Annotated in this window: 57 protein-coding genes, 2 pseudogenes and 2 riboswitches (1 of these 61 running past the window's edge); of the genes and pseudogenes, 42 read left to right on the top strand and 17 right to left on the bottom strand. The window is 47.4% G+C overall.

Annotated elements, in window-relative coordinates; all coding sequences use genetic code 11:
* The 3 genes from pepT to BpJC4_RS03800 form a co-directional block, all read right to left on the bottom strand.
* The coding region (gene pepT, locus BpJC4_RS03790) for a peptidase T (protein WP_151697551.1) at positions 1-1232 on the bottom strand (1232 nt) is incomplete at its 3' end.
* 62 nt (positions 1233-1294) lie between these two features.
* On the bottom strand, positions 1295-2092 hold the full coding sequence (locus tag BpJC4_RS03795) for a glycosyltransferase family 8 protein (RefSeq protein WP_151680946.1): 798 nt from the start codon (positions 2090-2092) through the stop codon (positions 1295-1297).
* Between the two features lie 155 nt (positions 2093-2247).
* Positions 2248-3594 (bottom strand): MATE family efflux transporter, encoded by a 1347-nt coding sequence (locus BpJC4_RS03800; RefSeq protein WP_151697552.1) that lies wholly within the window; start codon positions 3592-3594, stop codon positions 2248-2250.
* Positions 3595-4006: 412 nt separating this feature from the next.
* On the opposite strand from BpJC4_RS03800, the gene BpJC4_RS03805 reads away from it, so the two are divergent.
* From BpJC4_RS03805 to BpJC4_RS03875, 15 genes are all read left to right on the top strand, one after another.
* Positions 4007-5185 (top strand): ParM/StbA family protein, encoded by a 1179-nt coding sequence (locus BpJC4_RS03805; protein ID WP_151680948.1) that lies wholly within the window; start codon positions 4007-4009, stop codon positions 5183-5185.
* An 11-nt stretch (positions 5186-5196) separates the two neighbouring features.
* Positions 5197-5760, top strand: a complete 564-nt coding sequence (locus BpJC4_RS03810) for a hypothetical protein (RefSeq protein ID WP_151680949.1) — start codon at positions 5197-5199, stop codon at positions 5758-5760.
* Between the two features lie 127 nt (positions 5761-5887).
* Positions 5888-6667 (top strand): ABC transporter ATP-binding protein, encoded by a 780-nt coding sequence (locus BpJC4_RS03815; RefSeq protein ID WP_151680950.1) that lies wholly within the window; start codon positions 5888-5890, stop codon positions 6665-6667.
* Positions 6668-6757: 90 nt separating this feature from the next.
* A riboswitch (SAM riboswitch) is annotated at positions 6758-6865 on the top strand.
* Between the two features lie 72 nt (positions 6866-6937).
* Positions 6938-7978, top strand: a complete 1041-nt coding sequence (locus BpJC4_RS03820; RefSeq protein ID WP_151697553.1) for a methionine ABC transporter ATP-binding protein — start codon at positions 6938-6940, stop codon at positions 7976-7978.
* On the top strand, positions 7968-8630 hold the full coding sequence (locus tag BpJC4_RS03825) for a methionine ABC transporter permease (RefSeq protein WP_151680952.1): 663 nt from the start codon (positions 7968-7970) through the stop codon (positions 8628-8630). Before BpJC4_RS03820 ends, BpJC4_RS03825 begins: the two co-directional genes overlap by 11 nt.
* Before the next feature lie 74 nt (positions 8631-8704).
* Entirely contained in the window at positions 8705-9547 is an 843-nt protein-coding gene (locus tag BpJC4_RS03830; protein WP_151697554.1) for a MetQ/NlpA family ABC transporter substrate-binding protein, read from the top strand.
* 185 nt (positions 9548-9732) lie between these two features.
* Positions 9733-11511, top strand: coding sequence for a sensor histidine kinase (locus BpJC4_RS03835; protein WP_151697574.1), 1779 nt, complete (start codon positions 9733-9735; stop codon positions 11509-11511).
* A complete protein-coding gene (locus tag BpJC4_RS03840) occupies positions 11489-12205 on the top strand; it encodes a LytR/AlgR family response regulator transcription factor (RefSeq protein WP_151697555.1) in 717 nt (238 codons plus the stop codon). The genes BpJC4_RS03835 and BpJC4_RS03840 overlap by 23 nt, the downstream gene beginning before the upstream one ends.
* Positions 12206-12335: 130 nt before the next feature.
* Positions 12336-14138 carry a carbon starvation protein CstA gene (gene cstA / locus BpJC4_RS03845; RefSeq protein ID WP_151697556.1) on the top strand — a complete coding sequence of 601 codons (1803 nt, stop codon included), beginning with the start codon at positions 12336-12338 and terminating at the stop codon, positions 14136-14138.
* A gap of 222 nt (positions 14139-14360) precedes the next feature.
* On the top strand, positions 14361-15434 hold the full coding sequence (locus BpJC4_RS03850; protein WP_151680956.1) for a branched-chain amino acid aminotransferase: 1074 nt from the start codon (positions 14361-14363) through the stop codon (positions 15432-15434).
* A gap of 128 nt (positions 15435-15562) precedes the next feature.
* Positions 15563-16318: a threonine/serine exporter family protein gene (locus BpJC4_RS03855; RefSeq protein WP_151680957.1), complete on the top strand. Its 756-nt coding sequence runs from the start codon at positions 15563-15565 to the stop codon at positions 16316-16318.
* A 14-nt stretch (positions 16319-16332) separates the two neighbouring features.
* Positions 16333-16779: a threonine/serine exporter family protein gene (locus BpJC4_RS03860; protein ID WP_151680958.1), complete on the top strand. Its 447-nt coding sequence runs from the start codon at positions 16333-16335 to the stop codon at positions 16777-16779.
* Between the two features lie 260 nt (positions 16780-17039).
* Positions 17040-17483 (top strand): MarR family winged helix-turn-helix transcriptional regulator, encoded by a 444-nt coding sequence (locus BpJC4_RS03865; RefSeq protein WP_151680959.1) that lies wholly within the window; start codon positions 17040-17042, stop codon positions 17481-17483.
* Positions 17484-17502: 19 nt separating this feature from the next.
* Positions 17503-19233, top strand: coding sequence for an ABC transporter ATP-binding protein (locus BpJC4_RS03870; protein ID WP_151680960.1), 1731 nt, complete (start codon positions 17503-17505; stop codon positions 19231-19233).
* Positions 19230-21095: an ABC transporter ATP-binding protein gene (locus tag BpJC4_RS03875; protein ID WP_151680961.1), complete on the top strand. Its 1866-nt coding sequence runs from the start codon at positions 19230-19232 to the stop codon at positions 21093-21095. The genes BpJC4_RS03870 and BpJC4_RS03875 overlap by 4 nt, the downstream gene beginning before the upstream one ends.
* Positions 21096-21427: 332 nt before the next feature.
* On the opposite strand, the pseudogene BpJC4_RS16465 reads toward BpJC4_RS03875, so the two are convergent.
* A pseudogene (locus BpJC4_RS16465) lies at positions 21428-21536 on the bottom strand (universal stress protein); the annotation flags it as partial.
* A gap of 21 nt (positions 21537-21557) precedes the next feature.
* Between BpJC4_RS16465 and BpJC4_RS03885 the strand changes: the two are divergent.
* The 3 genes and pseudogenes from BpJC4_RS03885 to BpJC4_RS03895 form a co-directional block, all read left to right on the top strand.
* Positions 21558-21932, top strand: a pseudogene (locus tag BpJC4_RS03885) (LysR substrate-binding domain-containing protein); the annotation flags it as partial.
* Between the two features lie 83 nt (positions 21933-22015).
* A riboswitch (SAM riboswitch) is annotated at positions 22016-22121 on the top strand.
* Positions 22122-22192: 71 nt separating this feature from the next.
* Positions 22193-23218: an LLM class flavin-dependent oxidoreductase gene (locus tag BpJC4_RS03890; protein ID WP_151680963.1), complete on the top strand. Its 1026-nt coding sequence runs from the start codon at positions 22193-22195 to the stop codon at positions 23216-23218.
* Positions 23219-23247: 29 nt separating this feature from the next.
* Positions 23248-24195 carry an ATP-grasp domain-containing protein gene (locus BpJC4_RS03895; RefSeq protein WP_151697557.1) on the top strand — a complete coding sequence of 316 codons (948 nt, stop codon included), beginning with the start codon at positions 23248-23250 and terminating at the stop codon, positions 24193-24195.
* 154 nt (positions 24196-24349) lie between these two features.
* Here BpJC4_RS03895 and BpJC4_RS03900 read toward each other — a convergent pair whose 3' ends face one another.
* Entirely contained in the window at positions 24350-25363 is a 1014-nt protein-coding gene (locus tag BpJC4_RS03900; protein ID WP_151697558.1) for a DUF1646 family protein, read from the bottom strand.
* A gap of 216 nt (positions 25364-25579) precedes the next feature.
* Here BpJC4_RS03900 and asnB point away from each other — a divergent pair, with 216 nt between their 5' ends.
* Positions 25580-27427: an asparagine synthase (glutamine-hydrolyzing) gene (asnB, locus tag BpJC4_RS03905; protein WP_151680966.1), complete on the top strand. Its 1848-nt coding sequence runs from the start codon at positions 25580-25582 to the stop codon at positions 27425-27427.
* Positions 27428-27457: 30 nt separating this feature from the next.
* Here the strand turns inward: asnB and BpJC4_RS03910 are convergent, their stop codons facing one another.
* Positions 27458-28339 carry a LysR family transcriptional regulator gene (locus BpJC4_RS03910; RefSeq protein ID WP_151680967.1) on the bottom strand — a complete coding sequence of 294 codons (882 nt, stop codon included), beginning with the start codon at positions 28337-28339 and terminating at the stop codon, positions 27458-27460.
* A gap of 103 nt (positions 28340-28442) precedes the next feature.
* On the opposite strand from BpJC4_RS03910, the gene BpJC4_RS03915 reads away from it, so the two are divergent.
* From BpJC4_RS03915 to ybaK, 4 genes are all read left to right on the top strand, one after another.
* The gene (locus BpJC4_RS03915; RefSeq protein WP_151680968.1) at positions 28443-28820 is read left to right on the top strand and encodes a CidA/LrgA family holin-like protein; all 378 of its coding nucleotides are present in this window, start codon (positions 28443-28445) and stop codon (positions 28818-28820) included.
* Positions 28810-29493, top strand: coding sequence for an LrgB family protein (locus tag BpJC4_RS03920; RefSeq protein WP_151697559.1), 684 nt, complete (start codon positions 28810-28812; stop codon positions 29491-29493). The genes BpJC4_RS03915 and BpJC4_RS03920 overlap by 11 nt, the downstream gene beginning before the upstream one ends.
* A gap of 66 nt (positions 29494-29559) precedes the next feature.
* Complete coding sequence (locus tag BpJC4_RS16035; RefSeq protein WP_172967449.1) at positions 29560-29706, top strand: hypothetical protein; 147 nt, start codon at positions 29560-29562, stop codon at positions 29704-29706.
* A 108-nt stretch (positions 29707-29814) separates the two neighbouring features.
* Positions 29815-30294, top strand: a complete 480-nt coding sequence (gene ybaK / locus BpJC4_RS03925; RefSeq protein WP_151697560.1) for a Cys-tRNA(Pro) deacylase — start codon at positions 29815-29817, stop codon at positions 30292-30294.
* Between the two features lie 38 nt (positions 30295-30332).
* Here ybaK and BpJC4_RS03930 read toward each other — a convergent pair whose 3' ends face one another.
* A complete protein-coding gene (locus BpJC4_RS03930; protein WP_151680971.1) occupies positions 30333-30776 on the bottom strand; it encodes a DUF2231 domain-containing protein in 444 nt (147 codons plus the stop codon).
* Between the two features lie 173 nt (positions 30777-30949).
* Between BpJC4_RS03930 and BpJC4_RS03935 the strand changes: the two genes are divergently transcribed.
* Genes BpJC4_RS03935 through BpJC4_RS03945 form a run of 3 tightly spaced genes read left to right on the top strand, consistent with a single transcriptional unit; the run spans position 30950 to position 33061 of the window.
* Complete coding sequence (locus BpJC4_RS03935) at positions 30950-31630, top strand: response regulator transcription factor (RefSeq protein WP_151680972.1); 681 nt, start codon at positions 30950-30952, stop codon at positions 31628-31630.
* A complete protein-coding gene (locus BpJC4_RS03940) occupies positions 31611-32882 on the top strand; it encodes a sensor histidine kinase (protein ID WP_253718593.1) in 1272 nt (423 codons plus the stop codon). The genes BpJC4_RS03935 and BpJC4_RS03940 overlap by 20 nt, the downstream gene beginning before the upstream one ends.
* Positions 32879-33061 carry an SE1832 family protein gene (locus tag BpJC4_RS03945; RefSeq protein WP_151680973.1) on the top strand — a complete coding sequence of 61 codons (183 nt, stop codon included), beginning with the start codon at positions 32879-32881 and terminating at the stop codon, positions 33059-33061. Before BpJC4_RS03940 ends, BpJC4_RS03945 begins: the two co-directional genes overlap by 4 nt.
* 56 nt (positions 33062-33117) lie before the next feature.
* Here the strand turns inward: BpJC4_RS03945 and BpJC4_RS03950 are convergent, their stop codons facing one another.
* Positions 33118-33987 (bottom strand): alpha/beta fold hydrolase, encoded by an 870-nt coding sequence (locus tag BpJC4_RS03950; protein WP_151680974.1) that lies wholly within the window; start codon positions 33985-33987, stop codon positions 33118-33120.
* A 252-nt stretch (positions 33988-34239) separates the two neighbouring features.
* On the opposite strand from BpJC4_RS03950, the gene BpJC4_RS03955 reads away from it, so the two are divergent.
* The 3 genes from BpJC4_RS03955 (at position 34240) to BpJC4_RS03965 (ending at position 37496) form a co-directional block, all read left to right on the top strand.
* Entirely contained in the window at positions 34240-35088 is an 849-nt protein-coding gene (locus BpJC4_RS03955) for a MurR/RpiR family transcriptional regulator (protein ID WP_151680975.1), read from the top strand.
* A gap of 156 nt (positions 35089-35244) precedes the next feature.
* Entirely contained in the window at positions 35245-36483 is a 1239-nt protein-coding gene (locus tag BpJC4_RS03960) for an alkaline phosphatase (RefSeq protein ID WP_151680992.1), read from the top strand.
* Between the two features lie 146 nt (positions 36484-36629).
* Positions 36630-37496 carry a Cof-type HAD-IIB family hydrolase gene (locus tag BpJC4_RS03965; protein WP_151680976.1) on the top strand — a complete coding sequence of 289 codons (867 nt, stop codon included), beginning with the start codon at positions 36630-36632 and terminating at the stop codon, positions 37494-37496.
* Between the two features lie 73 nt (positions 37497-37569).
* Here BpJC4_RS03965 and bshB2 read toward each other — a convergent pair whose 3' ends face one another.
* The 3 genes from bshB2 to pdxK all read right to left on the bottom strand — a co-directional run bounded on the left by bshB2 (position 37570) and on the right by pdxK (position 39561).
* Positions 37570-38253, bottom strand: coding sequence for a bacillithiol biosynthesis deacetylase BshB2 (gene bshB2, locus BpJC4_RS03970; protein WP_151680977.1), 684 nt, complete (start codon positions 38251-38253; stop codon positions 37570-37572).
* Between the two features lie 13 nt (positions 38254-38266).
* Positions 38267-38614 carry a YojF family protein gene (locus BpJC4_RS03975; protein ID WP_151680978.1) on the bottom strand — a complete coding sequence of 116 codons (348 nt, stop codon included), beginning with the start codon at positions 38612-38614 and terminating at the stop codon, positions 38267-38269.
* Positions 38615-38742: 128 nt separating this feature from the next.
* Positions 38743-39561 carry a pyridoxine/pyridoxal/pyridoxamine kinase gene (pdxK, locus tag BpJC4_RS03980; RefSeq protein WP_151680979.1) on the bottom strand — a complete coding sequence of 273 codons (819 nt, stop codon included), beginning with the start codon at positions 39559-39561 and terminating at the stop codon, positions 38743-38745.
* Between the two features lie 628 nt (positions 39562-40189).
* On the opposite strand from pdxK, the gene BpJC4_RS03990 reads away from it, so the two are divergent.
* The 3 genes from BpJC4_RS03990 to BpJC4_RS04000 all read left to right on the top strand — a co-directional run bounded on the left by BpJC4_RS03990 (position 40190) and on the right by BpJC4_RS04000 (position 41710).
* On the top strand, positions 40190-40876 hold the full coding sequence (locus tag BpJC4_RS03990; RefSeq protein ID WP_151680980.1) for a uracil-DNA glycosylase: 687 nt from the start codon (positions 40190-40192) through the stop codon (positions 40874-40876).
* 156 nt (positions 40877-41032) lie between these two features.
* On the top strand, positions 41033-41281 hold the full coding sequence (locus BpJC4_RS03995) for a YwdI family protein (RefSeq protein ID WP_151697561.1): 249 nt from the start codon (positions 41033-41035) through the stop codon (positions 41279-41281).
* 57 nt (positions 41282-41338) lie between these two features.
* Positions 41339-41710, top strand: a complete 372-nt coding sequence (locus tag BpJC4_RS04000; protein ID WP_151680982.1) for a DUF423 domain-containing protein — start codon at positions 41339-41341, stop codon at positions 41708-41710.
* 88 nt (positions 41711-41798) lie between these two features.
* Here the strand turns inward: BpJC4_RS04000 and gerQ are convergent, their stop codons facing one another.
* Complete coding sequence (gene gerQ / locus BpJC4_RS04005) at positions 41799-42254, bottom strand: spore coat protein GerQ (RefSeq protein WP_151680983.1); 456 nt, start codon at positions 42252-42254, stop codon at positions 41799-41801.
* Positions 42255-42413: 159 nt separating this feature from the next.
* Positions 42414-43169 (bottom strand): hydrogen peroxide-dependent heme synthase, encoded by a 756-nt coding sequence (hemQ, locus tag BpJC4_RS04010; protein WP_151680984.1) that lies wholly within the window; start codon positions 43167-43169, stop codon positions 42414-42416.
* A 169-nt stretch (positions 43170-43338) separates the two neighbouring features.
* On the opposite strand from hemQ, the gene pta reads away from it, so the two are divergent.
* Positions 43339-44310, top strand: a complete 972-nt coding sequence (pta, locus tag BpJC4_RS04015; RefSeq protein WP_151697562.1) for a phosphate acetyltransferase — start codon at positions 43339-43341, stop codon at positions 44308-44310.
* Between the two features lie 126 nt (positions 44311-44436).
* Complete coding sequence (gene lipL, locus BpJC4_RS04020) at positions 44437-45270, top strand: octanoyl-[GcvH]:protein N-octanoyltransferase (protein WP_151680993.1); 834 nt, start codon at positions 44437-44439, stop codon at positions 45268-45270.
* A gap of 487 nt (positions 45271-45757) precedes the next feature.
* Here the strand turns inward: lipL and BpJC4_RS04025 are convergent, their stop codons facing one another.
* The gene (locus tag BpJC4_RS04025) at positions 45758-46444 is read right to left on the bottom strand and encodes an RsfA family transcriptional regulator (protein ID WP_151697563.1); all 687 of its coding nucleotides are present in this window, start codon (positions 46442-46444) and stop codon (positions 45758-45760) included.
* A 204-nt stretch (positions 46445-46648) separates the two neighbouring features.
* Here BpJC4_RS04025 and BpJC4_RS04030 point away from each other — a divergent pair, with 204 nt between their 5' ends.
* Positions 46649-47965, top strand: coding sequence for an HD domain-containing protein (locus BpJC4_RS04030; RefSeq protein WP_151680987.1), 1317 nt, complete (start codon positions 46649-46651; stop codon positions 47963-47965).
* 18 nt (positions 47966-47983) lie between these two features.
* Complete coding sequence (locus BpJC4_RS04035) at positions 47984-48502, top strand: YwgA family protein (RefSeq protein ID WP_151680988.1); 519 nt, start codon at positions 47984-47986, stop codon at positions 48500-48502.
* A gap of 12 nt (positions 48503-48514) precedes the next feature.
* On the opposite strand, the gene thmT is transcribed toward BpJC4_RS04035, so the two are convergent.
* A complete protein-coding gene (thmT, locus tag BpJC4_RS04040) occupies positions 48515-48700 on the bottom strand; it encodes a 2-hydroxymuconate tautomerase (protein ID WP_151680989.1) in 186 nt (61 codons plus the stop codon).
* 151 nt (positions 48701-48851) lie between these two features.
* Here thmT and BpJC4_RS04045 point away from each other — a divergent pair, with 151 nt between their 5' ends.
* Entirely contained in the window at positions 48852-49514 is a 663-nt protein-coding gene (locus tag BpJC4_RS04045) for a site-2 protease family protein (protein ID WP_151680121.1), read from the top strand.
* Between the two features lie 198 nt (positions 49515-49712).
* Positions 49713-50225 carry a YwhD family protein gene (locus tag BpJC4_RS04050; protein WP_151697564.1) on the top strand — a complete coding sequence of 171 codons (513 nt, stop codon included), beginning with the start codon at positions 49713-49715 and terminating at the stop codon, positions 50223-50225.
* A 39-nt stretch (positions 50226-50264) separates the two neighbouring features.
* Here BpJC4_RS04050 and BpJC4_RS04055 read toward each other — a convergent pair whose 3' ends face one another.
* A complete protein-coding gene (locus BpJC4_RS04055) occupies positions 50265-52322 on the bottom strand; it encodes a transglycosylase domain-containing protein (RefSeq protein WP_151680119.1) in 2058 nt (685 codons plus the stop codon).
* 212 nt (positions 52323-52534) lie between these two features.
* On the opposite strand from BpJC4_RS04055, the gene speE reads away from it, so the two are divergent.
* The 4 genes from speE (at position 52535) to argS (ending at position 56542) form a co-directional block, all read left to right on the top strand.
* The gene (gene speE, locus BpJC4_RS04060; RefSeq protein WP_151680118.1) at positions 52535-53365 is read left to right on the top strand and encodes a spermidine synthase; all 831 of its coding nucleotides are present in this window, start codon (positions 52535-52537) and stop codon (positions 53363-53365) included.
* Between the two features lie 25 nt (positions 53366-53390).
* Complete coding sequence (gene speB, locus BpJC4_RS04065) at positions 53391-54263, top strand: agmatinase (protein ID WP_151680117.1); 873 nt, start codon at positions 53391-53393, stop codon at positions 54261-54263.
* 183 nt (positions 54264-54446) lie between these two features.
* Complete coding sequence (locus BpJC4_RS04070) at positions 54447-54875, top strand: YwiB family protein (protein WP_151697565.1); 429 nt, start codon at positions 54447-54449, stop codon at positions 54873-54875.
* Positions 54872-56542, top strand: coding sequence for an arginine--tRNA ligase (argS, locus tag BpJC4_RS04075; protein WP_151680115.1), 1671 nt, complete (start codon positions 54872-54874; stop codon positions 56540-56542). The genes BpJC4_RS04070 and argS overlap by 4 nt, the downstream gene beginning before the upstream one ends.
* Before the next feature lie 67 nt (positions 56543-56609).
* Here argS and BpJC4_RS04080 read toward each other — a convergent pair whose 3' ends face one another.
* Positions 56610-57671, bottom strand: partial view of a phospholipase D-like domain-containing protein gene (locus BpJC4_RS04080; protein ID WP_151680114.1) — the 3' portion only. 138 nt of this gene lie beyond the right edge of the window; the window shows 1062 of its 1200 coding nt (coding positions 139-1200); the start codon falls outside the window, past its right edge — the gene reads right to left on this strand; its stop codon occupies positions 56610-56612.

The raw sequence follows: 57671 nt of genomic DNA on the forward strand, positions 1-57671 counted from the left end.
TAGGCCCTTTCTTCAAACCGTTTGGCAATTTCAACAATTACCTGAACGGCTTTTTCCATCGTTTCAACTGAAACATATTCATATTTGCCGTGCATGTTTTCCCCGCCGGCAAAAATATTCGGTGTCGGCAGCCCCATGAAAGACAGCTGTGAGCCGTCCGTTCCGCCGCGTACAGGGGAAATTTTCGGCTCGATGCCGAGGCTCTTCATGGCGTCATATGCAATATCGACAATTTCCTTCACCGGTTCGATTTTTTCTTTCATGTTATAATATTGGTCGGCAAGTTCAATGGTAATTTTATCCTGTCCGTATTTTTCTTTTAAGCTGTTCACGATCGACTGGAGATTGGCTTTCTTTGCTTCAAACTTTTCCCGGTCATGGTCGCGGATAATGTAATACATTTTCGTTTCTTCGACATCGCCATGAATGGAGATGAGATGATAAAACCCTTCGTATCCTTCCGTCCGTTCCGGCACTTCATCTTCTGGGAGCAAGCTGTGCAGTTCCATGGCGATTTTTGCCGAATGGACCATTTTTCCTTTTGCGCTGCCCGGGTGGATATTGTTGCCGCGGATCGTAATTTTGGCGGAAGCGGCATTAAACGTTTCGTATTCCAGTTCACCGAGCGGGCCACCGTCCATTGTGTATGCAAAATCGGCCCCGAAAGCGCCGACATTAAATTTATGCGGACCCCTGCCGATTTCTTCATCCGGCGTAAAAGCAACCCTGATTTTTCCGTGTTTGATTTCCGGATGGTGCAGCAAATAATCCATAGCCGTCATGATCTCGGCCACGCCGGCTTTATCGTCGGCCCCGAGCAGTGTTGTACCGTCCGTCGTAATCAAAGTTTGCCCGATATAATTTTTTAAGTTCGGATATTCTTCAGGGGACAGGACAACACGCAGACTTTTGTTGAGGACAATTTCTTTTCCGTCATAATTTTCAATAATTTGTGGGTTGACATTTTTGCCGGTAAAATCTGTCGTGGTGTCGACATGGGCCAAAAATCCGATCGTTGGGACTTTTTTGTCAGTGTTGCTTGGCAATGTCGCAAAAAGATAACCGTTTTCATCAAGGGTGACTTCATCCATGCCGATGGCTTTACATTCATCAGCAAGCATGTGGAGGAGCGTCCATTGCCCCGGCGTGGAAGGGCAGGTTTCACTGTCTTCGTTGGACTGGGTATCAACTTTTACATATGTAGTAAATCTTTTAATCAGATCTTCTTTCACGGCAATCCCTCCTAAGGATAAATTATGTGTATATTTTACCAGAACAGGAAAGGCCGGGCAGCTTATTCGCAGTATTTTTGGTAAAAGGTTCCGAGCGTATATTTGTAATTCGGGTGCCACGGCTTGTCTTTTCCGCAGTAATGGATAAAAATCGTATAGTTTTTGATCCAGTTTAAGTCGTGCTTCTTGCTGAAATACTTGGAGAGTTCAAAAAAACGCGCATCATAGTTATATCGGCAGCTTTCGACAGGTTTTATTTTGTTCCAGAATAATGCGTTGAATACGTCCTGGTCGGGGAGGATCAGTTTCAGCTTGTTCTCCTCGATAAACTCGTAGATCTCTTCCATTTTCACATGCTGCCGGATTAAGGCCATATTCATCAGCAGCACACCGGTGTTAAAGTATCCTTTTGCATTCGGTGTTCGCAGGCGGAGCTTGTTGATCAGCCGGGCTTTTTTCGCCGAATGTTCATGTTCGGATGCGATAAAGAAATGGCCTTCAAAGTCTGTATAGTAAAAAGGAGCAATCGGATTAATACAGACGATATCCGGATCGAGATAGAGGATTCTTTCGACATGTTCTGGCAAAAATAAATGGGCGGCCAGCCGGTAATACATTTCTGAAGTGTAATGCCTGAGGACCGGGGCATCTTTGAACATATTGGGGTCAACCCGGATCGGAAAAAAATGGTGTCCTTTGTCTTGGATGTAGGTATCCAGCGGCGAAAGTTTCTCTTCCGGAATGGAGGAATGGAGCAAATAGATCGAAAATGCTTCTTTTTCGTTGTTTTGGAAAAGAGAATTTAATAACACTTTCAGGGGAGAAAGATAGTTTTCATTTAACGTGACGAGGATATTCATTGTATTTCCACCTTTAGACTGACAAGTTTCTGCTTACTTTTATGATACAAGTTTCGGTTTACATAAACAAATTTTTTTCCGTATGCGGGTTTATATTCGCCGCTGGAATTTGAAATCAGGCATTTTTTAACAAAATAGCCCGGCCTATTAAAAGGTCAAGCTCTGAGAAGGGATAATCTTTCCCACGGTTTTGAAAGCCAGCGGCGGGTGGCAAATGTGCCGCGGAACCATTCATCGATTCCTTGGGCAATCCAAATGCCGAGTAGCCCAAGGCCGAAATGCACCCCGAGGAAATAACTTAGGCCGACAGCGAACAGCCACATCGAAAAAATCCCGATCAGAACGGGGAACCGTACATCGCCAGCCGATTTTAACGAGCTCATTAATACAATATTCATCGCCCTTCCCGGTTCAGTGAAGACAATCGCCCAAAGGATTGGAAGGCTGACGGCGAGGATGTCTCCGTTTTCCGTAAACAGGCGCATAACAGGCGATCCGGCCAGCGCGATCGCCAGTGATGTGAGGAACGACGCCGCCATGGCGAGCTTTAATGTTTTCATGCCGCGGTGCAGTGCCCGGTCGTAATCTTTCGCACCGATGTATCGGGCAACAAGCAGCTGTGTGCCGGATGCGATCGCCAGCGTAAATAAATAACAGATCATGGAAATGTTTGTTAAATAGACGCGAGCGGCAAGGGATGCATCGCCAAGCACTGCTATGAACCCTGTAATAACGAGCTGGGAAAATTGGTAAGAAAAGTTCTCGCCGGCAGACGGGACGCCGATCTCGAGCAGTGCACGGATATCCCCTTTCTTCAGAGTGACAATATCTTTGATCTCCATTTTGAGCTCCAACCTGTGGTACACAAGAAATAGAAGCGCAGAAACGGCAAATACGCGCGCGACGACGATGGCCCACGATACGCCCGCCACGCCGGTTACCGGAAGGCCGAAAATGCCCGAAATCGCCAAAATGTTGCCGATAATGCTGATGAAATCCATCAAAACCGTCACAAACATGGACTCCTTCGTATAACCGTGGCTTCTCAAGACGGCGCTCAATGCCAAGGAGATGGATTCCAGGAACAGTGATGCCCCGCATATTTTTACAAAAGTAAGGCCGTAATCATAAACCTTCCCGTGGATATCAAAAAACCCGAGAAGGTTCCGGCCAAAGAAAAAGACGATCAGCCCGACGGCAAGCCCGAACCAAAAATTCAACCCGAATGCGGAGTGTGCCACTTGGCGCGCTTCCCGGATTTTTCCGGCCCCTAGGTTTTGGCCAATTAAAATGACGGCGCCGATAGACGTCACATTAAAGATGAGAATGAACATATTTAACAACTGGTTGGCAACGCCCACCCCGGCAGCGGCATTGTCGGAATAGTGGCTGAGCATGAGCGTTGCAATGATCCCGATCCCCATATGCAGGGAAAGTTCAATAAAAAGCGGCCAGGAAATTTGGAACAAGGTTTGGTCCTTGTAGTGCTGTTGTTCTTCCAATGCTTTATCCCCTTTTATCAATGATATTTTTCTATATGTATACGCCGGGTTCCGTTGCCATCCGGCATGTATTTCTCTTCAATACTAGAAACATTGTAATCCTTATTAGAACGCTGTCAATCTACAGGTACTGAAATATCTTGACTTTTTTATAGATAGGATGTTTTTCGGGAAAAAGACTTAAAAAAGCTTTGTTTGCATGTTTACGAAAAGGCAAACAATTGCATGCAAAAATGCAAACATGTTTACAAACATGCAAACACCCCGGTATGATTGGATTTTTGAAAAGTTTACAAAATGCAAACATGTTTACAATTCTATTAAAAAAGTTCAGACTATTGATTATTTTCATAGACTCTTATATTCTATAGAGTAAGTAACAGAAGAAAGCGCTATAAGGGAGGAAAAATGAATGGGAAAGACCCGGATTGCAGCGGTTGATGTGGGCAACGATTCTTTAAAGGCGATTTTTGGAAAACTGGAATATGAACTCAATATTCCGAACGTAATTGCTAGAGATATTGAAGACCGGCCGGTGATCGGCATAGAGGAATTGGACAACAAAAATCCGCTCGAAGGCATCCATGTGAAAGTCCACTCCCCTGCCTTGAAAGAAAATAATGTAATTTACCGTGTCGGGGAGCTTGCGACAAAAAGTGATAATGCAACAGAACTTGACCCGGGCAGCAGCAAATCGGAAGAAGACCAGACGCTCGTCATGCTCTTTACAAGCCTGGCGCTTGATGCTGTAAGGGAAGAAAATGCAAAAGTTTTTACAAAAAACAAAAATGTCATTGATGCCAGTTATACCCTCGGGACAGGCCTGCCGCTCCGCGAAGTGAAAGAAGGGAAAGATGCGGGCTACCGGTCGCAGCTGCTCGGATCTGTCCATCAGGTGGAGTTTCTCGTGACGCCAAAGTACCAGGGATTAAAAGTAAATCTTAAATTTGATGAAGTAAAAGTCTACCCGGAAGGTTTTGCGGCATTCATCAACCTTGTCATGGATAATGATTTAAATATTATCAACCGGGATCTCATTGATAAACGGATCTTAATCCAGGATATCGGCGGATTGTCGACAGATATTGCCGTGATCAAAAACAGGACGGTCGATGATGACCGGGCGCAGGGATTTAACCTCGGCGTTTCGGAAGCGCTTGAGCAAATCCGCGAAGAAATCCGGGTGAAATACGGGGTTGAATTGGACAGCCGGCGTGATGTGGTGGACATTATCACGAAAAAGCATGACCGCAATCATATCATGGTAAAAGGCAGCCGGACAAGCGTCCATGATATTACCGACCGCGTCCTGTTTGACCTTGCCAAAAAACAGTACCGCTTGCTCCGGAATGTCTGGCAGAAAAACTCGCAAACGGAAATTTGCTATTTTGTCGGTGGCGGTTCCGTTGTCCTTAAAGATTATTTAAAAACGTTAAACAACAATTTGGATGGGTACAACATCGATTTCTTTGAAGACGAAAAAGAAAGCATTTGGATGATGGCGAATGCCTACTACAAATTAATTTCGGATTATGTGAGGAAAAACATTAAACCGGAAGACAAAGGAAAGAAACCTGTCGAATCCAAATAAGGTGAAAAGGCATGGAAAAACAAAGTGAGATGAAGAGGGGACAGACGATTGCTTTCCGGATCCCCTCGGACACACCCGACCATATTTTAAGGGAACTCCAAAAGCTGAAAGAAAAAGAAAGAAGGAATTTTTCAAGAAAAATTGCCGAATACGTGGTACAAGGCATCAACCAATCGCTGGTAAAAGAAAAAGAAACGATCACGATCCCGCTTCCCCGGAAGCTGTCGAAAGCCCAGCATGACTGGCTCAAGCATGAACACTCGGAAGCGATGTTGGGCAGCATCGTCTACCAGCTGATCCAGGATCCACTACGGGTGACGTCGCTGTTTGCCGCGTTGGCAAGCAAATCGACAAATATTGACGAAGCCCTGTATTTGCAGGAAGACCTCCCGGAAATAGGGGCGCCGGATAAGACGGAAACAGCGAACGCTGCTGCCCCCGGCACGGTACAGGATGATCTCGATGCTTTCGACTGGAGGACGGCGGTGCAGGAACAGGCTGCCGCGGAAGAACCGGAAAAAGAAGAGGACCTGGAAGATCTGCTTGGAGACTTTCTGGCCAGCATGAATAAATGAAAAGGGTTTTCCACGCTGTCTTGTATGAAAAAGGGCGCCCCAGAGTCAATGATTGACTTTAAGGGTAGCCCCTTTTCATTTTAAGAAATAGTACTATAATGAAAATTAAAAAAAGGGGATGGCAAAGATGGAAAACATCATTGAACTTTCTGGGGTAAGTTTTATGCGGGACGGCAAAAAACTGCTTTCGGATATTAACTGGACCATCCAAAAAGGGGAACACTGGGCTGTCCTTGGTTTAAACGGTTCCGGAAAAACGACTTTGCTCAATATGATCAACGGATATATCTGGCCGACAACCGGCAGCATCCGGGTGCTCGGGCAGACATTCGGAAAAACAAGCCTGCCGGAGCTAAGAAAATCGATCGGCTGGGTGAGTTCGTCGATTCAGGAAAGGATTCCGCGCACCCAGCTTGCCCGCCATGTCGTCATCAGCGGGAAGTATGCCTCAATTGGATTGTATGAGGAATTTACCAAAGAAGACGAAGACAAGGCCATCCACCTGATGGAAAAATTAAATTGCGTTGGTCTTGCGGACAGCCCGTATGAACAATGCTCGCAGGGGGAAAGGCAGAAACTGCTGATTGCACGCGCGTTAATGGCGGAGCCGCGCATCCTGATTTTGGACGAGCCTTGCAACGGGCTGGATCTGTTTGCCCGGGAAATCCTGCTGAAAAGCGTTGAAGAGCTGGCTGGTGATCCAAACGGGCCGGCATTGATTTACGTAACGCACCATCCGGAGGAAATTTCGCCGGTATTCCAAAAGACTTTGCTGCTCAGGCGCGGGGAAGTGTTTCAACAGGGGGACACTTCCGATATGATTGAAAAAACATCGCTCTCCCGCTTCTTTGAACATGAAATCCATGTGGAATGGCGGGGGAACCGGGCTTCATTTCAACTCGTTTGATTTTTGGAAAAATGATGTAAAGAAAAAATATAAAATATGAATTGACAAATCCCTAGTCGTCCACTAATATTTAAAGTATAACAAATGAATAACTTATCAAGAGAGACTGAGGGACAGGCCCAATGACGTCCAGCAACCTTCAAAGCTGCTTTGAAAGGTGCTAATTCCTGCAGAATGTTTCATTCTGAAAGATAAGTCACTTTTACGGCAAACCTCTTTCGAATGAAAGTGGTTTTTTTTTGCCTGAAGCTTACAAAAGGAGATTTTCACATGCTGGTATTAGATGATATTCATAAAGTGTATGGCAAAGGAAAGGAGAAAAAGGTCGAGGCTTTAAAGGGTATCAACCTGCGCGTTGAAAAAGGGGAAATTTTCGGCGTAGTTGGATACAGCGGTGCCGGAAAAAGTACGCTCATCAGATGCGTGAACCTTTTGGAACGGCCGACATCAGGAAAAGTCCTGATTAACGGGGTTGACCTTCTCGCCCTTTCACCGAAAGAACTGCGGAATCAGCGAAAAAAAATCGGGATGATTTTCCAGCAGTTTAACTTGCTCCAATCGAAGACGATTTTCCAAAACGTGGCCATGCCGCTTGTGCTTGAACACCGCCCGAAGGAAGAAATCAAAGCGAAAGTGACCGAGTTATTATCTTTTGTCGGTTTGGAAGACAGAATGAACCATTATCCGGAACAATTATCGGGCGGCCAAAAGCAAAGGGTTGGTATCGCGCGCGCATTGGCAACCGATCCGGACATCCTGCTCTGCGATGAAGCAACGTCGGCCCTTGACCCGAACACAACCGAAGCAGTGCTCGATCTTTTGCGGAAAGTCCGCGACGAGCTCGGCATCACCATTTTAATGATCACGCATGAGATGAATGTCATCCGCGATGTTTGCGATAAAGTAGCGGTGCTGGATGGTGGGAAAATTGTCGAGCAGGGTCCTGTCATCGATATTTTTACAGAACCGAAAACACAGATTGCGAGAAGCTTCGTCAAAACGGTTCTCAATGACTCGAACCCGAAATCGGTGCAAAAACTGATTGATGAGAGCAGCAAGGAAAACCCGCACGGCATCTATCGGATTCTGTTTAAAGGGGCATCCACCAATGTGCCGCTTTTGTCAAATACCGCGAAACATTTTTCCGTTGATTTGAATGTGCTCCACGGCATGATCACCGAACTCCAGGGCATTCCTTTCGGAAATCTGCTTGTTGAGCTGAAAGGCGATCGTGAAGAGATAGAGCGTGCCATCCAGTACATTCGGGAACATGACGCGATCATCAGGGAGGTGGAACAAAATGGCATTTGATTGGTCATGGTTTTGGCCGGAATTTTTCACGGCAATTAACCAAACACTATACATGGTCATTGTATCCTTAATCATTTCTATTATCATCGGGATTCCAGTCGGCGTCATTCTCGTTATTACCCGGGAAAACGGGATTTTGGAAAATAAATGGATTTTCAATATTTTAAACGTCATTATCAATATTTTCAGATCTATTCCTTTTATCATTTTAGTTGTCGCGATCATCCCGTTTACCCGCCTTATTGTCGGAACGGCGATCGGAACAACGGCAGCAATCGTCCCGCTTGTCCTGTATACGGCTTTTTATATCGGGCGGCTTGTTGAAAGCTCCCTCCTTGAGGTCGATAAAGGCACAATTGAACTCGCCCAGTCCATGGGGGCAACGCCTTGGCAGATCATTTGGAGGTTTTTGCTTCCGGAAGCTTTGGCATCCATTGTCCTGAATTTAACGATTGCGACAATCGGACTGATCGGTGCATCCGCGATGGCAGGGGCTGTCGGGGCTGGCGGGGTCGGCGATTTGGCGATTACGTACGGCTACAACCAGTTCCAAACAGGGGTCATGATTATTACGGTTGTTACACTGATCGTCCTGGTACAGCTTGTTCAGACATTAGGGAATTTCTTATCCAGGAAGATTAGGAGAAAATAAGCTTGCATGGCATTGACCACTGTGAATAAGGTTTACACCTTTCAATAAAAATATTTTCAGGGGGATTTATCACTATGAAAAAATTTGCCATTATTTTATTGGGCCTCATTCTTGTTATGGCAGGATGCGGAACCAAGAACAATTCAAGTAGCAGCACCACCACCAAGACGATCAAAGTGGGGACAACCACTTCTGAAGTGCCGACTTGGACATTGATCCAAAAACTTGCGAAAAAGAAAAACATCAATATTAAGATTGTCCGTTTTGATGATTACGTACAGCCGAACCTCGCTTTAAACGACGGGGAAATTGACATTAACGCATTCCAAACGGTTGTTTATTTCGATGATTTTATTAAACAGCGCAACTTGAAGCTTTCTGCAATCGGTACAACAAATATTTGGCCGATGGGCATTTACTCGAAAAAATATAAAAAGATAAGCCAAATCAAAGACGGAGACCAAATCGTCATTCCGAAAGACCCGACAAACCTGGGCAGGGCATTATTGCTGTTGCAAAAAGCCGGTTTGATCACGGTGAAAAAAGGATTTACAGGCAAAGGCGGCCTGGAAAACATTGCTTCAAATCCGAAACATTTGAAAATCACTGCGGTTGACGCTGCCCAAACGCCGCGTGGCATGGATGATGCGGCAGCTGCCGTCATCAACTGCGACATGGCGATCAACGCAGGCTTGAGCCCGGTAAATGACTCTATCTTCCGTGAAGATGCAAGCAATAAAGCATACATTAACATCATTGCTGCCCGTACAAAAGATAAAAACGACAAAACTTTGCAGGAAATCGTAAAAATCTACCATTCCAAAGAAGTGACAGATTTTATTAAAAAACATTATAAAGGTGCAGCCGTACCGGTCGTTAAACCAGTATCATACTTAAAAGACTATAAACAAAACTAATCCGCTGAAAAGCCCGGCATAGAAAAGCCGGGCTTTTCCCATTTTGGTCAATCTACCGACTTTTGGACAGTCCCTTCCCATTTTACTCTGCTATTTGCAACTTTCTAAAAATCAAGGAATCTCTTATAATGGAAGTAAGGGTTTTCGACATGTGCGGAGTAAAAATGAAAAGGGGGAAATCTTTTATGGCGGCGCTTTTGCCGATCATGCTGGAACGTGCCGGCATTCTTGTCATTGCTGCTTTTTTGTTGTCACGCCTAAAAACTTTCCGGCAAATCATCCATCAGGAATACGGGCGGAAAGAAAAGCTCGTGCTTATCCTTATTTTTGGCATCTTCGGCATGATCAGCAATTACACCGGGATTGTGATTGAACACGGGAAAATTTCGGAAGCTTTCGGGCATAGCCATTTGTCGGTCGAAAGCGCCATTGCCAACACGAGGATCATGGGCGTCGGCATCGCCGGGTTATTGGGCGGCCCTGTTGTCGGCATCGGTGCAGGAGTTTTCGCGGGCATCCACCGGTTAACATTGGGCGGCTATACAAATATTGTGTGCAGCCTGTCCACCATCATTGCGGGCATTTTCATGGGTCTGCTCGGCAAACGGTACAATGTGCGGGGAAAATATGCCGCTTTGCAGGCGGTTTGTGCCGGAATGCTGATGGAAATGCTGCAAATGGCAATTATTTTGTCGGTTGCAAAACCGTACGAAGATGCGCTTGAACTCGTCCGGTTGATTGCGGTGCCGATGATTACGATTAACGGGTTCGGGACGTTCGTTTTCATTTTGATTATCCAAACGATTTTGCTTGAAGAAGAGCGGACAAGGGCGTGGCAGACGCACAGGGCGCTGCAGATTGCCCAGGAAACGCTTGCCCATTTCAGGAAGGGGCTGAACACCGAATCGTGCAAAAAGGCGGCGGAGATCATCCTAAAACGTACATCAGCCGATGCGGTGGCGATTACGGACCGCGAGAAGGTGCTGGCACATGTCGGGGCAGCGTCTGACCACCATATTCCGCTGCAGAGCATGTCGACGAAATTGACGGAAAAAGTGCTTGAACAGGGAAAAATCATGGTTGCAACATCGAACCGGGAAATCCAGTGCACGCATGAAGGGTGTCCGCTCCAGGCGGCCATTGTTCTGCCGCTTTTAGTCCGTGAGCAAGTGGTGGGCACATTAAAGCTGTACTTTAAAACAGCTGGACAGTTAAGTTCGGTTGAACAGGAGCTTGCCGAGGGCTTAAGCAAGCTTTTTTCAAACCAGCTTGAACTGGCGGAGGCGGAACTGCAGAGAAAGTTGTTAAAAGATGCGGAAATTAAGGCGCTCCAGGCCCAGGTCCATCCGCATTTCTTTTTCAATGCGATCAACACCATTACCTGCCTTGTCCGGACGGATACCGATAAAGCAAGGGCTTTGCTTATCCAGCTCGCCGCTTTTTTCCGTAGTAATTTGCAGGGGTCAAGAAAAATGCTGATTCCGCTCGAAAAAGAGCTGGAGCATGTGAAAGCGTATCTAGCCATCGAGCAGGCGCGGTTTCCGGGCCGGTATGATGTTGTTTTTGACATCGATCCGTTTTTAAAAACAGCGATGGTGCCGCCCTTTACTCTCCAGCCATTGGTGGAGAATGCAATTCACCATGCATTTTCCCGGCCGGGTGCCCAAAAACCTTCCGTCGCGATCCGCGCTTTTGTCAAAAACGGGAATTTTTACATGGTTACGGAAGACAACGGTAAGGGGATCCCGGAGGAATTGGCGCGGTCTCTCGGAAATGTAGCAGTTGACTCATCCGATGGAACGGGAACAGCGCTATGGAACATAAAGAAAAGGATGGAGGAAATTTACGGCCGGGGGGCAATGTTTCACATTGAAAGCAGGGAGAATGCGGGGACAAAAGTGACCATTTCCATACCGCTTGATGAGATGTGGGGGGAAGAATATGCTAAAAGCATTTGTAGTTGACGACGAGCTGCCGGCCAGGGATGAACTGATTTATTTGCTGGAAAAAACCGGAAAAGTGGAAATAGCGGGGGAAGCGGAGTCGGTAAAAGAAGCGCTCCGGAAGCTTGAAGAAACGGAAGCGGATGTATTATTTGTGGATATGATGCTGACTAATGAACATGGAATGGATCTGGTTGAGGAAATCAACCGGCGGCCGCGGCATCCGTATATTGTATTTGCAACGGCATACGATGAATATGCCGTAAAAGCGTTTGAACTCAATGCAGTGGACTATATATTAAAACCTTTTGAAGAGAAAAGGGTGGCGCAAACGGTTGATAAGATGGAAAAATTGCTGGAGAACGGCCGCTCCGCCCCGCCTAAAAATACGGGCAAATTGGCCGTTACAGTGGATGAACGGATCGTGATTATCCCGATTGAAAAACTGTTGTACGCAGAATCGGTTGAAGGTCGCACGATGATTGCCACCGACAATGAAAAATATACGGTAACAGAACCGCTTGTAAATGTAGAAAAGAAACTGCAATCTACATCCATTGTCCGTGTCCACCGCGCCTATCTCGTCAATCTGGATGCGATCGTGGAAATCCGGCCATGGTTCCATTCCACTTATAATCTCATCATGCGGGACGGGGCAAAGATCCCGGTCAGCCGCACATACAAGCATGTGTTAAAGCAGTTTATCCGGATTTAGCTTGCAGCTCATCCTGCTTTTTTTCCCTCCTACCTTTAAATTCTTGCATTTTATACAAAAAACAACTTATCCACTGTCATAAACTTATAAAATATAAGCGATGAGGAGAATAAAAGGAGGCTTCAAGGAAATGAATGCGATTACAATCGTAATCGGCGCCATCTGTATTTTAATCATTGCTTATCGTTTATATGGCACGTTTATGGCAGTAAAAGTTTTAAAGCTGAATAATGATACGCTGACACCAGCACATGAATTCAACGATGGGAAAGACTACGTGCCGACCAACAAGTGGGTGACGTTCGGGCACCATTTTGCGGCGATTGCGGCAGCTGGCCCGCTTGTCGGCCCGATTTTGGCGGCACAGTTCGGCTATTTGCCGGGCCTTTTATGGCTGTTGATCGGTGCAGTCATCGGAGGTGCCGTGCATGACGCTGTTGTGCTGTTTGCTTCGATGCGACGGAAAGGGAAGTCGCTTTCCGAGGTGGCAAAAGAAGAAATGGGCCCGGTTGCCGGCTTCTGTACGGGCCTTGCAATGCTGTTTATTATCGTAATTACGATGGCGGGTTTGTCCATGGTCGTTTTGAACGCGCTGCAAAATAACCCATGGGGCACGTTTGCCGTGGGCATTACGATTCCGATTGCCATGGGGGTCGGTTTGCTGTACAAAAAAACCGGCAATTTGAAACTGTCTTCCACGATTGGTTTCCTGCTGATTATGGCTGGCGTTTTTTCCGGGCCGTGGATCCAGCATTCCGTCATTGGGGAGTGGCTTACCTTTGATGCGAAAACTTTGGCTATTATTCTTCCTGCTTATGCATTTTTTGCTGCGGCGCTCCCGGTATGGCTGCTTTTGGCCCCACGCGATTATTTGAGCAGTTTTATGAAAATCGGCGTGTTCGTTGCCCTGATTATCGGTGTATTTATCATTAATCCGCCGATCCATATGCCCGCGCTGTCGCAATTTATTCATGGTGGCGGCCCGACGATGACAGGTCCGGTTTGGCCGTTTATTTCAATTACCATCGCTTGCGGCGCAATTTCGGGATTCCACGCTTTTATCGGATCCGGGACAACACCGAAAATGCTGGATAAATGGACGGATATTAAGCCTGTTGCATTCGGCGCCATGCTTGTTGAGTCCCTGGTCGGGGTGATGGCGCTGGTGGCCGCGACTGCCCTTCAGCCTGCCGACTATTTCGCGATCAACTCGACGCCTGAAGTCTTCAAGACGCTCGGCATGCATGTTGTTAATCTCCCGCATTTGAGCAGTGAAATCGGGATGGATTTGGCGGGCAGAACAGGCGGCGCTGTCACGCTGGCTGTCGGCATGACATATATTTTCACGAAGATCCACTGGTTCAGCAACCTGGCGCCGTTCTTCTATCAATTTGTCATCTTGTTTGAAGCGGTGTTTATCCTGACGGCGATTGACTCGGGTACCCGCGTGGCGCGCTATTTGCTGCAGGACTTTTTGGGTGAGCTGTACAAACCGCTGAAAAAGACGGATTGGCAGCCGGGCACCATTTTTACAAGCGCTTTGGCCTGCTTCATGTGGGGTTATTTGCTCTACTCCGGCGACATCGGATCGGTTTGGGCGCTGTTCGGCGTGTCGAATCAGCTGATGGCTTCAATCGGACTGATTGTGGGGGCGACGGTGATTTTAAAAATTGCCGACAAAAAGCGGTATGTGTTGACCTGCCTTATTCCGCTCGCTTATCTATATGTCACGGTCAACTATGCCGGTTATTGGATGATAAAAAATGTTTACCTGAACCATGCGGCATCGGGGTACAACGTGCTGAATGGCATATTGTCCATCATTATGCTGATCCTCGGGCTTGTCATTATGGTTGCCGCTTTGAAAAACTGGTACAATTTGATCAAAGCCCCCGCCATTCCGGATTTGGAAACTTCGGCAAGGAAAGCTTAACCACTGAAAAAATCGTACCGCTCTTTTAATGGAGCGGTTTTTTTGTATGGGGAAAAGGAATTTCGTGTTACCGGCAATAGAAATTTAGTACAGACATTGATCCTGATAGCGGCTAATCAAAAAATTTTTAAAATTTAATTAACCCTCTGGTAATTCGGAGGTAAAATTGTTATAATAAATCGAAAATAATAACTTTATACATTGGAAAGGGATGCTTTCGGTTTGAATCAGGTTATCGAATTAATTAAAGCAGATGTGAAAAAAGAAAAACCGGCTGTAGAATCATTAGGATTTGGCAAACACTTTACGGATTACATGTTTGTCATGGACTATAATGATGAAGATGGCTGGCATCATCCACGAATTACACCTTACGCTCCGCTTGTATTGGAACCTTCGGCGATGGTGCTGCATTACGGCCAGGCTGTTTTCGAAGGATTGAAAGCCTACCGCGCAAAGGATGGAAGGGTTCTGCTGTTCAGGCCTGAAAAAAATGTTGCCAGGCTGAATATGTCTTGCGCGAGATTGAGCATCCCGCAAATAGACGAAGATGTTGTACTAGATGCGATTAAACAGCTTGTCGAACTCGAAAAAGATTGGATCCCGAATGAAGAAGGGACTTCGCTTTATATCCGTCCGTTTATCATTGCGACGGAATCAAGCCTTGGCGTGCATCCGGCACATGAATATAAACTAATGATCATTCTTTCTCCGGTAGGGTCCTACTACGGAGATCAATTGAAACCTGTCAGGATTTACGTTGAAGACGAATATGTCCGCGCCGTTCCGGGAGGCGTCGGTTTTACGAAGACTGCCGGAAACTATGCGGCAAGCCTGAAAGCGCAGGAAAAAGCGGAACAGATGGGCTATGACCAGGTGCTTTGGCTGGACGGCGTTGAAAGAAAATATATTGAAGAAGTCGGAAGCATGAACATCTTCTTTAAAATCAACGGGGAAGTTGTCACGCCGAAGCTGAACGGCAGCATCCTCGGCGGCGTCACAAGGGATTCGGTCATCCAGCTGCTGCAATATTGGAATGTTCCTGTCAGAGAAGTTCGGATTTCGATCGATGAAATTTATGAAGCTTACCAAAAAGGCCAGTTGGAAGAAGTATTCGGAACAGGGACAGCCGCTGTCATTTCCCCTGTCGGCGAGCTCGGCTGGAAAGACATTATAATGGAACTCCCGAATGCGGAAGATCCGGATACGATTGCCAAGCGGCTTTACGATGCATTAACCGGCATCCAGCTTGGGAAAACGGAAGATCCGCTGAACTGGACGCTAGAAATTAAATAATTTTAAGATTGAGAGGGCCGGTCCCCAGCATAAAGGGGCCGGCTTTCCTAATGATGGCGGGCTGTACTGGAATTTACCGGTCCAACTGTGGTTTAATTAATGCAGAAATGTAACATGGGGAGAAACAAATGAAACTTAGCCAGGAAGAAGCTCACCAAGTGATGCAAGTATGTTTATTGGCTGGAAAAATTATGCTGATGGGTGGAGCGGAAACTTACCGCGTGGAGGATACAATGTCTAGAATCGCAGCCGCTTGCGGAATCAGCGGGTCGCACAGCTTTGTCACGCCGACCGCCATTATTTTTTCGCTTGATGGCGCTGAACTGACAAAACTGATCCGCATTTCCAACAGGTCAACAGACTTAAGGAAAGTCGACCAGGTGAACAGCATCTCAAGGAAGATCAGCAATCGCACGCTCACGCTCCGGGAAGCATATGACCAGTTAAAAAAAATTGAAAAAGAGGAAGAAGCCTACCCTCTATGGCTGCAGTTGCTTGCCGCTTCCATTGCGAGCGGCTGCTTTGTGATCATATTTTTAGGCGGCTGGGCGGATTTTCTGCCGGCATGTATTGTTGGCGGGCTCGGTTTCCTCAGCACACTTTATGTGCACCATTTCGTAAAGGTGCGGTTTTTTGCGGAATTTGTCGCTTCACTCGTAATCGGCATCACGGCATACGGCCTTGTCCAGGTCGGAATCGGCCGGGAATTGGATAAAATCATCATCGGTTCGGTCATGCCGCTTGTACCAGGGCTTGCCATCACAAACGCGCTGCGCGACCTTATGGCGGGCCATTTATTCTCCGGCGTCTCAAAAGGCGCTGAAGCATTTTTGACCTCTTTTGCGATCGGCGCCGGCATTGCCATCATATTAACGATTTTTTAAAAGGGTGATGTATGTTGTTCCAGCAATTGTTGACCAGCTTTTTTGCCTCGGCAGGATTTGGGATTATTTTTAACGCACCGAAAAAGTCGCTTGTCCAGTGCGGGATTGTCGGCATGATCGGCTGGGGGATTTATTTTTTGTTTTATATGTTCCAATTGAACGTGGTTTACGGCACGTTTATTGCGGCTTTTTTCGTCGGGGTCATCAGCCAGGTTTTTGCCCGCCTTTATAAAACGCCGATCCTGATTTTTACGGTCGGCGGGATTATTCCCCTTGTGCCGGGCGGTTTGGCTTATGATGCGATGCGGCATTTTGTGCAAAACGATTATAACGGCGCGGTATCGCTTGCCGCGAAAGTGCTGCTTTTATCGGTTGCGATCGCCATTGGTCTTGTGGCATCAGAAGTCACGAACCAGTTCATTAAAAAGATGCCGGATAGGCGGTCAAAATTTGTAAAATAAGCCGGATCCTGCTGTAAGGCGGGACGACTTTTTCTTTTTTTAGGCTGAAATTCATTTCAGTCCTCCCCGCCCGGCTACCCTTTACTGCTCTCGCCTATCCCGCAAATTTTGTGATCATCGGCTACAAAGACCTTGAACGTGAGCCATTCTAAAAATGTCCGACACAATTTGTACATTGACACGGGCAATGCCGGTTTTTATAATTAGTTTACTTAATTAATTAATTAATAAACAAATTAAATGTGAAAGGAGCGGCAGCCTTGGCAGATCAGGAGGATTTGTCGCAGGAGTTGATGCATACATTGTGGCAATTAAGAAAAGTGAAGCCGCATGCCTTTTTTTATTCCGGAGAGATGAAACCGAGTGAAATGCGCCTGCTATTGGCCGTCCATTCCGGTCCCCAGGATACCGGAATCAGCGTCTCGGAATTGGGCAGGCGGCTTCACGTCACTTCTTCGACCGTGACGCAACTGATCAATGAAATGGAAGAAAGCGGTTTAATTGTAAGAAAAACAGATAGGCGTGACCGCCGGATGGTGCGGGTCTTTTTAACAGAGAAAAGTAATCATGCTATCCGCCAGGTTGAAGAAGCGGCAAATCGTTTTTTTCGGGGATTGGTCAACCATTTGGGGGAAGAAGAAACAAGAAGATTTATTGCTTATTTAAAAAAGGCTTACCATTATTTGGATACGTTAAGCTGTTAAAGGAAGTGTCTACTCGCCTATGATAAAGTTATTTCGTTATCTAAAACCGTTTTGGATGCAGGTGGCGCTTGTCATCGTGCTTGTTTTTCTGCAGACGATGTCGGAACTGTACTTGCCGACATTGATGTCCGATATTGTCGACAAAGGCGTTGTAAACGGCGATGTGTCGTATATTTGGAAAATAGGCGGCTATATGCTCGCAGTGGCGGCAGCCGGCATGCTCTGCTCGATCGGGGCAAGTTTTTTTACGGCAAAATCGGCCACCGGATTTGGGCGTGTGCTGCGCAGTAAAGTTTTTTCCCATGTCGAAACGTTTTTCCAGGAAGAAATCAACCAAATCGGCACTGCTTCTTTGATTACGAGAACAACGAATGATATTTTCCAAGTTCAGCAGGTGCTGACGATTATGCTGCGGATGATGGTCATGGCGCCTTTAATGTGCATCGGCGGTATCATCATGGCCCTTACGCGGGATGTAAAACTTTCAGGCGTTTTGGCGGTGGCGATCCCTGTGATTGCAATTGTCATCCTTTTCGTACAGTCAAAAGCGATCCCGCTGTTTCAATTGATGCAAAAAAAATTGGATGCGTTAAACCGCGTCATGCGCGAAAATCTGACCGGCATCCGCGTTATCCGGGCGTTCAGCCGCACGGATTTCGAGAAAGAACGTTTTGACCATGCAAACGTGGATTTGACAAATACGGCAATCCGCGTCAATAAAATAATGGCCGTAATGATGCCGATGATGATGCTGATCTTAAATTTTTCCACAATTGCGATTGTCTGGTTCGGCGGGCACCGTATTGACAGCGGGGCGATGGAAGTCGGCGATTTGATGGCGTTTATCCAATATGCAATGCAAATCATGTTTTCATTCATTATGCTGTCGGTAATGTTTATTATGATTCCTCGTGCGTCCGTATCGGCGGGGCGGATCCGGGAAGTGCTCGATTTGAATACAAAAATCATCGATCCTAAAGAGCCAAAGCAGGCAAATGAAAACTTGTCCAGAACGATTGTGTTTGACAATGTGGCGTTCCGTTATGAAAATGCCGAACAGCCGGTGCTATCCAATATTTCGTTTCAGGCCGGTCCGGGTGAGGTAACGGCTATAATCGGCGGGACAGGATCGGGGAAGTCCACTTTACTGAACTTGATTCCAAGGTTTTATGACGTAACAGAAGGCAGGATTTTAATCGACGGGACAGATATCCGCGAGATGAAGCAGGAAGATTTGCGTAAAAAAATCGGGTTTGTTCCGCAAAAAGCGGTTCTGTTCTCGGGCACGATCGCGGAAAATATTCGCTACGGCAATCAGCAGGCAACAGATGCCGAAGTGGAGCACGCCGCAGAAGTTGCGCAGGCCGCCTCTTTTATAAAAGAAATGCCGGACGGGTTCCAATCAGTGATTTCCCAGGGTGGCACGAACGTTTCCGGCGGGCAGAAGCAGCGCCTGTCGATTGCCAGAGCGCTCGTGAGAAAAGCGGAATTTTATTTGTTTGATGACAGCTTTTCGGCGCTCGATTTTAAAACGGATGCCGCTTTGCGCAGGGCGCTCAAAAAGGAGACGGGAGAATCTTGCGTTTTGATCGTGGCACAACGGGTGAGTACGGTAATGGATGCGGATCGGATTATTGTGCTTGATGAAGGGAAAATTGCCGGGATCGGGACGCACCGCGAACTGCTGGAAACTTGCGGCGTTTACCGCGAAATTGTTTCATCCCAACTGGCAGAGGAGGAATATGCATGAGCGGGGAAACGAAACAAACGCCTCCTGTAAGAAGGGGCCCGGGCGGCCACATGATGGCAGGCATGCCTGCGGAAAAGGCGAAAGATTTTAAAGGTACGCTCAAACGGCTTTTAACGTATTTAAAACCGCAATGGCTGCGGCTTGTGACGGTGCTTTTTACGGCAATTTTAAGCGTCATTTTTACGATTGTCGGGCCGAAAATTATGGGGAAGGCGACAACAAAACTGTTTGAGGGTATGGTCATGAAAATGAAAGGCGTTCCGGGTGCCTATATTGATTTTGATTATATCGGCAAAATTCTTATTTGGCTGGTCGGGTTTTATGTGATCAGCTCGGTCTTTAGTTTTATTCAGCAATATGTGATGGCTGGTGTTGCGCAAAAAACGGTGTACCAGCTGCGTAAAGATGTCGAAGAAAAGCTGGCGCGGCTGCCGCTGAAATATTATGACGCCCGTCAGCACGGGGAAATTTTAAGCCGCGTCATCAATGATGTTGATAATATCAGTTCGACGCTGCAGCAAAGTTTGACGCAGCTGATCACATCGCTTGTGACGATTATCGGTGTCATTGTAATGATGCTATCGATCAGCCCGCTCATGACGCTGATTGTGTTGCTGACGATCCCGCTCAGCATCTTGGCGACGGCGTTTGTGGCGAAGCAATCGCAAAAACATTTTATCAGGCAGCAGCGGGCGCTCGGAGCGGTCAACGGCCATGTTGAGGAAATGTACACGGGCCACCAAATTATCCGCGCTTTCGGCCATGAAGAAAAAACGATTCGCAAATTTGAAGAACTGAATGATAAGCTGTATGAATCAGGCTGGAAGGCGCAATTTATTTCCGGGACAATGATGCCGCTAATGAATTTTGTCAACAATATCGGCTATATGTTTGTCGCTGTTGCCGGTGGCATTCTTGTCACAAAAAACAAGATTGAAGTCGGCGATGTGCAGGCGTTTATCCAGTATTCGCGGCAGTTCTCACAGCCGATTACACAAACGGCCAACATTGCGAATATCATCCAGTCGACGATTGCTTCTGCAGAACGCGTATTTGAAATTTTGGACGAATCGGAAGAAGTGCCGGATGCAAAAGATGCGAAAATACTTGCCCGTCCAAAAGGCGATGTCGTTTTCGACCATGTCCGCTTCGGCTATAAAAACGGCGAGCCGGTCATCGGCAATATGAATATTAATGTCAAGGCCGGCCAGATGGTGGCAATCGTCGGGCCGACCGGTGCAGGGAAAACGACACTGATCAATCTGCTGATGCGGTTTTATGAACTGGACGGCGGCAAAATTACCATTGATGGGATCGATATCCGCGATCTTAAGCGGGATAATTTGCGGACGACATTCGGGATGGTGCTTCAGGATACGTGGCTGTTTAACGGCACGATCCGCGACAATATCGCTTACGGCCGTGAAAATGCTACGGAAGAGGAAATCATCCGGGCAGCAAAAGCGGCGCATGCCGACCATTTTATCCGCGTGCTGCCGGACGGCTATGATACGGTGCTCAATGAAGAAGCAACAAATATTTCCCAAGGGCAGAAGCAGCTTTTGACTATTGCCCGCGCGATTCTCGCCGACCCTGCAATTTTGGTTTTGGATGAAGCAACAAGCAGCGTTGATACGAGAACGGAAGCCGCAATCCAAAAGGCGATGGCCCACCTGATGAAAGGGCGCACGAGTTTTGTTATCGCCCACAGGCTGTCGACGATCCGCGATGCCGATTTGATACTTGTGATGAACCACGGCGATGTGATCGAACAGGGTACCCACCAGTCCCTGCTTGAAAAAGGCGGCTTTTACGCTGATCTTTATTACAGCCAGTTTGCGGCAGGAAGGCAGATTGGTTAAAAAGTTACTTCAGGATATAATGAAAACGGGGCTGTCCCAAAAGTTGGTTAACTGACTTAGGGACATCCCTTTTTCATGCAATGTAAAAATTATCAGAGATTGTTGATGATCGCGAAATTCACTCGCTTTCCTCACGCGTCGTGAGCCTCCTCGCTCGTCCCTCAAGCGCACTGGGTCTCTTCTTGCTCGCTTTTCCCGCAGGAGTCTCGTGAATTTTGCGATCATTATCAAACTACTTTTCAGTGCTTTGGGACAGCCCCTTTTAGTCTGAAAAACAGCATAAACGAACATGCATCGCCGGGCTGTCTTTCTTTAAAATCAGAATCTGATGATTTAATCATCAATACAGGAATGTCTGAATGTTGGACAACGTAATGGCTGACGCTGCCAAGGAATTCCTTAATGCCGCTTCATCCCCTGCTTCCCATGGATGATCAGGTCGCATTATAGGAAGAATTATATTTAATCGTACCGGCAAACCACCGTCTGGCCGGGATCGAGGAAATAGATTTAATAGAGGTGGCAGACGAACCGTTTATTCTTTTTAAGGATGACACTGCACTTCGAGAGGTCATTGATAAACTATGCGTTGAGGCGGGTTTCGAACCAAAGGTGGCCTTTGAAGGATTGGAGGAACGAACTGTCGCAGATCTTGTTGGAGCTGGTTTAGGTGTAGCGCTTATTCCGTTTATCCCCGATGTGAATGAAAGTAAAATCTCAGTCATACGGGTACGAAATCTCCAATGCTCCCGCAGAATTTACATGGTGTGGAAAGCGGAAGGCTATATGTCCCCGGCAGTTACATCTTTTAAGAACTTTATCATTAAAAATCTGTAAATCGTTTTAAGCTGACGGATCATAAAGCGGTGTAGGATGACAAATTCAAAGTTTTGTAGTATGATTAATATGACAATTGAAAATTCTTATCAAGAGTGGCGGAGGGAATGGCCCAATGAAGCCCGGCAACCGCAGATGTCTATCTGAAAGGTGCTAATTCCAGCAGGATTGATTCCTGAAAGATAAGAGGCGTTTGATTGAAAACTTCTTCTTATCGGGGAAGTTTTTTTTCATACATACACAAAGGAGAGGAACAACAGATGAAATACGGCTTTTGGCTGCCGATTTTTGGCGGATGGCTGCGGAATGTTGAGGATGAAAACATGCTGCCGACGTTTGATTACGCGAAAACAGTGACCCAGTCTGCTGAAAAATGGGGATATGACACGACTTTAATCGCAGAACTCTACTTAAATGACATAAAGGGACCTGAAAGCGATTCGCTCGAAGCATGGTCGACGGCTGCTGCACTCGCAGCTGTTACGGAAAAAATCGAAATTATGGCAGCAGTCCGCCCCGGTTTCCACAATCCGGCCGTTACCGCAAAAATGGCGGCAAACATTGACCGCATCAGCAACGGCCGCTTTACCTTAAATGTTGTTTCAGCATGGTGGGAAGGCGAAGCGAAGCAGTACGGCGGCATTTTCACCGCCCATGATGAGCGCTATGACATGACGGAAGAATTTGTGGATGTGCTGAAAGGAATGTGGACAGAAGAGACGTTTTCGTATGACGGCCGTTTTTACAAAATTGAAAATGCGCATCTTGCGCCAAAACCGGTGCAAAAGCCGTATCCGCGTCTTTATGCGGGTGGGGAAAGCGAGCGTGGCAAGCAGGCAATTGTGAACGGTTGTGATGCTTACGTGATGCACGGCGGCACGGTGGAAGAACTGCGCGCCAAAATTGCGGACATGAAAAAGCGACGTGAAGCGGCAGGCAAAAAACCGTTTGAATCGTTCGGCATGGCGGCTTATGTGATTTGCCGCGATACGGAAGAAGAAGCGCAGGCGGAACTGGCCCGGATTACGGATGTAAAGGAAACGAGCGGGTATGCCGGCTACAAAGATTTTGTCAGCAAATCGCAACTTGAGCAGCAAGTAAAATTGTATGATTATTCCGTCTCCAACCGCGGGTTGCGGCCGAATTTAATTGGCACGCCCGAGCAGATTGCTTCCCGCATCAAGGAATTTGAAGATGCCGGTGTTGATTTGCTGTTGTTGCAGTTTTCCCCGCAACTGGAAGAGATGGAACGTTTTTCAAAACAAGTCATGCCGTTATTGGAATAAACAAAAACTGGAAAATAGGAGGAAACTGCGTGGCTAAGATTTATGTTTTGCATGAAAATCAGGAATGGACGGACCATTTGGTAAAGAGGTTCGAAGAATTGGGCCTGTCTTATGAGCTTTGGTTCTTGGATGAAGGGACGGTGGATCTGACTTCGGAGCCGCCGGAAGGGATTTTTTTCAGCCGGATGAGCGCTTCCTCACACACGAGGGAACATACCTATGCCCCTGAACTGACATCGGCCGTTTTGGCTTGGCTCGAGCGACACGGGCGCCGGGTCATCAACGGTAGCAGCGCGCTCCGGCTTGAAGTGAGCAAAGTGAACCAGTATATGGAACTGGAGAAATACGGGATCCGCACGCCGAAAACGATTGCCGCGGTCGGAAAGAAACAAATGATCAAAGCCGCAGAAAAACTTGGGGCCTCTGCTTTTATCACGAAACATAACCGCGCGGGCAAAGGACTCGGCGTCCAGCTTTTTCATTCGGTTGATGCGCTCAAGGAGTATGTTGAAAGTGATGTGTTTGAAGAACCGCGGGACGGCGTGACACTTGTGCAGGAATACATTGAATCACCGGAGCATTACATTACCCGCTGCGAATTCATCGGCGGAAAATTTGTGTACGCGGTCCGGGTGGATACGTCGGGAGGTTTTGAACTCTGCCCTGCCGATGCCTGCCAAATCGGCGGCCTGTTCTGCCCTGCCGGCGAGGAAACGGAACAAAAACCGAAGTTCCAAATTATTGACGATTTTAACGAGCCGATTATTCAAAAATACGAAGAACTACTGCGCGGCAACGGGATCAAGGTTGCGGGCATTGAGTTTATCCGCAATGCGGACGGCGAAATTTTTACGTACGACATCAATACGAATACAAATTATAATTCCGATGCCGAAGCGGCTGCGGGAAAATACGGCATGCTTGAATTGGCCAAGTTTTTGCGGGCGGAACTGGAAAATGTTTATGTGCAAAACTAAAAGAAAGGTCCCCCGAAAACTGGGCACATGGCTTTTGGGGAACCCTTTGTGTCTATAAAGGATTCAATGTAGTTTTAAAATTGGTGTATTGTTTTTCCTTAGTCGGTTGAAGGACAAAACTAACGATGCCGTCCCATAAATTGTCCTTCATACCTTACACCAACAAAATCACTACAAAATAAACCGCCATGGCAACAAGGCCGATCGGGAGCCCGAATCTGGCCCATTCCCGGCTTGTGATCCGCAGTTTTCCGGCGGAGATGATATTCGGGATATTGCCCGGCACGAGCATCCCGCCGCTGATCAGCAGTCCGAGTAAAATGGCCTGGACGGTTCTATTCGCCATTTTCGAACTGATCTCGGCAGCTGCCAATGTTGCATTGTCGAGCACAGCCGAAATCATATTGATCCAGTACAAAATAAACGGGCTTGAATCAAGCAGGAAACGGTTGATGAGCGGTTCAAACCCCGCCCCGAGCAGCGTCAGCCCCATGACAAACAAGTAAATTTTCACCGTCCGCAAAACGATATCCACATACGATTCACGGTTGTGCGCACTTTGAAGCCCCAATTCCGAGCTTTCCGGTTTAATCACCACCGCAGCCAAGATGCCGAAAATTAAAATAGCTGAAATCACTTCCGGCCCGATCAGGCGGATTAGATAAAAAAAGTCCTCGTTTAACTTGCTGATCGCAAGGGTCGAAAGTGGCTCGCCAATCGGGGTAAGCGCGGCGCCGAGCCCGATGGAAAAGCAGGAATACACCACCAGCTGTGTTTCCGATTTCCGGTCGAGCCGCAGGACGCTGACGATGACCACTAAAATCAAAGCAGAAATAATGGCGGTCACCACACTTGAAAGCAGGCCTAAAATGATCACAATCAGTGCAGCCAAAAGCGAAAACGGCATTACACGGTTAATGGCGGAAATGATTTTTTCAAGTGGCTTTTCCAGCCAGCGGAACAATAAGCCGGCAATGAACACCGCAATTGTAATTTTAACGGGATCCTCCAAAGCTTTTATGATCAGCGGCTTGTCCAGCACACCGCCGGCAATGGCCGCGACCCATCCCATAATAAATAAAAAAACTTCCAAATTGCGCTCGACAAGCGGCGCGAAAAAAGGCAAAAACAATACGAGCACCAATATGACGATTAATGCGGCAATCATCAGCTCATCCCTTTCTATAACCCAAAACATATGTTAATTGTACCATAAAAAATTTGGGCACGATTTTGCCCCATTCCATGTTCCATCATAGGACAACTCACATTCCGGGGTATTTGCCTATATACTAATACAGCCGAAAAGAAAAAATTGCACGGTATAGCGGCTTATAAGCATCAATGCCGCAAAACCGGAGAAATTCAGGAAGGGTGAGCCGGAATGTGCGGAATAACCGGATGGGTCGATTTTCAAAAAGATTTGCGGAGTGAAATCGAAACGGTAAAAAAAATGACGGAAACATTAAGCAAACGGGGTCCGGATGACACCAATATATGGCTTTCACCGCATGCGGCATTCGGCCATAAGCGGCTTGTCGTCGTTGATCCTTTATGCGGCGTCCAGCCGATGACGCGCCAAAAGGGCGGAAACACGTATACGATTTGTTATAACGGCGAATTGTATAATACGGAAGATTTGCGTGCGGAGCTTTTGAAAAAAGGTTACACCTACCGGGGGCATTCTGATACGGAAGTACTTTTGACTGCTTATATCGAATGGGGAGAAGCATGTGTTGAACGCCTGAACGGGATTTTTGCCTTTACAGTCTGGGACAGGAACAAAGAACAATTATTTGCCGCGCGCGACCGCCTCGGAGTAAAGCCGTTCTTTTATAAAGAACATGAAAGCGGCTTTTTGTTTGGCTCGGAATTAAAAGCGATGCTCGCACATCCGAACGTCAAAGCAGAAGTTGACTACGCAGGGCTCGCTGAAGTTTGGGGGCTCGGGCCATCCCGGACGCCGGGGACGGGTGTTTTCCGCGGCATGGAAGAACTGCGCCCGGCCCATGCGCTTACTTTCTCCAGGGACGGGTTGAAAGTTTGGCGTTATTGGAATGTGAAAAGCGCGCCGCATACGGATACGGTGGAAGAAACGGCTGAAAACATCCGCGCGCTTATTCAGGATGCTGTTGTCAGGCAACTGGTTTCAGATGTCCCCGTTTGCACGTTCCTGTCGGGCGGCGTCGATTCGAGCGCCATTACCGCTATTAGTGCCAATCATTTTAAACAAGAGGGAAAGGGCAGGCTGCACACTTTTTCCATCGATTATGAAGAAAATGAGCGCTATTTTAAGGTGAGCGATTTCCAGCCGAATGCCGACGGGCTGTGGATCCGGAAAATGTCGGAAGCGTTTGATACGGTTCACCACAATTGCGTGATCAGGCAGGAAGACCTTGCCGAGTACTTAAAAGAAGCCGTCATTGTCCGCGATGTGCCGGGGATGGCGGATGTGGACTCCTCGCTTCTCTGGTTCTGCCGCGAAATCAAAAAAGATTTTACCGTCAGCCTTTCCGGTGAGTGCGCGGATGAGATTTTCGGCGGCTACCCGTGGTTCCGGCGTGAAGATGATTTGAACCGTGAAGGCTTCCCGTGGATGCGGTCTTTGGATGAGCGCGTCAGCCTGTTAAAAGAAGGCTGGCAGGAAAAATTGCAATTGAAAGATTATGTGATGTCAAAATACGAAGCATCTGTTGCGGAAACCCCGCTCCTGAACGGGGAAACGCCGCTGGAGGCAAAGCGCCGGAAGCTGTTTTACATCAATATGCTTTGGTTTATGACGACGCTCCTTGACCGGAAAGACCGGATGAGCATGGGGGCAAGCCTTGAGGTGCGCGTGCCGTTTGCCGACCACCGGATTGTCGAATATGTATGGAATATTCCTTGGGACATGAAAATGTACGGCGGCAGGGAAAAAGGCATTTTGCGGAAAGCGTTGGAGGGCATTTTGCCGGAAGAAATTTTATACCGGAAAAAAAGCCCGTACCCGAAAACGCACCACCCGGCTTACACGGCGGCGGTAAAACAATGGCTCAGTGAAATTTTGGAGAAGAAGGATTCCATTTTGTATGAGTTTCTGCTCCGCGATCAATTAATGGAATTGGTGAACACAAACGGGGAAGCGTTCCAGACGCCGTGGTTCGGCCAGCTCATGACCGGCCCACAGCTGCTTGCGTATCTTGCCCAGATCCATTACTGGTTTGAGGCATACAGGATTGATATCAAACCATAACCGGCCCTGTCAGCCGGTTTTTCTGCATCATCAGCCGAATAAAGTTTTTGTAAACCGGATCCATTCTTTTACAGCAAAAGAAAGGTATTGGTGCTTCGGCCAAATGATCGCCAAATTCCATGGAATGACCGGGTCGACCAAGCTGATGATTTTTACGCGTTCCGGGTTGAATGCATGGCAGATTGTATTCGGCAGCAGGGCAATCCCAAGGTTGGATGCAACGAGTTCACAGATCAGGTCCCACTGGGTGCTTTCGTAAATGATTTTCGGCATAAACCCGAGTTTCAGGCATTCCTGGATAATCTGGTCATGCAGGGCAAAATCTTTATGGAAAAAAATGAACTCCTCATCTTTTAACTGCGCAAGCCCTACACGGTTCTGGTCCGCAAGCGGATGGGACGGGTGCACAAGAAGAACAAGCTGGTCATGGACAAAAGAAAAATAGCTGAGCAATTCATGATTGACCGGCATGACGACGGCGCCAAGATCCAATGTACCGTTCTCGACATCATGGATTACTTTTCTTGTGACATCCTCCACAAGCTGGATTTTGATGTTCGGGTATGTATGGTGGAACTCATCAATCACCCGGGGAAAATAGCGCGATCCGATCATCGGCGGGAGCCCGATCCGGATCGTGCCTTTTTTCAGGTTGGCGACATCATTGATTTCTTCCGTCAGCTGCCGGAAAGCTTTTAATGTTTTTTGCGCCTGATAAAAAACAGCTCGTCCGGTATCGGTCAAAACGACTTTTTTCCCTGAGCGGTCAAACAGCTGGACCCCGAGTTCATCTTCAATGCTTTTAATCATTTTGCTGATCGTAGGCTGCGACACATAAAGTTCCTGGGCGGCCTTTGTGAAGCTGCCGTGGATGGCAACGGAAACAAAGTACTGCAGATGCTGGATGTCCAACTTTATCCCTCCCTGTGATAGATAAAATGCATGCTCAGCATACTATATATTCATTTTACCTATAAATGTTTGCGCGGTAAACTGGTTTTAGAAGGTGAAAATATTGAAAAAGATTGGGATAGGCATTTTGCAGGTTGCAGGACTTTATTTGTTCGCTGAGGTCATGGGCTTTGCGGCAAAGCTTCTGCACATTCCGCTGCCGGGAAGCATGCTTGCGATGATTGCACTCTTTCTCCTTTTGCAATTCGGTATTGTCAAAATGAGTTGGATCGAAATCGGGGTAAATTTTTTATTGGCGGAGCTGCTGCTTTTTTTTATTCCGTCCGCTGTCGGGATGATCAAGTATAAAAGCCTGCTTTTGAAAAACGGCCCGGAAATCATCATTGTGATCATCATCAGTTTGGTCACCGCCATGGCCTGTTCAGGGTGGATCGCGGATAAAATTGCTAACCGGAGGAGCGTGAAGATGCGTGGCCATTAAAGTAGTATGCCTGATGTTTACTGTTGTAAGCTATTGGGTTTTTAAGAAACTGTATGCGAAATACAAAAAAGTGTTTATGTCCCCGCTGCTCGTGACGCCAGTTTTATTAAGCGCGTTTTTGCTCGGAGAAAATATTCCGTACAAAGATTACCAAAAAGGCACAGCGGTTTTGACGGATCTGCTGCAGCCGGCCATTGTTGCATTTGCCGTGCCGCTCTACCGCAACTTCAACGTTATCCGGAAAAATGCGGCGGAAATTTTGATCGGGATTGCGGCCGGCTGGATGATGGCGATTTTTGTTTCGTCCAGTATCGCAGCGCTTTTTCATTTTAATAAAAGCCTTGTGCACAGCTTAATTCCGTTTACGATCACAACGCCGATTGCAATGGGGGTTTCTGAAAAAATCGGCGGCGTACCGTCCGTTACGGCCGTTTTCGTGATCATTAACGCGATCATCGGTTCAACCGTTGCGCCGTGGATCATTAAGAGCCTTCGCATCAAGAATGAAATTGCCCATGGCGTCCTGCTTGGAACGCATGCGAACGGAATAGGCACCTCAAAAGCGTTTGAATTAAGTTCTAAATCCGGCGCGATCTCAAGCGTCAGCATGATTATCGTCGCTGCTATCTCCATTTTTGCCACGCCGTGGATGGTTTCCCACATCATTCATTAACCGTCTCTGCATATTCCTTTCTTTTTAACAGCAAAATATAGCTGTAAATAGGAAAGGAGCATGCAGATGGGAAGGCAAAAATACGGCAACCAGAATGCCGAAAGAAATAAAAATGCGAAACTCGGTAATGAAATCGCGGAAGAACTGGTGGAGTTTTCAACCGGCAGCCGTGGTGATATGAACCAAAAAAAGAAAAAGGGAGTACGTAAATAGATGTGATCCGACTGACCTGCCTGTGCGGGTCGGCTTTTTGCTTTTTATGGAAAATTCCATCCAAAACCGTTACACTTTTATTAGAAGCGTTTTAAAGGATGTGGTCAAATGGCGAAAATCGCGAAAACGAATGCAATGCGGCTGCTGGATGCCCAAAATATTCCATATGGCATGCTGTCGTATGAGGCAAAGGACGGGAAGATAGACGGCGTTTCCGTTGCGGAGAAAATCGGGAAGCCGCTTGAAAAAGTATTTAAAACATTGGTCACGCAGGGGCACAGCCGGAACCTTTATGTGTTTGTCATCCCGGTTGCAGCGGAACTCGATTTGAAAAAAGCGGCCAAAGCGGCCGGCGAGAAAAAGATCGAAATGATCCATGTAAAAGATATTCAAAAATATACCGGTTATATCCGCGGCGGCTGTTCACCCATCGGCATGAAAAAAAACTATCCGACATTCGTGGATGAAAGTGCCGCTCCACTTGACGAAATCATTGTGAGTGCAGGCAGAATAGGGACACAAATCGTTCTGTCCCCGCATCATCTCTTAAAAGCCGCAAATGCAAAATTAGCCGCTTTAACGCATTAAGGTGAGTTCCCTTTTTGCGCCAAAGCGGCCGGCCGCAATTATTTTGCTGAAGTCTGTGCAGATGTTTTCGCCGGGCTGTTATAGACCATCTTGCCGCCGTAATGGCCGGTCAAAGTTAAAGTTGTGGTGCCGGCTGTGCACAGAACAATGATGAGCGGCATCATCCATTTAAACGGTTTAAAGTACATAAGCAGTTTTAAAAATAAGATTGCCCCGAAAATGATCATCGTGATCAAGGCATAATGTTCATGCGTTTCGACCATTGAACGTGTGGCTTGTCCCCATTTTTCCCGTGCATCCGGGATGGCGGAATCCCCTGTCATATAACTTACAATTCCCATCACAAAACCGCTGCCAAATAAGTACAGCGCCATTTTATTAAAAAAATCTTTTTTCCAGAGCGCAATAAATTGGAAGATTACCCCGAATATCAGTAGGGCAATTGGAAAGTGCACCAACAGCGGGTGGATTGGTGTATTCATCATGTCCATTCCTTTCTTTTTTACTTCAAGCTTAGTATAGCGGCTGTATCTGAAATGAATCTGAAAAATCACCGGCAAATTGAATTTACTTCACATCATTTGTTTTGCGTCCATGGTATGATAAAAATGTGAATGTTTTTACCTCCTTATCAAACACCTGTGAGGGGATAAGCGTGAAAATTTTACTGGCAGAAGATGACAAGAGATTCGGTAATCTGCTTTGCCATATGCTGGAGAAAGAAAAACACCAGGTAGCTTGGGAACAGGACGGCGTGCGCGCTTACGATGAGGCGTTATTTGTGCCTTATGACATGCTTATACTGGACTGGATGATGCCCAGGCTGGACGGGCTAGAAATCTGCCGGAAGCTGAGGGAACAAGGTTTTCAGGGCGGCATTATCATGGTTACGGCGAGGGATGCTGTGAACGATGTTGTGGCGGGCCTTCGGGCGGGGGCGGATGATTATATTGTTAAACCGTTTGCGTTTGAGGAGCTGCTGGCAAGGATTTATGCACTGCAGCGGAGAGAATGGAAAACTTATAAAGAGACGTTGTCATGCGGATACTTGACGCTGCATTTGGAATCCAAACAGGCCGAAGCACACGGTGAAATGATCCCATTGACGAGAAAAGAATATCAGCTTTGCGAGTACTTAATGAGGAATAAAAATCTCGTGGTTCCGCGCGAAAAAATAGTGGAGCAAATTTGGGGCCCGGAAGAGGATGTTTCCGATAATGCGCTCGATGCGCTCGTTAAGCTTTTGAGAAAGAAAATCGACAGGAAAGGGGATAGTTCCTTGATTGAAACAGTACGGGGTATCGGGTATAGGATGAATGATGGTCGCCATGTTTAAGCCGATCCGCAGAAATTTAACGATACTGTATATCCTTACATTTTTCCTGTTTCTAGTATTTATATTGGTGATTATGTATTTTACCGTCCAAAAAGTGGCGGAAAGGGAACAAATGAAAGAAATCAGCCAGTATATGAAACAGGAAAAAGCCATCAGCAAAGCCGGCCTGGCGCGTTTGAAGGAAAATGCATCCGGAAGTAAAGTGCAGGAAGCCGGCCACCCTTATTTTTATTATATTTTAAAACCGGGCGGCAAGCTGCTTGAAGGGGAGGAATTGATCCCGGGGCTGCATTCGGAAATGAGGAAACTGGCAGCGGAGGGCAATCTCCGTTCTGGTTACCATGAAATTGAATATAATGAGCGCAACGCCATGTATCATGTTGAAGCGGTACATGCGGAAACTTCCGGAACCGTGTATGTTGTGTTTGGGATTGAGACGACAGGCGCACATCATGTGATGCAAAAGCTTCTCGTGTTGTTTCTGCTCCTCTCGGCCGTTTTTACGGCAATCCTGGCGCTCTTAAGTTATTTTCTCGCCGGAAAAGCCATTGTCCCGATCCATGTGGCTTTAGAGAAACAGCGAAAATTCGTTTCGGATGCTTCCCATGAACTCCGGACGCCGATCAGCGTGTTTTACAGTTCGATCGAGTTGCTGGAAAAAGAAGAGGGGGAACATTTAAGCACGTTTGGAAAAGAAGTCGTGGCCGATTTAAAAACGGAAGCAAAATTAATGGCAGAGATGCTGGAAGATTTGCTGTTTTTAGCAAGAAGCGACCAGGAAGTCCAGCAGTACCGTTTTGAAGAGGTGCAGTTGTATGATTTGTGTGCCTCCATTGCACGGCGATTTCAAGCCGGGCTGCCGAAAAATATCCTGCTCATCAATAATTTGCTGGAACGCCCTGTTGTTTGGGGGGATCCGACAAGGTTGCAGGAGCTCATTTATATTTTTCTTGAGAATGCCAAGCAGTACACGGAAAATGGGTTTATAAAACTGTCATTGTACCGGAAGGACAATTTTGCCGTCATTGAAATTGAAGACAGCGGAAGCGGCATTGATGAGCATGACTTGCCCCATATTTTCGAACGGTTTTACCGCGGCGATAAAGCAAGGGTACGGGACGGGACCGGGCTCGGTTTGTCGATCGCCGAGGCCATTACCGAAAAGCACCGCGGCAGGATTGAAGTCAAAAGCAAAGTGGGGGAAGGCACTGTTTTTAAGGTCTTTATTCCATTAAAGGGGGAAGAAACATGAATAAACGGGATGTGGAGTACCAAATTGCCGATTTAAAAGCGGATTATGTCCGTTTACAGCATGATCTTGAAAAGCTGGAGTATGTAAAAGGGAACCTCCATCCGCTTGAAAAACAGCTGGCCGACATTGAACAGGAGCTCCGGAAATTGTACGAAAAGTTTGACCAGTTTGATGAATAGGGAACGCAAAAAGCGGCGGATACTGCCTGTTGCTGTGCCCGCCGCTTTAAAAAGTCTTATTTCTCTTTCCAGAGGAAGTTCCCAACCATATGGTCCACCTTTTTGTTTTCATGTAGGCGGCTGTGCTGCGCATTTTTGCCGTAAACAATTTTGGAAGTGTACCGGCCGGCCGGAACAATTGATTTGCCGCCGAGCGCGCTGTCAAGGGAAACAAGCGTGTCCCCGGAAGCCGGATTTTTTACCACACCTGCAATCGCAAGGACTTCGATCTTTCCGCCGAACCGGTTTTTATTGGCAAAAAGAGCTTTCAACGCGTTTGAGCCCGGAAGCAGATCGCGGGCGGCGGCGCCGGTATTGTTTGGATTTTGCTTAAACCTTTGGACAAGGACGCCGTGATATGGGCTGCCGATCGTCACCAGTTTGCGGATCACCGGATAGTTTGGCTGATGGGACGTTTCCTCAATATATTTTGTACAAATCAAACCGCCCATCGAATGCCCGACAAGATATGCCTCTTTCACATCGTATTTGGTGTAAAGAATATGCATGACTTTTTCAAGCCATTCCGCTGTTTGCCGGAAGCTGGACCGGTTTTGCGACAAAATCACCTGGATCATCGGATGCCGGTCTTGCTTTGATACTTGCCCATTGGCAACGATCAGCCCGTCTGCGGTCACATGAATGACCATTGCTTTTTCAGCCACCCCGCTTTCCTCTAAACGGTTGAGCATGCCGCCCAGCGAATTGGCTGTACCCTTATAGCCATGCACGAAAACGGTCGGAATCGGATCGGCTGCAGGGCGGGCTGCAGCGGCATTTCCTTTTGCTGTAAGGTGGTTCTGGAAAAACCATACGGCGGACAGGCTCATGGCGAGGAAAAAGCAAATGCTGATAAGGATCGCATGCCGATGTTGTGAATAAGGCATCTTAACACTCCTTGATGAAATACCTGATGTGAAATTCCTGCGAAATGATGTTTATTTTACCATATAAAACGGCCGCTGTGAATAGAAGAACACGCAAATCCGACTGATTTATGTGGCATGGCGTTGACGGCTTGCCGCAACCATTCTATGATTAAAGAAAACGCTGCACTGGGGCTGGAATAACTGTAATGGAGGGGAATCCGTCCCCAGTATACCTGTTTTTACTATGATGGTTGTAATGGAGGAAAATGTGTGGATTCATTATTGGATAGAATTCAGAAGGAGCTGCATCATTTGACCTGTGCCGAAAAGAAAGTCGGCGCTTATATTGTGCAACATCCGGAAATGGTTCCGAATATGACCACCAAAGATTTGTCGGAAAAAACCGGGGTAAGCGAGTCGACTGTTGTGAGATTTTGCAAATCCATTGGTGTGGCAAGCTTTAAGGCGTTTAAACTGGAACTCGTGAAGAACTTAACGTTGTCGGAAATCAATATGACCGATTTTTCCATTTTACAGCAAAAAGATTCCCCGTATGATTTATTCCAGAAAGTTACTTACGGCAATAAAAAAGCCATTGAATCGTGCATTTCGACACTTGACAGGAGGGAGCTGGAAAAAGCCGCGGATGTAATGGAGAAGGCGGGAAAAGTGGTGTTTTGTGGCGTCGGTGGGTCCGTGACGGCCGCAGTGGATGCCCATTATAAATTTTCCAGGATGGGTTACCATACGATATTTTCACAAGATTTCCATTATTTGCTATCCATCATTCCATATTTAAATGAAAAGGATGTGCTTGTTGCGATCAGCATTTCCGGCAGAACAAAAGATGTGCTGGAATTGTCCGGTTTTGCAAAAAGGAAAGGGGCAAAAATCATTGCGATTACGAATATGGAAAAATCCCCCCTCTATAAAGAAGCCGATATTAAGCTGTGCACGCCGGTCGCTGAGCAGGATTTCCGGATTGGGACGACTTCTTCCAGAATGGCGCAGCTGAATATTATAGATGCCCTTTATTTAAGTGTTTTTCAGCGGAGGGGCGAAAAAATTCTGGAATACTATTATGAAGCGAGAAACGAATATATCAAACTGCGCAGGTGAACATTGCTTTGTAAACCTAATATTTATATTTCTTTTACAATTCCAACATACTTCCTTTAAACTCTTTTTTTACAATCATTCGTGTAATGAGAAATCAAGGGAAGGGGAGGAAGCGAGTTGGAAAAGGGCAAAAGAAACGGTTTGGTGAAAGCGGCAATGGCATTGACGACTATTGCGGCATTGGGGGTGTCCGGCATCGCAAGTGCAAAATCTTATCAGCCTTCACAACACATGCACACCCCATCGCACGAAAAGGCGAAAAGCGTCATCCTGTTTGTCGGGGACGGCATGGGGGCCGTGCAGCGGGATGCCATCCGGCTGGCAACGGTCGGCTTAAACGGGGACCTTGAAATGAATAAAATGCCGTATGCGGGGATTGTACATACAAGCTCAACGTCAACTGTGACCGATTCGGCAGCCGCCGCAACAGCCATGGCATCGGGTGTCAAAACGTATAACGGGGCCATCGGGATGGATGCCAATAAAGTAAGCAAAAAGACAGTTTTGGAAGAAGCGGAAGAAGCCGGCAAGTCAACCGGCCTTGTAACGACCAGCCAGATTACGGACGCAACGCCGGCAGCATTCGGCGCCCATGTTGCAAACCGCTCCGAGCAGAGCAAAATCGCGAAGCAGTATTTGGAAAACAGCAAGGTGGACGTCCTGCTTGGGGGCGGGGAAGATTACTGGTATCCTGCCGGCAATGCAGGCGCATACGAAGACCATCCGGCAAAAGATCCGTCAGAGGCAAGTAAGGGGACGGAAGGTAATCTAGTGGAGGAAGCAAAAAAACGCGGCTACCAATATGTAATGAACGCTTCCGGGCTGCAAAAAGCAAACGGGAATAAGCTTTTGGGCCTGTTTGCCAATGAAGAAATGTTTGAGCAGCGCCCTGAAGGGGACGGCGACCAGTATGACCCGGTTGTTTCGCTTCCAACGATGGTCGAAAAAGCGATCGGCACACTGTCGAAAAATAAAAAAGGTTTCTTTCTGATGGTGGAAGAAGAAGCGATCGATGAAATGGCCCATGAAAACAACGCAACCCAGCTGATCAAAGCGGGGCAGCAATTGGATAACGCGGTAGATGTGGCAAAAGATTACGCGAAAAAACACCCTGACACTTTAGTGCTTGTGCTGGCCGACCATGATTGCGGCGGGATGGCGATTGAGGGCGTAGATAACAGCGATGAATCCGGTGACGGCATTTCAAAAGAAGATGGCCCGTTCCAGGTAGCCGGTTCCGACCAGCAATTTATGGTGGACTGGACAACATCCGGCCATACGGCAGCCGACATTCCTTTGACGGCTATGGGCCGCGGGGCTTCCTTGTTTGAAGGGACCTATGAGAATACGTATATCCATGATGCTTTGTTAAAAGCAATGGGTTTGGGAAAATAAATTCTAAAAAAATGTGCCGGGCCGTGCAAGTTTTGAAGGCCCGGTTTCCGTTTTCGGACATGCCCGCCGTTACTGCGCCCAAAAAATCTGATATAATAAAGGCAAGTTTTGCTTGAGGACTGGTGCTATTGGAGGGGGAAGGCAGCATGATCGAATGCATCGCATCCGATATGGATGGAACGTTGTTAAATTCTAAACAGGAAGTCAGCCCGGCAAATGCCGAAGCGATCAAACTGGCGCAAAAAAAGGGCATCCATTTTGTCGTTACGACCGGGCGTTCTTATGAAGAAGCAAGGCTGGTGCTGGATCCGGCCGGCATTGATTGTACAGTGATCGGATTAAACGGGGCGGAAGTAAGGGATGAGGAAGGAAGACTGCTCAAAACAAGTGTCCTCAATCCAAAAACGGCTGCCCGGATTGCAACCGTATTCGACAATCTCGGCATTTATTATGAATTTTTTACAAATGAAGGCACTTTTACCGAAGATTACGAGGAAAACATGGATATGCTTGTCGATCTGTTCCATTCCGCCAATCCGGAAGTGCCGGTCGAAGAAGTGCGCGCCCATATCCAACAGCGCGGCATTCGGCGCTACATCCATAATAAGGGCGAAACAAGGGATATTTTCCACAACCCGTCCATTCTCTTTTATAAAATCTTGGCGTTTAATGAAGACGAACACCGGCTGCGGAAAATCGGAAAAAGCCTGGAAAAGGACTTCCCGGATATTAAAGTCACTTCGTCGGGTTTCCGGAATATAGAAGTGAACCATGTTTCAGCCCAAAAAGGAATTGCGTTGGAGGAGTATGTGAAAAAACACGGGCTGTCCATGAAAAAAACAATGGCGATCGGCGATAATTTAAATGATATCTCGATGCTAGAACGGGTCGGATATCCTTTTGCAATGGGAAATGCCGAAAAAGAAGTGCTGGAACTTTGCCGCTACCGGACGGAAAGGAATGATGACGACGGCGTGGCAAAGGCCATATACAGGGTGCTCGAGATGCCGTGAATTTCGCGACCATCAGAGCAACAAAAACCCCGCCGGGAAAAATGAATTTCTCAACGGGGTTTTTTATTGACCTTTATTCGACCCGGTCATTGTCCCAGTCATACGTCCAAAAGTGTTCGTAATGGAGCCAGCGGAGCGTTTCCGGGTCTTTTCGTTTCAGTTTTTCTTCCCGTTCCCTCATCATCCAGCCGGTTTGGGAGAGGTGGGCTTTCATGGCTCCAAGTTTTTGCTCGGATGCACCGCTTACATCATTGACGATATCCGGTTTTCCGATTTCTGCCTCATGGTTTTTCGAAAATGCGACGCAGTGGAGTTTCGGGCGTTTTTCGTCCGGGATCTGCCTGAGTGCGCGGACAACGGCCCTTCCTGTTGCTTCATGGTCGGGATGGACGGAGTAGCCGGGATAGAATGTAATCACAAGTGATGGATTCAATTCATTGACGAGGTTCAGCACCATTTTTACCATTTTCTCATCATCTTCAAATTCCACCGTTTTATCGCGCAGCCCCATCATGCGTAAGTCCTTGATCCCCATGATTTCCGCCGCTTTTTGCAATTCTTTTTTGCGGATATGCGGGAGCGATTCTCTTGTGGCAAAAGGGGGGTACCCAAGGTTTCTCGCCATTTCCCCGAGCGTCAGGCAGGCATACGTGACCGGCGTGCCGTTTTTGACATGGGTTGCAATCGTTCCAGAAACGCCGAATGCCTCGTCATCCGGGTGTGGGAAAATCACCAGAACATGGCGCTCTTTTTCCATTTCTTTCATCTCCTTATTCAAAAGGTGTTTTGCTCAATTCAAGTGCAACCGCAAGTTTTCCGTCATAACCATGGCCGGCAAACAGCAGGCGGCCGAACTCGTCTTTTTCAAAATGCGTCAAGCCTTCAGCGTAGACCCAGCCGATTTTCATTTTCAATCCGATCCGGTAAGGGCCATCTCCGGCAATTTTTCCGTGTTCGTATGAAATTTGCGCATTGCGGATGTAGGCGCCGGCGGAAAAAAAAGACTCATTGACATGGGAGGCATAGGCGCCGTTTGTCGTTTCCAAATGGATATACAGCGGCTGATTGGCAAATTCATTGAGCCATTTTTGTGCTTCATGCGTACGTATCGGTTCCATCGTCTTCCTCCTTTTTTCTGTCCGCCAATCGTTTCTTTTCAATTATAGCAAATCGGCGGGACGTCCGGTCAAAATAAAAACCGGCTCCTCCGTGAAGATTTTTGCCGGAGGGGCCGGTTATTAGAGGTTTATGCATTGGAATGCGAAAAACGGGTGTACGCGCCGTGCATGACAGGGCCGACATATTCGTTCAGCTTAAAGCCGTGCTCGATTGCCATGTGGACGAATTCTTTCGCCACTTTTACAGCACCCGGAACAGTATTGCCTTTTGCCAATTCAGCCGTAATGGCCGCGGCAAACGTGCAGCCTGCGCCATGGTTGTAAGTCGTGTCCACTTTCGGCGATTCAAGGATTTCGAAATCTTTTCCGTCATAGAACAAATCGACGGCATTTTCCGTATCAAGCCCTTTTCCGCCTTTAATGACAACATTTTTTGCGCCCAGTTCATGGATTTTTACCGCTGCTTCTTTCATATCGTCAACGGTTTTAATCGGGCCCGTTTTTGCCAACTGCCAGGCCTCGAACAAGTTCGGGGTTGTGATCGTTGCACGTGGCAAAAGCAATTCGCGTATCGCTTCCGTATTTTCCGGCTGCAGAACCTCGTCTTCGCCTTTACAAACCATGACAGGGTCAATGACCACTTTTTCCAAATGGTATTCATCTATTTTACGGGCTGCCAGTTCAATAATGTCTACAGAACCGAGCATGCCGGTTTTCATTGCGTCAATTCCGACAGAAAGGATCGTTTCGAGCTGCGGTTCGACAATTTTCACATCGATTGGGAACACATTATGGTGCCATCCGTTTTTCGGATCCATCGTGACGATGGAAGTAATGGCGGACATGCCGTAAACGCCCAGTTCCTGGAATGTTTTTAAATCCGCCTGAAGCCCGGCACCACCGCTGGAATCAGAACCGGCGAGCGTAAAAGTTTTCTTTAAACCCATCACGCACCCATCTCCTTTTTTCAATATAGCTTCACACTATTTTAGGATATAATACTGCCCGGAAAAAAACAAATATGGGGGACGGGGGGATGAATAGGTAAAAAATGTGCCTGCTGCTAAACTTCAGCCGGCCTGCGCTGGTTAACAGAAGGCGCCCGATATCTCCCGGGTCTTCGTTTTTGTCCGCAGCAATGACGGCAACGGGACCTGGCCCAATCCTTTTTCGTACTGTTCCATATCCGTCAGCCCGGGCACCTGCATTTTCGATCTTAATTTATCGCCGCGCTGCGGAATACATTTCCGGCCATATCGATGACGCCTTGCTCCCCCATGCCGGCCGATCCGGTTTCTGTTACATCTGCCAAATCTTTCGACCCGTTTTGTCGTGCGCGAAAATATAAAGATGATCTTTCGAAAATCCTTCATTTTCAAACTTGGTCACAACATACTTCCAAGCCGTTATCAACCACTTCCACTTTATACATGAACAGCCCCCTTTTATCAGGCTGTTGCAAGACTTTGTGTACTATATATCCGCTTCCGGGTGTCCCTAAACAAAAAAGTTTTTCGTCCGCCCACGGGGGAAACTGGTAGAATAATAGTATGGAAAGAAAGGGGCTGTTAACGAGTGAAAGCTATTTTGAAAAATGACTGGGGCCCGCTTTTAAACGAAGAGTTCCAAAAACCGTATTATTTAAAATTGAGGGAATTCCTGAAAAAAGAATATGCGACAAAGCGGATCCATCCGGATATGTATGATATTTACAACGCGTTCCATTATACGCCTTACCGCGATGTCAAAGTCGTACTGCTCGGGCAGGACCCGTATCACGGCCCGAACCAGGCGCACGGGCTCAGTTTTTCCGTCAAGCCGGGCGTGGATATCCCGCCATCGCTCCAGAATATTTTTAAAGAACTGCATGATGATTTAGGGTGTCCGATCCCGAACCATGGCTGTCTTGTCAGCTGGGCGAAGCAGGGCGTCATGCTGCTAAACACAGTGCTGACAGTGCGGGAAGGGCAGGCCCACTCACATCAGGGAATGGGCTGGGAAATCTTTACGGATGAAGTTATTAAAAAAATCAATGCAAAGGAAAAACCGGTTATTTTTCTTTTATGGGGCAGGCCGGCACAAAGCAAAAAAGCTTTAATCGACACGAACAAACATTATGTTTTGACCGCTGCCCATCCGAGCCCATTGTCCGCAAACCGCGGTTTTTTCGGGAGCCGCCATTTTTCAAAAGTAAACCGGATTTTGCGGGATTTAGGGGAAAAAGAAATCCAATGGCAGCTGCCGGAACAGGAAAAGGCATAAAATACGCCGCTCCGATCAAAACCGACAATGTTTCACGTGGAACATTGTCGGTTTTTTGAAATGTTTGTACGTACGGATATATCAGATCATCAACATTGTTCGATATTATTGCCTTTGCTACAATAATCCTAAAGAAAATGCGATTGAGGTGCGGAAATGGCTATCACAACGAAAACGCTTTTAGCAAAAATCGAGCAGGAACTGGCAAAGGCAAAACAGGGGGAGTCGACGAAGAAAATCAGGGAGCATGTCTATGCAATAAAAGCGTTGTGCGAAATTCTTCTGGAAAGCGGGGAGGAGGAAAAGGCCATTTCTTCTTCCGTATCCATGCCTCAAACAGTGCTGAAGACGGAGCCGCTGAAAATGGAAGATGGTGCAAATGGCGACTCTATTTTTGATTTTTAGCAGGCCGTTCCGATAGAATAAGAATAAAAGATTATATATGAGCGGGAGTGCGTGAAGATGAAAATATTTGTTTTGCTCGGCGCCATCAATGCGTTTTTGTCCGTAGCATTAGGGGCATTCGGCGCCCACGGGCTTCAGGGCAGAATGGAGCAGAAATATTTGGACATTTGGGAAACCGGCGTGCGCTATGAGATGTACCATGCGCTAGGTTTAATGGCAATCGGTATTTTGTCGGGTATGATCAAATCATCGGCATTGCTGAACTGGTCCGGATGGCTGATGTTTATCGGTATTGTCCTTTTCTCCGGCAGCCTGTATGTTTTATGTTTAACGAAAATCAATGTACTCGGTGCAATTACACCGATCGGGGGCATCGCGTTCCTCGCCGCTTGGGTACTGCTCGGGACGGCAGCGGTGAAATGGATGTAAAAGAAAGAGGCTGCCCGTAAACAAGAAAACCCGCCGGAATAACATCATTTTTCCGGCGGGTTTTCCGAGTTATGGAATTTTTGTAAAGTTATCCCCGTGGCGGATAGGTGGCCAATTGCTGGCCTGCCTGCGGTGTCCCGAAAGGATATTCGTACTCGATTTCCTCAGAGAATGTAATGTAATCGACATACACCATCGGAATTAAATAACGTTGTCCGGTTTGCGGATCGCTGAGGATGACATGGTCGCGCCCGGCCGCTTCGATAATCCCGTTGAATACTTTTGCGTTCCATTCGCGGTTGTTTTCAAAAGTGGCGTACAGCGTGATCATTTTTCCTTTATTCAGCCGCAAAATATTTTCAATATAAGACTGTTCGAGCGGCAGCTGTCCAGGCAAATTTTGCGTAGGCGAAATTTGGGTTTGCGGCCCCATCGGAACTTGGTACTGCGGAAAATAAGTCCCGTAGTAAGGCTGGGTGGACTGCCGGTAGTAATAGTAATAAGGATACCCGTAAACAGGCGGTGTGTAATTCCCGTTTTCCAATTGATTTCCCCCTCCATTTTTACATATCTGAAGCCTGAACGCGGCTCCTGCCGTGCTTTCGCGCGGCAGTATAAGTAGGGCCCTCACTACATTCATGTGTATGCCGCCGGAAAACGGGATATGCTAAAAAATCCTTCCAGCATTCTGGAAGGATTTTGGTTACCCGATATGTAACAATGATTTTAATTTCTCTTCATCAAGCAGGCTTCCGACATAGAAAGAGCCGAATTCGCCATATCTGGCGCTTGCTTCATCAAAACGCATTTCGTAGACGATTTTTTTGAACTGCAGGGCATCATCGGATAATAAAGTGACACCCCATTCATAGTCGTCAAGCCCTGTAGAGCCGAGAATATACTGTTTCACTTTTCCGGCGTATTTGCGCCCGATCATGCCGTGGCTTTTCATCAATTCACGGCGTTTTTCCATCGGCAGCATATACCAGTTGTCATCGCCTTGGCGCCGTTTATCCATCGGGTAGAAGCAGAAATATTTGGATTTTGGCAGGGTCGGATACAGGCGCTCTCTGACCTGCGGATTTTCATATGCGTTTTCATCCGCCTTGCCGCCGCGCACATAGTTGCTTAACTCGACAACGGCGACATAAGAGTAAGCCGGGATGGTATAGTCAGCAATTTTTAATTTATTAAAGGCCGTTTCAATTTTCTCAAGGTCTTCTAAAGCCGGCCGCAGCGTCCATAAGACAAAATCGGCTTTTTGGCCTGTGATCGTGTATAAAGCATAAGCTCCTTCATGTTCGTTTTGAATGGCTTCTAATTTTTTAAGGAACTGCTGGAACTCTTCAATTGCAGCTTCCCTTTCCGCGCCCGGCAGTGCCCTCCAGCCCGCCCAGTCGATAGAACGAAAATTATGCAACGAGTACCAGCCATCCAATGTTTCTGCTGCTTCGCTCATCTTTTTCCCTCCAAGCTTTTTTTCTTACCTTACTATAACATAGGTTGGATAAAGGAACAAATAATACGCGCTGTGTGAAATGTTCAGAACAATTTCATCTTTTGCCTTTGATTTTTGGGGAGAATGGATTATCCTAAAAAAGGACATAGTCATAAAAGGAGTGATCGACATGAGCGAGTTTTTCGACACCGTTAAACAAAAAGTGCGGGGGCACAATAAAACCATTGTTTTTCCTGAAGGCCTGGATGAAAGGATTTTAACCGCTGCTTCCCGGCTTGCCTCTGAAGAAGTCATCCGCCCGGTGTTAATCGGGAACCGGAATGAAATCGAAGCAAAAGCACGGGAAATCAGCGTTTCGGTTGAAGGAATCCCTACATATGATCCGGAAAACTATGAGGGTTTTGAAGAGATGGTGCAGGCTTTTGTTGAACGGAGAAAAGGAAAAGCGACGGAAGAAGATGCGCGCAAGATTTTAAAAGATGTTAATTATTTCGGCACAATGCTTGTCTATTTGAAGAAAGCGGACGGACTTGTAAGCGGCGCCATCCATTCCACGGCGGACACGGTACGGCCTGCACTGCAGATCATTAAAACAAAACCGGGGGTCAAAAAAACGTCGGGTATCTTCATTATGGTAAGGGATAAAGAGAAATATGTATTTGCCGACTGCGCCATTAATATCGCGCCGGACAGCCAGGATTTGGCGGAAACGGCTGTGGAAAGCGCCAAGACGGCAAGAACGTTTGATATCGAGCCGAGAGTCGCCATGCTGAGCTTTTCAACAAAAGGTTCGGCCCATTCTGATGAGACGGAAAAAGTGGTGCAGGCTGTAAAAATGGCAAAAGAACTCGATCCGGATATTGTGCTGGACGGTGAGCTCCAGTTTGATGCAGCATATGTTCCGGCTGTCGCGCAAAGGAAAGCGCCGGATTCCGTCATCCAGGGGAATGCGACTGTGTTTATTTTTCCGAGCCTTGAAGCCGGCAATATCGGCTATAAAATGGCGCAGCGGCTCGGCGGCTTCGAAGCGGTCGGCCCGATCCTGCAGGGGCTGAATGCGCCTGTCAACGACTTATCGCGGGGCTGCAATGCTGAGGATGTTTACAATTTGGCCTTGATTTCAGCGGCGCAAAGTTTGTAATGTCCCTATTCCTGAATGCCGGGATTTACCGTTGGAATTTAGTTCCGGTTTGGCTTGGCTGCATCCTGCACAATGGCCAAATCCTTTTTATGTTTTTGGAAAAAGCAAATGGAGGAATGGACGGATATGGAAGAAGCGCTGCAATTGCTGAAGCAGCCGGAGTGGAGGATAATCGACCAGTCCTGCCTCGGCCCGCAGTTTGAAGCGGCCCAGTCTTTTGCAATGGACGATACATTATGCACATCGGTTGGGTCACACCTGTCTCCGGCGGTTGTGCGGACATGGGTGCACCACCAAACAATCAGCCTCGGCATTCAGGATACGAAGCTGCCTTTTCTGGAACAGGGGCTTAAATTTCTTGAAAGCATGGGTTACCGGTATCTTGTCCGCAATTCAGGCGGTCTTGCGGTTGTTTTGGATGATGGTGTGCTGAACGTTTCGCTTGTTGTGCCGGACACGGAAAAAGGGATGGACATCAACCGCGGATATGAGGCGATGTGGAAGCTTATCCAAATGATGTTTGCCGATTTCCCCGTGCAGATTGAGGCAGGCGAAATTGCCGGCTCGTACTGCCCAGGTAGCTATGACTTAAGCATTGAAGGGAAAAAATTTGCCGGCATCTCGCAGCGGCGTGTCCGAAAAGGGGTGGCTGTCCAGATTTATTTATGCATCACAGGCAGTGGTGCGGGCAGGGCGCGGCTCGTCCGGGGATTTTACGAACAGGCAAAGCAGGGTGCTGCGACAAAATTTCAATACCCGATGATACAGCCTGAAGTGATGGCGTCGCTGTCAGAGCTCCTGCAGGAAAATTTGGCGGTACAGGACGTTTTTATGCGGCTGCTGCAAACGCTGCAGGAGCTCGGAAGCCGGCTTGTGTCCCGGCCGCTGACGGAGCAGGAAACGGAATGGTACGGCCAATATTATGAACGCATGCTCGAACGCAATGCGCGATTTTTATAAGGTTTGCAGGTATGATTGGGTAGGAAAGCATGGTTTGGCACTTGCTTTACCAAACTTGGATTATAAAGACAAAACTTTGATCTGCAAGCAGAGAAAAGACTTTTAGCAGCCTTATAAAGTACAAAATGGTGTCCTTGGGGCGGCAAAAAGTCTTTTAGGAGCGTTATAAAGGACAGAAGCAGGTTCGTGGAGTATCGAAATGTCCCTTAGAAGCATTATTGAAGGACAGAGCGCCGGCCCTATAATGGGAAAAGTCTTTTAGGAGTGTTGTAAGGGACAAAAGCATAGCCTTGGGACAGCGAAAAGTCTTTCATAAGCATCATGGAGGACAAATGCCGTTCGCAACTCAGATAAACGTTCTTCAAGGGAAGAATTGAAGCATCTATCCCCAAAGTCACTAAACAGGCGGAAACCCATCGAGATCATGTTTCTCAATGGGTTTCCTTGTTTAAAAGAGCTTTTGGGATCGCGTTTTGCAATGGCAATGTCACTCCGCCATTTTCTCCAGGTTCCCGTTCCGGTCCATTTTGAATTTGGTTGTGCCGGTGTCGTCTTCTTCAAAGAGGACATATTTTCTGGCGCGATTCATGATTTTCATCAATGTTTCGTAATCTTCCTGCATCGTGACGGAGCCTTCTTCCAGCTCTTTGATGCGTTTTTTCAGCTCTTCCGTTTCTTTTTTTAGTTCCTGGTTTTCATGTTTCAATCTTGCATTCTCGCTTTTTAAAACCGTTGTCTGGAATTGCGTATTGTTTAAGTATTGCAGATAGCTGATGACTTTGACCAAGTTCATTTCCCCATTGTCCGTGCCTTGTGCATCTTCTCCGGCCTGCCCTTCCGCCTCCGCTTGGTCCGTAACCAACGGTATTTCACCAAGTTCTTCAAGCGTCGGTACTGGCGGCTGGTAAAGTAGTTTCTTTTTCCCACCCTGTTCTTTTCCAAGCAGGCGCTGGCGCTGCTTTCGCTGTTTTTTGGCAAGTTGCAAAGCTTGTTCGTAGTTGTGGCGGACGACCGCATTCCAGCGGAAACCACAGGCGGCCGAAGTGCGGTTCAGCTTATCGCCGACTTCCTCAAAAGCATTCAGCTGTGTGCTGCCTTCGCGCACATGGCGCAGCACCGTTTCGGCAAGCAACAAATCATCTTCTTCGCTCCACGCGTCTTGACGTGATTTCATTCTCATTACCCCCAATTTGAATTTTTGTTTTGATACTAAGAGAATGGACAAAAAATGCATTTTTTATACCAATATGGTAAAAAAATAATAGAGTTTTAGTGCGCGGCGGTGGAAAAATCCCTTTTTTCGGTTTGCGTACAGGCGCTTTTTTTCTTCTTTTGATCCCGGTATAATAGAATTACGACAGTAGGAAGAGGGTAAATCATGGAATACGCCAAACTTAAACTCAGCGAGGAAAAGGTATTTAAAGACCCTGTCCACCGTTATGTTCATGTGCGCGACCAGGTGATATGGGACTTGATCGGGACAAAAGAGTTCCAAAGGCTGCGCAGGATCCGGCAGCTCGGCACGACTTTCCTGACCTTTCACGGGGCAGAACACAGCCGGTTCAGCCATTCGCTCGGCGTATATGAAATTGTCAGGAGAATTACGGATGATGTATTTAAAAACAGGCCGAACTGGAACGGGAAGGACAGGCTTTTATCGCTTTGCGCCGCGCTTTTGCATGATCTTGGCCACGGGCCATTTTCCCACTCGTTCGAAAAAGTCTTCGGCATGGACCATGAAGAATTTACAAAGCAAATCATTTTAGGAAAAACGGAAGTAAACGAGGTGTTGCGGCGGGTCGGCAGGAACTTTCCGAAAAAAGTGGCGGAAGTCATAGCCAAAACTTCCGAAAATAAGCTTGTTGTCAGCCTGATCTCGAGCCAGCTCGATGCGGACCGGATGGATTACTTGCTGCGCGATGCCTATTATACCGGGGTCAGCTACGGCCATTTCGACATTGAACGGCTGCTCCGCGTCATGCGCCCTCATGAGGACCAGGCCGTTTTTAAATACAGCGGCATGCACGCGGTGGAAGACTATATTATGAGCCGCTACCAAATGTATTGGCAGGTGTATTTCCACCCGGTCACAAGGAGCGCGGAAGTCATCTTAACGAAAATTTTGCAGCGGGCAAAAGCCTTGTATGATGCGTCGTATGATTTCAAACACGAGCCCAGGCATTTCCGCTCGCTTTTTGAAGATCACCTTTCCCTTGAAGATTATTTGAAGATGGATGAACATGTGATGCTGTATTATATTGAAGTGTGGCAGGAAGAAGACGATTCGATTTTGCGGGATCTTTGCTCACGCTTTGTGAACCGGAATTTGTTTAAGTATGTTGAATTTGATCCAGCAAAAGAGTTTAAAGTACATAGCCGGTTGGAGAAACTTTTCCAGGAAGCCGGGATCGATCCGAATTATTATTTGGTGATTGATTCGTCGTCTGATCTTCCTTATGATTTTTACCGGCCAGGCGAGGAGGGGGAACGGCTTCCGATCAATTTGCTGATGCGGAACGGGGACTTGAAAGAATTGTCTAGGGAATCCGATATTGTAGATGCGATTTCGGGGAAAAGAAGAACCGACCATAAATTGTATTTTCCGCTTGATTTGATCAAAGACGAGACGGAATACGGCGAAAAGAAAAGGGAAATTGCCGCTTTGTTAAAGCTGTCCCAGAATCCGGAAATTTAATCAGGAGATGAATGGTTTGTGTTAGAAGATCATGTGAAATTAATGGGTGCGCTTGCCGTTTCGGGGGAGATTGTCGGGCGCAAAAAACTGCAAAAAATGATTTACATTGCGAAAAAATTGTCGTTTCCGTTCCAGGAAAAGTTTGAATTCCATTTTTACGGCCCGTACTCGGAAGAACTGACGCTGAGGATAGAAGAACTGACCAATCTCGGCTTTGTGAAAGAAGTCAAGGAGAAAAAAGGCGGATATGTCCAATACCGTTATACGGTTACTGATGAAGGCCATGAATTTTTAAATATGTACGAGCAGGAGCTGCCCGGGCTTGATGCCTGCCTGATAGAAATGAACGGGCAAAACGCGCGTTTTCTCGAACTCGTTTCAACGGTCATGTACTTTGATGCGCTCCCGAAGGACGAAGTGAAAGAAAAAATCTTTACGTTAAAAGCAAAGCAGCACTATACGGAGGAAGAAATCAGCCAGGCGTATGACTACATCGAAAAATTAAAAAAAATCGCTAAGCCTGTGCAAAGGGCTTAGCGATTTCCCTCTTTATTCGTCGCTTTTACGGACGCCGCCTACGGCATAGTGGTTTTTCGACATTTCTTCAATGAAAACCGTGATGTTTTCTTTCGGGGCGTTCACCGTTTCGCTGACAGCGGCGGTCACTTTTTCAACCAATGCTTTCTTTTGCTCGTCAGTACGGCCTTCCAGCATTTTTACCGTTACATATGGCATATGGCTGCATCTCCTTTTTGTTGATCGTTTCCGTTTAAAATTGTAAAGATTTTTTTGCCCGCCCGCAAGTGCCTACCGGTGGCAATCAAATGAATATACTGCGCAAATTTTGTATACTATTAATAATATCATTTTAAAAGGGGACCGGTTTGTGGAACCATTACAACATTTTTTGGCATATCCGTTAAGGGATATCCCGATTGTCGCAGCGGTGCTGATCATTGCCTTTACCATCCATGAGTTTGCCCATGCTTATACAGCTTACCTGCTTGGCGACCCAACCGCCAAGCGAGAGGGGAGGGTGACGCTGAACCCGGTGCAGCATATTGACCCGCTTGGGGCGCTGCTGATTTTTGTAGCCGGTTTTGGCTGGGCGCGCCCTGTCCCGGTGAACCGATTCCATTTCCAAAATCCGCGCCTTGCCGGTGTGCTCGTGTCTTTCATGGGCCCGGCCAGCAATTTTTTGTTGGCTTTTCTAGGGAACATTATCCTGTATATATTGATTGCGACCGGGATCGGCGCCGGCCTGCCGTGGTTTGTGCTTTCGTTTTTCAATTATTTTGTCTGGCTGAATCTCGTTTTATTTATTTTTAACTTAATCCCGCTGCCGCCATTGGACGGCTACCGGATCATTGAAGACTTGGTTTCGCCATCGGTACGCGCGAAAATGACGCAGTATGAGCAGTACAGCATTCTGGTCTTTTTGGTTTTTCTCGTGACGCCGCTAGACCAGTATACGATTTCGCCGCTCATCAACAGCGCGGTGCCGTCGATTATGAGGGGCTTTCAAACCATTGTTTCTGTTTTTAGTTAAAAAGCGGTGCGCCCCGCTTAGCAGGATATGGCGCCGGGTCACACGGAATATCAAAAAAATACGGGCCGGCCCCCATACTGCGAAACAGTACGCCGGCCGCCGGAGCCGGTCAAAAACAGCGGAGGGTGCCGCGGTGCCCGGCGTTTGCATTTCAGGGCTAAAGTCTAGGGCCATCATTTGAGAAAGGGGATGTAAAAAATGGCTGAACAAAAGAAAAAAGCAGAGTTTAATATCATTAAAAATGCGCCGACCGACGGGCACCGGGGTTTTGGTGTCGGGGCGCTGAATCTGGAGAATGTGTCCCCGGTTATTATTGATATCAATGAAGGCACGGCCGTTGTCGATATCGGAGCGATGCATGCTAGGAGCGCCGTGGAAAAAAGGGTCAAATTTTCCCATGACCGTTCGGAAGTGCCGGAAGAAGGGGCAAAACCTTACTGGCTTGTGTGGGTGACGATTGAACGCGGCGAAAAAGGGCCTTATTATCATGGGGTGACGGCTTGCGAAATGGTGGTCAACAAAGAAAAACGCCGCGGCTATAAATCGCTGCCGGAACATGTCAACCGCCTCGACAAATCGATGAAAGGCCATATTATCGTCGACCATATGGATGACAAATCGAAAAAAGTGTTGGCGGATTTCTTAAAGGGACACAGTAGGGAAATGTGGGATTTATCAAGCGACGAACTGAAGGAAGCATTAAGGGTCTGACCGCCTTTGAGCCAGACCCTTTGCTTTTTAGTGTGCCGATTATTTAAAAAACGGAAATAGTTTTTGCAGCCAGTTGTGGTGCTTGTGTGGATATAGGTCATTTTCTGCCGTATCAGGGTGTTTGCTGCACGGTTCAACCGGTTCGGTGCCGGAAATAAAATAGGTGAGCCTCGCCACCGGGCAGTTGGGCGTCGCCAGTTTGCCGGTTGAGGGGTCGATTTCCACGGCGGTGACTCCTTTTGGCGGTTTAAATTCCTCTACCGGCTGATGAGCCAGTGCTTTTTCCATAAAGTGGGCCCAAATTTTTTTGGCGTACATTTTATCGGCGGCCAAAGTGATTTCCTGCCCGTTGTCATAGCCGACCCACACGCCTGAAACGAGCTGGGGCGAAAATCCGATCATCCAGCTGTCGGTGTTGGTGGAACCGGATTTTCCGGCATACGGGCGGGTGATGTCTTTGACAATGGAGGCGCCGGTTACACTTGCATATCCGTTTAAACGCTTGTCAAACATACCTGTCATCATTTGCGAGGTGACAAAAGCCGCATCCTGATTTAACACCCGTTTTTTCTCCGGTTTGTACTCGTATAAAACATGGCCTTTGTAATCTTCGACTTTTGTGATAAAAACGGGCCCGTTTTCGATTCCGTTGTTGGCAAGCAGGCTGTATGCATGTACCATATCAAGCAGGTGCACGCCGGAAGTGCCCAATGCAAGCGAAGGCACTTTTTCCATCGGCGTCGTCAGACCGAATTGCTTTGCGGTATGGACGAGTACATTTTCCCCGAGCAGCAAATGGGTTTTGACCGCATAAATATTATCCGAAACGGCGAGCGCCTGTAGCATCGTAATGTTCCCGTCCGCATACTGGCTGTTAAAATTATGCGGTCTGTATACGGACTTGCCGCCATCGAACCGGAAAACGGTCGGTTCGCTTTTCAGCATCGTTACCGGGGTGAAACCGTGGTTCAGCGCGGCATAATATAGGAGCGGCTTCATTGTGGATCCGGGCTGCCGCGTCGCCTGTGTTACCCGGTTATAAGGGCTTTCCCCGTAATCCCGGCCCCCGACGAGCGCGGTCACAAAGCCGTTTTTCGGGTTGATGGCCGCAAAACCGAGCTGGACCTGTGAAGAATCCGGGATGGTTTCCTTCACCGTTTCTTCAGCGATCTTTTGCTGCCGGATGTCTAAAGTGGTATATACTCTCAGCCCGCCAAGCGCGATCGTTTGGTCATCAAATCCCAGTTTCGTTTTCAATAGTTTTTTGACAATATCCTGGAAATATGGGGCGGTCCGGGTTGTGTCCGGTTCGGCTTTCCGGACGATCGTTAATGGTTCATTGGCTGCTTCCGTCGCCTGTTTTTCCGTAATATAGCCGTTTTTCACCATTGATTGCAATACGGCAAGCTGCCGTTGTTTTGCTTTTTCGGGGGAAATGACGGGTGAGTAGATCCCCGGGCCGTTCGGGATTCCGGCAAGCATCGCAGCTTCGGCAAGTGTCAGGTTTTTGACGTCTTTTCCGAAATAGTATTGGCTTGCGGCCTGTATCCCGTACTTCCCATGCCCATAGTTGATTGTATTTAAATAGCCCTCCAAAATCTGGTCTTTACTGTAATTCGATTCAAGCCTGACCGTATAGAAAGCTTCTTTTAATTTCCTTTCCCATGTCTTATCCATCGTTAAAAATAGGTTACGTGCGTACTGCTGGGTAATGGTGCTCGCCCCTTGCACTTTTCCCATTGCCTTCATATCGGCAACCAGGGCTCCGGCCATGCGCCGGTAGTCAAAACCGTGGTGGTGGTAAAAGTTGCGGTCTTCGATTGAGATGGTGGCGTCAACGGCATCTTTGGATATGTCCTTCAACGGAACCCAATACCGTTGCTGGCCGCTGTTTGTTTCCCCGATCAGTTTGCCGCCTTTTGCGTAATAAAGGGTGGATTGCGGGACGGAAAGCGGCGGCGGCCCGAGGATTTTTGCATAGAAATAGACAGCCGCTGCCAAGGCGGACAGCAGGATGGCGAAAGCAAAAAAGGCAAGAAGCAAAATGCGCAGGCCCCATTTTGCTTTCTGGATCTTTGGTGTTGTAAGTGTCTCCATCATCCACACCTCTTTTTTATTCTTATTTCCTTAGTATTTAGTAAGAAAGGAAATTTTAAACACAGAAGCAAGAAAAATGAAAGGAAGCAAAAAAATTCTTGCTTTTTTCCGGAAATCTACTATACTTTTTTTCATGTGTTTGGGATGAATCATTCCTATAAGGGAAGACATAATAGAAACTAGATATTACGCGATTAGAGGAGGACATGATCATGGGCGGACTGTGGTTTACAGAAAAACAAACGAAAGATTTCGGGATCACGATGCGGGTGAACCAAACTTTACATACCGAACAGACCGAATTCCAGAAACTCGATATGGTGGAAACGGCCGAATGGGGCAATATGCTCATCTTGGACGGCATGGTGATGACATCGATCAAAGATGAATTTGTTTACCATGAAATGATCGCGCATGTTCCGCTTTTTACCCATCCGAATCCGGAAAATGTGCTCGTTGTCGGCGGCGGGGACGGCGGCGTGATCCGCGAAATTTTGAAGCACCCTGAAGTGAAAAAAGCAACGCTTGTCGAAATTGACGGCAAGGTCATTGAGTATTCGAAAAAGTTTCTGCCTGAAATCGCAGGTGAACTGGATAACCCGCGCGTCGAGGTAAAAGTCGATGACGGGTTTATGCATATCGCAAAAAGTGAGAATGCGTATGATGTGATCATGGTTGATTCCACCGAACCGGTCGGCCCTGCTGTCAACCTGTTTACAAAAGGGTTTTACGCCGGCATTGCAAAAGCTTTAAAAGAAGACGGGCTTTTTGTCGCGCAGACGGACAACCCGTGGTTTAAAGCGAACCTGATCCGTGAAGTGCAGCGCGACGTGAAAGAAATTTTCCCGATTACAAGGCTGTATACAGCCAATGTCCCGACGTACCCGAGCGGTATGTGGACGTTTACAATTGGTTCGAAAAAATATGATCCGCTTGAAGTCAGTGAAGGACGGTTCCATGAGATTGAAACGAAATACTATACAAAAGAACTGCATAAAGCGGCGTTTGTGCTACCGAAATTTGTAGAAGACTTGACAAAGTAAGCAAAGTAAGAAGAGGAGAACAGACATGAGATTTGACGAAGCATATTCAGGCAATGTTTTTATCGGCGCCAATCCCGATTATGAGACAAGCCGGGTTGTCATTTACGGCATGCCGATGGACTGGACGGTCAGCTACCGGCCGGGGTCCAGGTTCGGCCCGACGCGCATCCGCGAAGTATCGATCGGGCTTGAAGAATACAGCCCGTACCTCGACCGCGAACTGGCCGAAGTAAAATATTTCGATGCCGGCGATATTCCGCTCCCATTCGGCAATCCGCAAAGAAGCCTCGATATGATTGAGGATTATGTGAAGATTTTGCTGAAAGACGGAAAATTCCCGTTCGGCCTTGGAGGGGAGCATCTTGTTTCATGGCCGGTGATCCGTGCCGTCTATCAAAAATATCCGGATTTGGCGGTGATCCATTTTGATGCCCATACCGATCTCCGGACGGAATATGAAGGAGAGCCGCTTTCGCATTCGACGCCGATCCGCAAAGTGGCTGAGCTGATCGGGCCGAAAAACGTCTACTCTTTCGGCATCCGTTCCGGCATGAAAGAAGAGTTTGATTGGGCAGAAAAAAATGGCATGCACATCTCGAAATTCGAAGTGTTCGGGCCGCTCAAAAAAGTGCTGCCGGAACTTTCCGGCCGCCCGGTATATGTGACGATTGACATCGACGTGCTTGATCCGGCATTTGCGCCGGGGACGGGTACGGTGGATGCCGGCGGGATTACTTCGAAAGAACTGCTCGCATCGATCCATGCGATCTCAAATTCGAAAGTAAATGTCGTCGGCTGCGATCTTGTCGAAGTGGCGCCGGTTTACGACCATTCCGAACAAACCGCCAATACGGCAAGCAAACTGGTGCGCGAAATGATGCTTGGCTGGGTGAAATAGGAAACGCTATGGCCCGGTGCTGCAGCCTTACTTGAGGCCGGCGCCGGGCTTTTAAAGTTCCTCTTGTGGAATGCCGCGGTTGTTTTGTATGATAAAATAAAGATACAGGCGATGTTATTCTTCCAGTGGAAAGGTTATAATGGATAGACAACAAACGGAAAGTTTCTCTAAGGATGTGGGAAAATGGCGGAAGAAACCGTTTCTTGCCCCGTAAAAATACATATGGTGACGGAATTTTTCCAAGAAGAAGAACTTGTTTTATTCGGCCGTTATTACGAAAAAGGCGGTGCGGCTTATCTAAAATACAATGAAATGCAGGAAACGGGCGAAATCCATACGGTTGTAAAAGTGGGCGGTGAAAAAGCACTGATTTTAAGAAGCGGAACGGTTTCTATGCGGCTTGATCTGCGACCCGGCGAAAAGCGGCCGGGTTCTTATGGCAGCGGGTACGGCACTTTTCCGCTTGAAGTAATGGCAGATGATGTGGCACACCGCCGTACAGGGTATATGCATGGGCAGTTTTCCCTTGGTTACAGGCTTTTTATACAGGAGAGACAGGTCGGTACATACAAGATGACGATCCATTACGAGGAGGTACAAGAGGCAAAATGAACATAACGGAACAAATTCAGGAAATATTAAAAGCGGAAATCAAAGAAGCTGTCATAAAAACCGGCCTTGTACCGGAAGAAGACATTCCGTCAATTGTGCTGGAAAAACCGAAAGAAAAGGCGTACGGCGATTATGCCGCAAACATTGCGATGCAACTGGCGCGCGCGGCGAAAAAAGCACCGCGTGTCATCGCGGAAGCCGTTGTGGGGCAGCTTGACAAATCGAAAGCGTCCATTGAAAAAGTGGAAATCGCGGGGCCGGGCTTCATCAATTTTTACTTGGACAATGCATATTTGACGCAGCTTATTCCAACGATTTTGCAGGAAGGCGATGATTACGGCCGCTCGGATGCCGGAAAAGGGGAAAAAATTCAGGTTGAATTCGTATCGGCCAACCCGACTGGCGACCTTCACCTCGGGCATGCGCGCGGGGCGGCAGTCGGCGATTCTCTTTGCAATATCCTGGAAAAAGCGGGCTATGATGTGACCCGTGAATACTACATCAATGATGCCGGAAATCAGATCCACAACCTGGCATTGTCGGTCGAAGCGCGTTACTTCCAGGCGCTCGGCATCGAGAAAGAAATGCCGGCAGACGGCTACTACGGCCAGGATATCATTGATTTGGGGCAGAAACTGGCAAAAGAATACGGGAAAAAGTTTGTAGATGCAGATGAAAACGAACGTTATGAATTTTTCCGCCGGTATGGCCTTGATTATGAAATGGATAAACTGAAAAAGGACCTCGAAGACTTCCGCGTGCGTTTTGACGTCTGGTATTCGGAAACTTCCCTATATAAGAGCGGGAAAATTGACGATATGCTGAAAATTATGCGCGAAAAAGGGCATATTTATGAAAAAGACGGGGCGACCTGGTTCCGTTCGACAACTTTCGGCGACGACAAAGACCGCGTGCTGATCAAAAAAGACGGGACCTACACCTATTTGACCCCTGATATAGCGTACCATAAAGATAAATTTGACCGCGGATTCAATACAGTGATTAATATTTGGGGCGCCGACCACCACGGTTATATCCCGCGCATGAAAGCGGCAATGGAAGCCCTCGGATATGATAAGGACCATCTTGAAGTCGAGATTATCCAGCTTGTCCATCTTTATAAAAACGGCGAAAAAATGAAGATGAGCAAACGGACGGGAAAAGCGGTGACAATGCGCGATTTGATCGAAGAAGTCGGCCTCGATGCAACCCGTTATTTCTTTGCGATGAGAAGTTCGGATACACACTTGGACTTCGACCTTGATCTTGCCGTTTCGCAGTCCAATGAAAACCCGGTTTATTATGCGCAGTATGCCCATGCCCGCATTTGCAGCATTTTGCGGCAGGCAGAAGAGAAAGGGCTCGGTCCGGATACGAGGGGGGATTTTTCCGCGATCCGCTCTGAAAAGGAAATGGATGTCCTGAAAAAATTGGGCGAATTCCCGCAGGTGATTGCCGAAGCGGCAGAAAAGCGGATCCCGCACCGCATCACCAAATATATCAACGAGCTGGCGTCCGCGTTCCACAGCTTTTATAATGCGGTAAAAGTGCTCGATCCGGAGCATGAAGCCGCCACAAAAGCGCGCCTTGCTTTGATCAAAGCCGTCCAAACCACGCTGAAAAACGCTTTGCGGATGATCGGCGTTTCAGCACCGGAAAAAATGTAAACAGCACATCAATCCCCCGTCCAGATACCGACGGGGGGTTTCTTTTTTATGATGATGTTGATGGATTTTATAAAAATTCTTCAATTGCCCGTGCGCCCCACTCTTTTGCTTTTGAAAACCAGCCGGGGTGGTTGATATCTTCAAGTGTGAGCGGGATGGCGTGCCTGGTATCTTCCATGAACACCTCGCGCATTTTTTGAATAAAGCCGGCATCATAAACGAGGCAGTTGATTTCAAGGTTCAAAAGTACGCTGCGTCGGTCGAAATTGGCAGTCCCGATATCGCAGACGGCTTCGTCTATGATCACAATTTTGGCATGATAAAAACCGGGGTTGAATAAATAAATTTCCGCCCCTTTTTTGAGCAGTTCGCGGAAAAACCGGAAAGCGGCCTCTTTTACAAGCATATGGTCGGCTTTTCCGGGCGCGAGCACCACCAATTTTACGCCGCGCTCCAACGCCCTGACCAGTTTTTTTTGGATTTTCGCGGTCGGAATAAAATAAGGCGAGCCGATAAAAATGGAGGAGCGCGCCCGGTCAATCAGCCCGCACAACAAATCCTCAAGGTCAATCCCTTCTGTCGGAATGATTTGGTGGCGCAATCCCTCCGTTTCGGCACGGGGTGTTACCGCCATTGCAGCGGACATTTTCTCTTTGGCGGCTTCGTTCCAATTTAAGATAAATTCCTGCTGCAAATCGCCGATGCTCCCACCTGTCAAGCGGAAATGATAATCCCGCCAAGGAGAAAGTGCCGGATTTTCACCAATGTATTCTTTTCCGACATTAAATCCGCCGATATAGCCAATCTTTCCGTCAATCACGGTGATTTTCCTATGGTTCCGCTGCTGGAGCGAAAAAAAGAAAAACGGGAATGTTGGCCGGTGGCTGACGGCAAAAGATGCGCCCGCTTGTTCGAGCTGCGAGATCATTTTTTTCGTGACCCGGCGGCTGCCCGCCCAATCGAGCAGCACCTTGACATCAATATCTTCCCGCGCTTTTTTTGCCAAAAGGTTGAATAGATCCCGGCTGATGCCGTCATTATTCACAATATAAAAAAGGACATAGATGCTTTCTTTTGCGTTTCCGATATCGGAAAAATATTGCGGAAATAAATCTTCCCCGGACGTAAA

It is taken from the genome of Weizmannia acidilactici (genome assembly GCF_008974185.1).
Taxonomy (GTDB): domain Bacteria; phylum Bacillota; class Bacilli; order Bacillales; family Bacillaceae_C; genus Weizmannia; species Weizmannia acidilactici.

What these genes read in the sequence shown, in the direction of transcription:
- speE (WP_151680118.1), top strand. Translation starts at nt 52,535, where the DNA reads ATGGGCGGACTGTGGTTTACAGAAAAACAAACGAAAGATTTCGGGATC.
- BpJC4_RS03835 (WP_151697574.1), top strand. Translation starts at nt 9,733, where the DNA reads ATGGCGGCGCTTTTGCCGATCATGCTGGAACGTGCCGGCATTCTTGTC.
- BpJC4_RS03870 (WP_151680960.1), top strand. Translation starts at nt 17,503, where the DNA reads ATGATAAAGTTATTTCGTTATCTAAAACCGTTTTGGATGCAGGTGGCG.
- BpJC4_RS03930 (WP_151680971.1), bottom strand. Translation starts at nt 30,776, where the DNA reads ATGAATACACCAATCCACCCGCTGTTGGTGCACTTTCCAATTGCCCTA.
- BpJC4_RS16035 (WP_172967449.1), top strand. Translation starts at nt 29,560, where the DNA reads ATGGGAAGGCAAAAATACGGCAACCAGAATGCCGAAAGAAATAAAAAT.
- BpJC4_RS03795 (WP_151680946.1), bottom strand. Translation starts at nt 2,092, where the DNA reads ATGAATATCCTCGTCACGTTAAATGAAAACTATCTTTCTCCCCTGAAA.
- speB (WP_151680117.1), top strand. Translation starts at nt 53,391, where the DNA reads ATGAGATTTGACGAAGCATATTCAGGCAATGTTTTTATCGGCGCCAAT.
- BpJC4_RS03830 (WP_151697554.1), top strand. Translation starts at nt 8,705, where the DNA reads ATGAAAAAATTTGCCATTATTTTATTGGGCCTCATTCTTGTTATGGCA.
- BpJC4_RS03825 (WP_151680952.1), top strand. Translation starts at nt 7,968, where the DNA reads ATGGCATTTGATTGGTCATGGTTTTGGCCGGAATTTTTCACGGCAATT.
- BpJC4_RS04030 (WP_151680987.1), top strand. Translation starts at nt 46,649, where the DNA reads ATGGAATACGCCAAACTTAAACTCAGCGAGGAAAAGGTATTTAAAGAC.
- lipL (WP_151680993.1), top strand. Translation starts at nt 44,437, where the DNA reads ATGGAAGAAGCGCTGCAATTGCTGAAGCAGCCGGAGTGGAGGATAATC.
- BpJC4_RS03805 (WP_151680948.1), top strand. Translation starts at nt 4,007, where the DNA reads ATGGGAAAGACCCGGATTGCAGCGGTTGATGTGGGCAACGATTCTTTA.
- ybaK (WP_151697560.1), top strand. Translation starts at nt 29,815, where the DNA reads ATGGCGAAAATCGCGAAAACGAATGCAATGCGGCTGCTGGATGCCCAA.
- thmT (WP_151680989.1), bottom strand. Translation starts at nt 48,700, where the DNA reads ATGCCATATGTAACGGTAAAAATGCTGGAAGGCCGTACTGACGAGCAA.
- BpJC4_RS03995 (WP_151697561.1), top strand. Translation starts at nt 41,033, where the DNA reads ATGGCTATCACAACGAAAACGCTTTTAGCAAAAATCGAGCAGGAACTG.
- BpJC4_RS03965 (WP_151680976.1), top strand. Translation starts at nt 36,630, where the DNA reads ATGATCGAATGCATCGCATCCGATATGGATGGAACGTTGTTAAATTCT.
- BpJC4_RS03840 (WP_151697555.1), top strand. Translation starts at nt 11,489, where the DNA reads ATGCTAAAAGCATTTGTAGTTGACGACGAGCTGCCGGCCAGGGATGAA.
- BpJC4_RS03960 (WP_151680992.1), top strand. Translation starts at nt 35,245, where the DNA reads ATGGCATTGACGACTATTGCGGCATTGGGGGTGTCCGGCATCGCAAGT.
- asnB (WP_151680966.1), top strand. Translation starts at nt 25,580, where the DNA reads ATGTGCGGAATAACCGGATGGGTCGATTTTCAAAAAGATTTGCGGAGT.
- BpJC4_RS03890 (WP_151680963.1), top strand. Translation starts at nt 22,193, where the DNA reads ATGAAATACGGCTTTTGGCTGCCGATTTTTGGCGGATGGCTGCGGAAT.
- BpJC4_RS04055 (WP_151680119.1), bottom strand. Translation starts at nt 52,322, where the DNA reads ATGGAGACACTTACAACACCAAAGATCCAGAAAGCAAAATGGGGCCTG.
- hemQ (WP_151680984.1), bottom strand. Translation starts at nt 43,169, where the DNA reads ATGAGCGAAGCAGCAGAAACATTGGATGGCTGGTACTCGTTGCATAAT.
- BpJC4_RS04050 (WP_151697564.1), top strand. Translation starts at nt 49,713, where the DNA reads ATGGCTGAACAAAAGAAAAAAGCAGAGTTTAATATCATTAAAAATGCG.
- BpJC4_RS03975 (WP_151680978.1), bottom strand. Translation starts at nt 38,614, where the DNA reads ATGGAACCGATACGTACGCATGAAGCACAAAAATGGCTCAATGAATTT.
- BpJC4_RS03900 (WP_151697558.1), bottom strand. Translation starts at nt 25,363, where the DNA reads ATGATTGCCGCATTAATCGTCATATTGGTGCTCGTATTGTTTTTGCCT.
- pta (WP_151697562.1), top strand. Translation starts at nt 43,339, where the DNA reads ATGAGCGAGTTTTTCGACACCGTTAAACAAAAAGTGCGGGGGCACAAT.
- BpJC4_RS03815 (WP_151680950.1), top strand. Translation starts at nt 5,888, where the DNA reads ATGGAAAACATCATTGAACTTTCTGGGGTAAGTTTTATGCGGGACGGC.
- cstA (WP_151697556.1), top strand. Translation starts at nt 12,336, where the DNA reads ATGAATGCGATTACAATCGTAATCGGCGCCATCTGTATTTTAATCATT.
- BpJC4_RS03820 (WP_151697553.1), top strand. Translation starts at nt 6,938, where the DNA reads ATGCTGGTATTAGATGATATTCATAAAGTGTATGGCAAAGGAAAGGAG.
- BpJC4_RS03855 (WP_151680957.1), top strand. Translation starts at nt 15,563, where the DNA reads ATGAAACTTAGCCAGGAAGAAGCTCACCAAGTGATGCAAGTATGTTTA.
- BpJC4_RS03945 (WP_151680973.1), top strand. Translation starts at nt 32,879, where the DNA reads ATGAATAAACGGGATGTGGAGTACCAAATTGCCGATTTAAAAGCGGAT.
- BpJC4_RS04070 (WP_151697565.1), top strand. Translation starts at nt 54,447, where the DNA reads ATGGCGGAAGAAACCGTTTCTTGCCCCGTAAAAATACATATGGTGACG.
- BpJC4_RS04000 (WP_151680982.1), top strand. Translation starts at nt 41,339, where the DNA reads ATGAAAATATTTGTTTTGCTCGGCGCCATCAATGCGTTTTTGTCCGTA.
- pdxK (WP_151680979.1), bottom strand. Translation starts at nt 39,561, where the DNA reads ATGGGTTTAAAGAAAACTTTTACGCTCGCCGGTTCTGATTCCAGCGGT.
- argS (WP_151680115.1), top strand. Translation starts at nt 54,872, where the DNA reads ATGAACATAACGGAACAAATTCAGGAAATATTAAAAGCGGAAATCAAA.
- BpJC4_RS03940 (WP_253718593.1), top strand. Translation starts at nt 31,611, where the DNA reads ATGATGGTCGCCATGTTTAAGCCGATCCGCAGAAATTTAACGATACTG.
- bshB2 (WP_151680977.1), bottom strand. Translation starts at nt 38,253, where the DNA reads ATGGAAAAAGAGCGCCATGTTCTGGTGATTTTCCCACACCCGGATGAC.
- BpJC4_RS04025 (WP_151697563.1), bottom strand. Translation starts at nt 46,444, where the DNA reads ATGAAATCACGTCAAGACGCGTGGAGCGAAGAAGATGATTTGTTGCTT.
- BpJC4_RS03875 (WP_151680961.1), top strand. Translation starts at nt 19,230, where the DNA reads ATGAGCGGGGAAACGAAACAAACGCCTCCTGTAAGAAGGGGCCCGGGC.
- BpJC4_RS03810 (WP_151680949.1), top strand. Translation starts at nt 5,197, where the DNA reads ATGGAAAAACAAAGTGAGATGAAGAGGGGACAGACGATTGCTTTCCGG.
- BpJC4_RS03950 (WP_151680974.1), bottom strand. Translation starts at nt 33,987, where the DNA reads ATGCCTTATTCACAACATCGGCATGCGATCCTTATCAGCATTTGCTTT.